General features: G+C 72.6%; 54 protein-coding genes and 3 pseudogenes (1 of these 57 only partly in view). 36 read left to right on the top strand and 21 right to left on the bottom strand.

The window, feature by feature from the left end:
* Positions 1 to 134: 134 nt before the first annotated feature.
* From ACGFQ9_RS24055 to ACGFQ9_RS24040, 4 genes are all read left to right on the top strand, one after another.
* Positions 135 to 653: a hypothetical protein gene (locus tag ACGFQ9_RS24055; protein WP_393576383.1), complete on the top strand. Its 519-nt coding sequence runs from the start codon at positions 135 to 137 to the stop codon at positions 651 to 653.
* A 96-nt stretch (positions 654 to 749) separates the two neighbouring features.
* Positions 750 to 1,595, top strand: coding sequence for a DUF4097 domain-containing protein (locus ACGFQ9_RS24050; RefSeq protein WP_393576382.1), 846 nt, complete (start codon positions 750 to 752; stop codon positions 1,593 to 1,595).
* Positions 1,596 to 1,662: 67 nt separating this feature from the next.
* Complete coding sequence (locus ACGFQ9_RS24045; protein ID WP_393576380.1) at positions 1,663 to 2,673, top strand: ATP-binding cassette domain-containing protein; 1,011 nt, start codon at positions 1,663 to 1,665, stop codon at positions 2,671 to 2,673.
* Entirely contained in the window at positions 2,670 to 3,461 is a 792-nt protein-coding gene (locus tag ACGFQ9_RS24040; protein WP_393576379.1) for an ABC transporter permease, read from the top strand. The genes ACGFQ9_RS24045 and ACGFQ9_RS24040 overlap by 4 nt, the downstream gene beginning before the upstream one ends.
* Positions 3,462 to 3,561: 100 nt before the next feature.
* Here ACGFQ9_RS24040 and ACGFQ9_RS24035 read toward each other — a convergent pair whose 3' ends face one another.
* The gene (locus ACGFQ9_RS24035; protein ID WP_393576541.1) at positions 3,562 to 4,704 is read right to left on the bottom strand and encodes an FAD-dependent monooxygenase; all 1,143 of its coding nucleotides are present in this window, start codon (positions 4,702 to 4,704) and stop codon (positions 3,562 to 3,564) included.
* An 82-nt stretch (positions 4,705 to 4,786) separates the two neighbouring features.
* Here ACGFQ9_RS24035 and ACGFQ9_RS24030 point away from each other — a divergent pair, with 82 nt between their 5' ends.
* Genes ACGFQ9_RS24030 through ACGFQ9_RS24020 form a run of 3 tightly spaced genes read left to right on the top strand, consistent with a single transcriptional unit; the run spans position 4,787 to position 5,935 of the window.
* A complete protein-coding gene (locus tag ACGFQ9_RS24030) occupies positions 4,787 to 5,362 on the top strand; it encodes a TetR/AcrR family transcriptional regulator (protein ID WP_393576377.1) in 576 nt (191 codons plus the stop codon).
* Positions 5,363 to 5,416: 54 nt separating this feature from the next.
* Positions 5,417 to 5,560: a hypothetical protein gene (locus tag ACGFQ9_RS24025; RefSeq protein ID WP_393576375.1), complete on the top strand. Its 144-nt coding sequence runs from the start codon at positions 5,417 to 5,419 to the stop codon at positions 5,558 to 5,560.
* 9 nt (positions 5,561 to 5,569) lie between these two features.
* A complete protein-coding gene (locus tag ACGFQ9_RS24020; protein WP_393576374.1) occupies positions 5,570 to 5,935 on the top strand; it encodes an iron chaperone in 366 nt (121 codons plus the stop codon).
* A 73-nt stretch (positions 5,936 to 6,008) separates the two neighbouring features.
* Here ACGFQ9_RS24020 and ACGFQ9_RS24015 read toward each other — a convergent pair whose 3' ends face one another.
* Positions 6,009 to 6,152, bottom strand: a complete 144-nt coding sequence (locus ACGFQ9_RS24015) for a hypothetical protein (RefSeq protein WP_393576372.1) — start codon at positions 6,150 to 6,152, stop codon at positions 6,009 to 6,011.
* Between the two features lie 135 nt (positions 6,153 to 6,287).
* Here ACGFQ9_RS24015 and ACGFQ9_RS24010 point away from each other — a divergent pair, with 135 nt between their 5' ends.
* The 4 genes from ACGFQ9_RS24010 (at position 6,288) to ACGFQ9_RS23995 (ending at position 9,295) form a co-directional block, all read left to right on the top strand.
* Complete coding sequence (locus ACGFQ9_RS24010) at positions 6,288 to 6,725, top strand: HIT family protein (RefSeq protein WP_393576371.1); 438 nt, start codon at positions 6,288 to 6,290, stop codon at positions 6,723 to 6,725.
* Between the two features lie 131 nt (positions 6,726 to 6,856).
* Positions 6,857 to 7,213 carry a YciI family protein gene (locus ACGFQ9_RS24005; RefSeq protein ID WP_393576370.1) on the top strand — a complete coding sequence of 119 codons (357 nt, stop codon included), beginning with the start codon at positions 6,857 to 6,859 and terminating at the stop codon, positions 7,211 to 7,213.
* A gap of 148 nt (positions 7,214 to 7,361) precedes the next feature.
* Positions 7,362 to 8,567, top strand: coding sequence for an RNA polymerase sigma factor (locus ACGFQ9_RS24000; RefSeq protein WP_393576369.1), 1,206 nt, complete (start codon positions 7,362 to 7,364; stop codon positions 8,565 to 8,567).
* Between the two features lie 143 nt (positions 8,568 to 8,710).
* Complete coding sequence (locus ACGFQ9_RS23995) at positions 8,711 to 9,295, top strand: DinB family protein (RefSeq protein ID WP_393576368.1); 585 nt, start codon at positions 8,711 to 8,713, stop codon at positions 9,293 to 9,295.
* A gap of 205 nt (positions 9,296 to 9,500) precedes the next feature.
* Here ACGFQ9_RS23995 and ACGFQ9_RS23990 read toward each other — a convergent pair whose 3' ends face one another.
* Both ACGFQ9_RS23990 and ACGFQ9_RS23985 read right to left on the bottom strand, forming a co-directional pair.
* Positions 9,501 to 10,172, bottom strand: coding sequence for a hypothetical protein (locus ACGFQ9_RS23990; RefSeq protein WP_393576367.1), 672 nt, complete (start codon positions 10,170 to 10,172; stop codon positions 9,501 to 9,503).
* A 372-nt stretch (positions 10,173 to 10,544) separates the two neighbouring features.
* Positions 10,545 to 10,640, bottom strand: a pseudogene (locus tag ACGFQ9_RS23985) (IS5/IS1182 family transposase); the annotation flags it as partial.
* Positions 10,641 to 10,965: 325 nt separating this feature from the next.
* Between ACGFQ9_RS23985 and ACGFQ9_RS23980 the strand changes: the two are divergent.
* Positions 10,966 to 11,343 carry a hypothetical protein gene (locus ACGFQ9_RS23980; protein WP_393576366.1) on the top strand — a complete coding sequence of 126 codons (378 nt, stop codon included), beginning with the start codon at positions 10,966 to 10,968 and terminating at the stop codon, positions 11,341 to 11,343.
* Between the two features lie 140 nt (positions 11,344 to 11,483).
* Positions 11,484 to 11,609, top strand: a pseudogene (locus tag ACGFQ9_RS23975) (IS5/IS1182 family transposase); the annotation flags it as partial.
* 34 nt (positions 11,610 to 11,643) lie between these two features.
* On the opposite strand, the gene ACGFQ9_RS23970 reads toward ACGFQ9_RS23975, so the two are convergent.
* The gene (locus tag ACGFQ9_RS23970) at positions 11,644 to 12,192 is read right to left on the bottom strand and encodes a putative immunity protein (RefSeq protein WP_393576364.1); all 549 of its coding nucleotides are present in this window, start codon (positions 12,190 to 12,192) and stop codon (positions 11,644 to 11,646) included.
* Positions 12,193 to 12,510: 318 nt separating this feature from the next.
* Here ACGFQ9_RS23970 and ACGFQ9_RS23965 point away from each other — a divergent pair, with 318 nt between their 5' ends.
* On the top strand, positions 12,511 to 13,035 hold the full coding sequence (locus ACGFQ9_RS23965; RefSeq protein ID WP_393576362.1) for an RICIN domain-containing protein: 525 nt from the start codon (positions 12,511 to 12,513) through the stop codon (positions 13,033 to 13,035).
* 180 nt (positions 13,036 to 13,215) lie between these two features.
* On the opposite strand, the gene ACGFQ9_RS23960 is transcribed toward ACGFQ9_RS23965, so the two are convergent.
* From ACGFQ9_RS23960 to ACGFQ9_RS23950, 3 genes are all read right to left on the bottom strand, one after another.
* On the bottom strand, positions 13,216 to 14,334 hold the full coding sequence (locus tag ACGFQ9_RS23960; protein WP_393576360.1) for a DUF6183 family protein: 1,119 nt from the start codon (positions 14,332 to 14,334) through the stop codon (positions 13,216 to 13,218).
* A gap of 120 nt (positions 14,335 to 14,454) precedes the next feature.
* Complete coding sequence (locus ACGFQ9_RS23955) at positions 14,455 to 15,366, bottom strand: SDR family oxidoreductase (protein ID WP_393576359.1); 912 nt, start codon at positions 15,364 to 15,366, stop codon at positions 14,455 to 14,457.
* Positions 15,363 to 15,977: a TetR/AcrR family transcriptional regulator gene (locus tag ACGFQ9_RS23950; RefSeq protein WP_393576357.1), complete on the bottom strand. Its 615-nt coding sequence runs from the start codon at positions 15,975 to 15,977 to the stop codon at positions 15,363 to 15,365. The genes ACGFQ9_RS23955 and ACGFQ9_RS23950 overlap by 4 nt, the downstream gene beginning before the upstream one ends.
* Before the next feature lie 142 nt (positions 15,978 to 16,119).
* On the opposite strand from ACGFQ9_RS23950, the gene gcvH reads away from it, so the two are divergent.
* Positions 16,120 to 16,503, top strand: a complete 384-nt coding sequence (gene gcvH / locus ACGFQ9_RS23945; protein ID WP_393576355.1) for a glycine cleavage system protein GcvH — start codon at positions 16,120 to 16,122, stop codon at positions 16,501 to 16,503.
* A gap of 41 nt (positions 16,504 to 16,544) precedes the next feature.
* Here the strand turns inward: gcvH and ACGFQ9_RS23940 are convergent, their stop codons facing one another.
* Positions 16,545 to 17,075: a carboxymuconolactone decarboxylase family protein gene (locus tag ACGFQ9_RS23940; protein ID WP_393576354.1), complete on the bottom strand. Its 531-nt coding sequence runs from the start codon at positions 17,073 to 17,075 to the stop codon at positions 16,545 to 16,547.
* 187 nt (positions 17,076 to 17,262) lie between these two features.
* Between ACGFQ9_RS23940 and ACGFQ9_RS23935 the strand changes: the two genes are divergently transcribed.
* The 4 genes and pseudogenes from ACGFQ9_RS23935 to ACGFQ9_RS23920 form a co-directional block, all read left to right on the top strand.
* Positions 17,263 to 17,934, top strand: coding sequence for a DUF998 domain-containing protein (locus ACGFQ9_RS23935; protein WP_393576353.1), 672 nt, complete (start codon positions 17,263 to 17,265; stop codon positions 17,932 to 17,934).
* 255 nt (positions 17,935 to 18,189) lie between these two features.
* Positions 18,190 to 19,011, top strand: a complete 822-nt coding sequence (locus ACGFQ9_RS23930) for a septum formation family protein (RefSeq protein WP_393576352.1) — start codon at positions 18,190 to 18,192, stop codon at positions 19,009 to 19,011.
* Between the two features lie 168 nt (positions 19,012 to 19,179).
* Positions 19,180 to 19,593 carry a cytidine deaminase gene (locus ACGFQ9_RS23925; protein WP_393576350.1) on the top strand — a complete coding sequence of 138 codons (414 nt, stop codon included), beginning with the start codon at positions 19,180 to 19,182 and terminating at the stop codon, positions 19,591 to 19,593.
* A gap of 90 nt (positions 19,594 to 19,683) precedes the next feature.
* Positions 19,684 to 19,779 (top strand): annotated as a pseudogene (locus tag ACGFQ9_RS23920) (RacP protein); the annotation flags it as partial.
* A gap of 60 nt (positions 19,780 to 19,839) precedes the next feature.
* Here the strand turns inward: ACGFQ9_RS23920 and ACGFQ9_RS23915 are convergent.
* Complete coding sequence (locus tag ACGFQ9_RS23915; RefSeq protein ID WP_393576348.1) at positions 19,840 to 21,261, bottom strand: hypothetical protein; 1,422 nt, start codon at positions 21,259 to 21,261, stop codon at positions 19,840 to 19,842.
* 331 nt (positions 21,262 to 21,592) lie between these two features.
* Here ACGFQ9_RS23915 and ACGFQ9_RS23910 point away from each other — a divergent pair, with 331 nt between their 5' ends.
* On the top strand, positions 21,593 to 21,898 hold the full coding sequence (locus ACGFQ9_RS23910) for a hypothetical protein (protein WP_393576347.1): 306 nt from the start codon (positions 21,593 to 21,595) through the stop codon (positions 21,896 to 21,898).
* A gap of 135 nt (positions 21,899 to 22,033) precedes the next feature.
* Here the strand turns inward: ACGFQ9_RS23910 and ACGFQ9_RS23905 are convergent, their stop codons facing one another.
* From ACGFQ9_RS23905 to ACGFQ9_RS23885, 5 genes are all read right to left on the bottom strand, one after another.
* Positions 22,034 to 22,318, bottom strand: a complete 285-nt coding sequence (locus tag ACGFQ9_RS23905) for a hypothetical protein (protein WP_393576346.1) — start codon at positions 22,316 to 22,318, stop codon at positions 22,034 to 22,036.
* Positions 22,319 to 22,494: 176 nt separating this feature from the next.
* Complete coding sequence (locus ACGFQ9_RS23900) at positions 22,495 to 23,310, bottom strand: APH(3')-V family aminoglycoside O-phosphotransferase (protein WP_393576539.1); 816 nt, start codon at positions 23,308 to 23,310, stop codon at positions 22,495 to 22,497.
* A gap of 64 nt (positions 23,311 to 23,374) precedes the next feature.
* On the bottom strand, positions 23,375 to 24,649 hold the full coding sequence (locus tag ACGFQ9_RS23895) for an MAB_1171c family putative transporter (protein WP_393576345.1): 1,275 nt from the start codon (positions 24,647 to 24,649) through the stop codon (positions 23,375 to 23,377).
* The gene (locus ACGFQ9_RS23890) at positions 24,639 to 25,154 is read right to left on the bottom strand and encodes a hypothetical protein (protein ID WP_393576344.1); all 516 of its coding nucleotides are present in this window, start codon (positions 25,152 to 25,154) and stop codon (positions 24,639 to 24,641) included. The genes ACGFQ9_RS23895 and ACGFQ9_RS23890 overlap by 11 nt, the downstream gene beginning before the upstream one ends.
* Before the next feature lie 744 nt (positions 25,155 to 25,898).
* Positions 25,899 to 26,396: a hypothetical protein gene (locus ACGFQ9_RS23885; RefSeq protein ID WP_393576343.1), complete on the bottom strand. Its 498-nt coding sequence runs from the start codon at positions 26,394 to 26,396 to the stop codon at positions 25,899 to 25,901.
* 246 nt (positions 26,397 to 26,642) lie between these two features.
* On the opposite strand from ACGFQ9_RS23885, the gene ACGFQ9_RS23880 reads away from it, so the two are divergent.
* The 12 genes from ACGFQ9_RS23880 (at position 26,643) to ACGFQ9_RS23825 (ending at position 41,256) form a co-directional block, all read left to right on the top strand.
* Positions 26,643 to 27,665 carry a zinc-binding dehydrogenase gene (locus tag ACGFQ9_RS23880; protein ID WP_393576342.1) on the top strand — a complete coding sequence of 341 codons (1,023 nt, stop codon included), beginning with the start codon at positions 26,643 to 26,645 and terminating at the stop codon, positions 27,663 to 27,665.
* A gap of 24 nt (positions 27,666 to 27,689) precedes the next feature.
* A complete protein-coding gene (locus ACGFQ9_RS23875) occupies positions 27,690 to 28,964 on the top strand; it encodes a DegT/DnrJ/EryC1/StrS family aminotransferase (RefSeq protein WP_393576341.1) in 1,275 nt (424 codons plus the stop codon).
* 104 nt (positions 28,965 to 29,068) lie between these two features.
* On the top strand, positions 29,069 to 30,229 hold the full coding sequence (locus ACGFQ9_RS23870; RefSeq protein ID WP_393576339.1) for a 2-deoxy-scyllo-inosose synthase: 1,161 nt from the start codon (positions 29,069 to 29,071) through the stop codon (positions 30,227 to 30,229).
* 398 nt (positions 30,230 to 30,627) lie between these two features.
* The gene (locus tag ACGFQ9_RS23865) at positions 30,628 to 31,983 is read left to right on the top strand and encodes a glycosyltransferase family 4 protein (RefSeq protein WP_393576338.1); all 1,356 of its coding nucleotides are present in this window, start codon (positions 30,628 to 30,630) and stop codon (positions 31,981 to 31,983) included.
* Entirely contained in the window at positions 31,971 to 33,818 is a 1,848-nt protein-coding gene (locus ACGFQ9_RS23860; RefSeq protein ID WP_393576336.1) for an ABC transporter ATP-binding protein, read from the top strand. Before ACGFQ9_RS23865 ends, ACGFQ9_RS23860 begins: the two co-directional genes overlap by 13 nt.
* Positions 33,815 to 35,608, top strand: coding sequence for an ABC transporter ATP-binding protein (locus tag ACGFQ9_RS23855; RefSeq protein ID WP_393576334.1), 1,794 nt, complete (start codon positions 33,815 to 33,817; stop codon positions 35,606 to 35,608). The genes ACGFQ9_RS23860 and ACGFQ9_RS23855 overlap by 4 nt, the downstream gene beginning before the upstream one ends.
* Positions 35,609 to 35,723: 115 nt before the next feature.
* Entirely contained in the window at positions 35,724 to 37,349 is a 1,626-nt protein-coding gene (locus ACGFQ9_RS23850; protein WP_393576333.1) for a GMC family oxidoreductase, read from the top strand.
* A gap of 61 nt (positions 37,350 to 37,410) precedes the next feature.
* A complete protein-coding gene (locus ACGFQ9_RS23845) occupies positions 37,411 to 38,313 on the top strand; it encodes a radical SAM protein (protein WP_393576331.1) in 903 nt (300 codons plus the stop codon).
* Positions 38,310 to 39,002, top strand: coding sequence for a histidine phosphatase family protein (locus ACGFQ9_RS23840; protein WP_393576329.1), 693 nt, complete (start codon positions 38,310 to 38,312; stop codon positions 39,000 to 39,002). Before ACGFQ9_RS23845 ends, ACGFQ9_RS23840 begins: the two co-directional genes overlap by 4 nt.
* A 5-nt stretch (positions 39,003 to 39,007) precedes the next feature.
* On the top strand, positions 39,008 to 39,289 hold the full coding sequence (locus ACGFQ9_RS23835) for a DUF6137 domain-containing protein (RefSeq protein ID WP_393576328.1): 282 nt from the start codon (positions 39,008 to 39,010) through the stop codon (positions 39,287 to 39,289).
* On the top strand, positions 39,282 to 40,343 hold the full coding sequence (locus tag ACGFQ9_RS23830; RefSeq protein WP_393576327.1) for a hypothetical protein: 1,062 nt from the start codon (positions 39,282 to 39,284) through the stop codon (positions 40,341 to 40,343). Before ACGFQ9_RS23835 ends, ACGFQ9_RS23830 begins: the two co-directional genes overlap by 8 nt.
* On the top strand, positions 40,333 to 41,256 hold the full coding sequence (locus ACGFQ9_RS23825; RefSeq protein ID WP_393576325.1) for a PIG-L deacetylase family protein: 924 nt from the start codon (positions 40,333 to 40,335) through the stop codon (positions 41,254 to 41,256). Before ACGFQ9_RS23830 ends, ACGFQ9_RS23825 begins: the two co-directional genes overlap by 11 nt.
* Before the next feature lie 173 nt (positions 41,257 to 41,429).
* Here ACGFQ9_RS23825 and ACGFQ9_RS23820 read toward each other — a convergent pair whose 3' ends face one another.
* The gene (locus tag ACGFQ9_RS23820) at positions 41,430 to 43,304 is read right to left on the bottom strand and encodes a hypothetical protein (protein ID WP_393576323.1); all 1,875 of its coding nucleotides are present in this window, start codon (positions 43,302 to 43,304) and stop codon (positions 41,430 to 41,432) included.
* Positions 43,305 to 43,521: 217 nt separating this feature from the next.
* Between ACGFQ9_RS23820 and ACGFQ9_RS23815 the strand changes: the two genes are divergently transcribed.
* Both ACGFQ9_RS23815 and ACGFQ9_RS23810 read left to right on the top strand, forming a co-directional pair.
* On the top strand, positions 43,522 to 44,772 hold the full coding sequence (locus ACGFQ9_RS23815) for an aminotransferase class III-fold pyridoxal phosphate-dependent enzyme (protein ID WP_393576322.1): 1,251 nt from the start codon (positions 43,522 to 43,524) through the stop codon (positions 44,770 to 44,772).
* Positions 44,773 to 44,861: 89 nt separating this feature from the next.
* Positions 44,862 to 48,830 (top strand): hypothetical protein, encoded by a 3,969-nt coding sequence (locus tag ACGFQ9_RS23810; RefSeq protein ID WP_393576321.1) that lies wholly within the window; start codon positions 44,862 to 44,864, stop codon positions 48,828 to 48,830.
* A gap of 65 nt (positions 48,831 to 48,895) precedes the next feature.
* On the opposite strand, the gene aac(3)-VIII is transcribed toward ACGFQ9_RS23810, so the two are convergent.
* The 3 genes from aac(3)-VIII to ACGFQ9_RS23795 all read right to left on the bottom strand — a co-directional run bounded on the left by aac(3)-VIII (position 48,896) and on the right by ACGFQ9_RS23795 (position 52,038).
* The gene (aac(3)-VIII, locus tag ACGFQ9_RS23805; protein WP_393576320.1) at positions 48,896 to 49,762 is read right to left on the bottom strand and encodes an aminoglycoside N-acetyltransferase AAC(3)-VIII; all 867 of its coding nucleotides are present in this window, start codon (positions 49,760 to 49,762) and stop codon (positions 48,896 to 48,898) included.
* A 101-nt stretch (positions 49,763 to 49,863) separates the two neighbouring features.
* Positions 49,864 to 50,838 (bottom strand): glycosyltransferase family 2 protein, encoded by a 975-nt coding sequence (locus ACGFQ9_RS23800; RefSeq protein WP_393576319.1) that lies wholly within the window; start codon positions 50,836 to 50,838, stop codon positions 49,864 to 49,866.
* A gap of 237 nt (positions 50,839 to 51,075) precedes the next feature.
* On the bottom strand, positions 51,076 to 52,038 hold the full coding sequence (locus ACGFQ9_RS23795) for a LysR family transcriptional regulator (protein ID WP_393576317.1): 963 nt from the start codon (positions 52,036 to 52,038) through the stop codon (positions 51,076 to 51,078).
* Between the two features lie 146 nt (positions 52,039 to 52,184).
* Here ACGFQ9_RS23795 and ACGFQ9_RS23790 point away from each other — a divergent pair, with 146 nt between their 5' ends.
* Complete coding sequence (locus ACGFQ9_RS23790) at positions 52,185 to 52,721, top strand: cupin domain-containing protein (RefSeq protein ID WP_393576315.1); 537 nt, start codon at positions 52,185 to 52,187, stop codon at positions 52,719 to 52,721.
* A 209-nt stretch (positions 52,722 to 52,930) separates the two neighbouring features.
* Here the strand turns inward: ACGFQ9_RS23790 and ACGFQ9_RS23785 are convergent, their stop codons facing one another.
* Together ACGFQ9_RS23785 and ACGFQ9_RS23780 are read right to left on the bottom strand one after the other, a co-directional pair.
* A complete protein-coding gene (locus ACGFQ9_RS23785; protein WP_393576314.1) occupies positions 52,931 to 53,446 on the bottom strand; it encodes a hypothetical protein in 516 nt (171 codons plus the stop codon).
* 114 nt (positions 53,447 to 53,560) lie between these two features.
* Positions 53,561 to 54,178 (bottom strand): DUF3995 domain-containing protein, encoded by a 618-nt coding sequence (locus ACGFQ9_RS23780; RefSeq protein WP_393576313.1) that lies wholly within the window; start codon positions 54,176 to 54,178, stop codon positions 53,561 to 53,563.
* A 236-nt stretch (positions 54,179 to 54,414) separates the two neighbouring features.
* Here ACGFQ9_RS23780 and ACGFQ9_RS23775 point away from each other — a divergent pair, with 236 nt between their 5' ends.
* A protein-coding gene (locus ACGFQ9_RS23775) for a DUF4440 domain-containing protein (RefSeq protein WP_393576537.1) crosses the window boundary here: on the top strand, positions 54,415 to 54,546 show its 5' end (the start). Its footprint extends 243 nt past the window's final position; the window shows 132 of its 375 coding nt (coding positions 1-132); it begins with the start codon at positions 54,415 to 54,417; its stop codon lies off the right edge, out of view.

Below are 54,546 nucleotides of genomic sequence, written 5' to 3'. Positions count from 1 at the left end.
GCAGGCCCGGCGCTGCGGTGACTCAGGCCATCGGTCGCACGTTTACGCAGGTCACGACCGGCCCGGCGTCAGTTTCACCCCCAAGGCGCCACACAGGCTTGCGCTTGGCGCCATAGTGGTGCCATCATGACGTCATGGACCTCACCCCGTACGTCGACACCCTCCGCCGCGAACTCGCGGTGGCCGCCGAAGCCGGTGGGGACGACGCTCGCGAGCTGGCCGAGCGGCTCACCGCTCCCCTGGAGTCGGCGACCCGGCTGACCATGCTCAGCGCGCTCTCGGCCGCGATGGACGAGATCACCAGGGAACTCGCCCCCGGTTCGATCGACGTGCGACTGCGCGGCCTGGACCCGGAGTTCGTGGTGGCGCTGCCGCCCGCCTCCACCGGCACCCCCGCGGAGCCGGCCGCGCCCGTCGAACCGTTCACGAGTCCGGCACCGGCCGACGGCGAAGAGGGCGGCACCGTCCGCGTCAACCTGCGCCTGCCGGCCCACCTCAAGGCCCGTGCCGAGGAGGCCGCGAGCCGCGACGGCCTGTCGGTCAACGCCTGGCTGGTCCGGGCCGCGTCGGCCGCGGTCGACAGCGGCTCCCCGCCGCACGCGACGGACAGGATCAGAACCATCGGACCGAGCACCACCGGCTGGGCACGCTAGCCGAGCCCCCGCAGAGCCAGCCGCAACCACACCACTTCACCCACACCACGTCCCATCAGCCGGGACGACCTGAAGATCCAAGAGGACGGGACAGCCATGCCTTCTTTCGACACTCCGGAAGCCATCTCGGCCGTGGCGCACGTGGAAGCCGGTTCCATCCGGTTCATCGCGAGCGACCGCCTCGACACCGTCGTCGAGGTTCGGCCCCGCGACCCGGAGAAGGACCAGGACGTGCGCGCGGCCGACCGTGCCGAGGTCACGTACGCGAGCGGCGTACTGACCGTCAAGACTCCCAAGCAGCGCAACTCGCTCCGCCGCCCGGGCACGGTCGACGTCACCGTCGAGCTGCCCACGGGCTCGGACATCGACACGACCGGTTCCTGGACCCAGGTGCTCGGTGAGGGCCGGCTCGGCGAGGTCCGCGTGAAGACCTCCGCCGGCGACGTCCGCCTCGACGCGACCGGGCCGCTGCGGCTGACGGCGTCACACGGGTCGATCACCGTGGACCGGGTCGAAGGCGCGGCCGAGATCACCACCAGCTCCGGCAGCATGCGCGTGGGCCAGGTGGACGGCCCGGCCGTCCTGAAGAACTCGCACGGCACCACGACCGTCGGCGCCGCGACCGGCGACCTGCGGGTGAGCGGCGCCAACGGGGACATCGAGATCCGGCGCGCCGAGGGCTCCGTCATCGCCACCACCGCCCACGGCACCCTGCGCGTGGGCGAGGCGGCCCGCGGCAGCGTCCGGCTGGAGACCTCCTACGGATCCATCGAGGTGGGCATCCGCCAGGGCACGGCCGCCTGGCTCGACGTCAGCTCCGGCTCCGGCCAGGTGCGCAACATGCTCGCCGCCTCCGAGGCTCCGGAGAAGACCGAAGACACCGTCAAGATCCACGCCCGCACCCGGCACGGCAACATCGACATCCTCCGCGCCAAGGCCTGACCTGCGGAAGAACCGGCTTCAACCCACCTTCTCCCCCAGTCACTTCAGCCTTCGAACGGAGGACCCCATGCCAATTTCTGTCATGCCCACATCAGGATCGGGGGACGGTCACCGCCCTGCTCCGGCCGCCGTTTCCGCCATCGGCCTGCGCAAGTCCTACGGCGACAAGACCGTCCTCGACGGGATCGACCTGCAGATCCCGGCCGGGTCCGTGTTCGCCCTGCTCGGCCCGAACGGTGCCGGCAAGACCACCGCCGTCAAGATCCTCTCCACCCTCATCACCGCCGACGGCGGACAGGCTCAGGTAGCGGGCCACGACCTCGCCACCGACCCCCGGGCCATCCGCGCCGCGATCGGCGTCACCGGCCAGTTCTCCGCCGTCGACGGCCTGATCACCGGCGAGGAGAACATGCTCCTCATGGCCGACCTCCACTGCCTCCCCAAGCGCGAAGGCCGGCGCATCGCCACCGAACTCCTCCACCGCTTCGACCTCACCGAAGCAGCCGGGAAACCCGCCTCCACCTACTCCGGCGGCATGAAGCGACGCCTCGACATCGCCATGACCCTCGTCGGCAACCCCCGCATCATCTTCCTCGACGAACCCACCACCGGACTCGACCCCCGCTCCCGCCACACCATGTGGCAGATCATCCGCGAACTCGTCACCGGCGGCGTCACCGTCTTCCTCACCACCCAGTACCTCGAAGAGGCCGACGAACTCGCCGACCGCATCGCCGTCCTCAACAACGGCCGGATCGCCGCCGAAGGCACCCCCCGCGAACTCAAACAACTCGTCCCCGGCGGCCACGTCCGCCTCCGCTTCACCGACCCCACCGCCTACCGGAGTGCCGCCTCCGCCCTGCCCGAAACCGCACGGGACGACGACGCTCTCACCCTCCGGATCCCCAGCGACGGCACCCAGCGCGAACTCCGCACCATCCTCGACCACCTCGACTCCGCCGGCATCGAAGCCGACGAACTCACCGTCCACACCCCCGACCTCGACGATGTCTTCTTCGCCCTCACCGGCACTGGCATCCCCAAGCAGCCGAACAGCACCCAGGAGGCCCTCCGATGAGCACCCTCCCCCTCGCCGTCCGCAACTCCTCCACCATGCTGCGCCGCAACCTCCTGCACGCCCGGCGCTACCCCTCCCTCACCCTCAACCTGCTCCTCACCCCCGTCGTCCTCCTGCTGCTCTTCGTCTACGTCTTCGGTGACGTGATGAGCGCCGGCATCGCAGGCAGCGGAGCCGACCGCGCCGACTACATCGCCTACCTCGTACCGGGCATCCTGCTCATGACCATCGGCGGCACCACCGTCGGCACCGCCGTCTCCGTCTCCAACGACATGACCGAAGGCATCATCGCCCGCTTCCGCACCATGCCCATCCACCGCGGCTCAGTGATCACCGGACACGTCATCGGCAGCGTCCTCCAAGCCGTCATGAGCGTCGTCCTCGTCGGCGCCGTCGCCCTCGCCATCGGCTTCCGCTCCACCGACGCCACGGCCCTGGAATGGCTCGCGGCCTTCGGACTGCTCGTGCTCTTCGCCACCGCGCTCACCTGGATCGCCGTCGGAATGGGCCTGATCAGCCCCAACGCCGAAGCGGCCAGCAACAACGCACTGCCGCTGATCTTCCTGCCGCTCATCTCCAGCGCCTTCGTCCCCATCGACGCGATGCCGGGCTGGTTCCAGCCCATCGCCGAGTACCAGCCCTTCACCCCCGCCATCGAGACCCTGCGCGGACTGCTCCTCGGCACCGAGACCGGCCACAACGGCTGGCTCGCGGTCGCCTGGTGCCTGGCCCTCACGGTCCTCGGCTACCTCTGGTCGAAGGCGGTGTTCGACCGCGACCCGAGGTGACCGCGCGGGGAACGCCCGACGGACCGACACCGCCCGCCACACCACCCTCCACACCGCCCGGCACACCGTCCGCCACACCGCCCGCCCTGTCCGCCCGCCGTCACACCGCCCGGGCGGGCAGGGCGGGCGGTGTCCAGTCCGCGTGGCGCAGGATGGCCCGGATCGTGGCCGCGGACGGGGCCGTGCGCAGGGCCAGGTTGCGCAGGTACACCGCGGCCGGGTGGCTCAGCCCGTGGCCCAGCCGGCCGGCCTGGCGGGCGGCACGGGCCACGCTCTGCGCGCGGGGCCGGCGTACGGCGTCGTAGCGGGCCAGGGACGTCTCCACGTCCGGGCCGGCGGCCAGTTCCGCGGCCAGCGTGACCGCGTCCTCCAGGGCCTGACAGGCGCCCTGGCCGAGGTTCGGGGTCATCGCGTGCGCGGCGTCCCCGAGGAGGGCCACCCTCCCGGCGGCGAAGGACGGCAGCGGGGTGGCCAGTTCGTGGACGTCGTGGTGCAGGACGTCCTCGGGGCGGGTCGCCGCCAGCAGCCGCCCGACACGCTCGTGCCAGCCCCCGAAGCGGCGGCTCAGCGCGGCCAGCGGGTCCGGGTGGCGTATGCCGGCGGGGGCCGCCAGGACGGCGTGCCACTCCGCGCGGCCGTCGGTGAAGGCGATGTGGCCGAACTCGGCGCCCGGCCCCCAGGTCAGCTCGAAGTCGGTGTCCAGGGGCAGCGGTCCGGCGGTGATGGCGCGCAGGACCGTGGAGCCGCTGTACACCGGCCCGGGGTGACCGGGAAAGAGTCGCGTGCGCACGGTGCTGCGGATGCCGTCCGCGGCGACCACCACGTCGGCCGCGGCGAGGGCCGTGTCCAGCGATCCGGTCACGCCCGTGCGCAGGGCGGCCGGCGGCAGGGCCGCCCGCAGCAGGCGGTGGAGTTCGGCGCGCGGGATGCCGGTCATGGGGATGCCCAGGGCGCGCTCCAGGGCGATGCCGTCCATCCGGGACAGCCACCGTCCGCCGGGGGTGCGGGTGCCGCCGGTGTACTGGCGGCGGGCTGCGGCGCGTACGGCTCCGCCGACGCCGAGGACGTCGAGGGCGCGGATGCCGTTGGCGGCGAGCGAGATGCCGGCGCCCGCGTCGTGGAGGGCATCGGAGCGTTCGAGGACGGTCACCTCCCAGCCCGTGCGGTGCAGGCCGATCGCGGCCGCCAGACCGCCTATGCCCCCGCCGATCACCAGCGCCGTACCCCTGCCCTTGCCGTTCATGGCCACCCCCGCCTTCTTTCTACATCTGTAGAAACCGTGGGGTGCAGCCTAGCCGGATCTTCTACAGGTGTAGAAAAGGGGGGTGAGTGAGGAACGACGCACCGCCCTGGCCGACGCCGCCATCCGGACCCTGGCCGAGCTCGGCATGCGCGGGCTGACCCACCGGGCCGTGGACCGTACGGCCGGACTGCCGCCGGGCACCACCTCGGCCTACTTCCGGACCCGCGCCGCGTTGCTGACCGCCCTGGTGCGCCGGCTCGTCGCGCGGGACCAGGCCGAGCTCCAGGCGGCGGGCGAACGACTCCCGCTGCCGCGTACGGCGGCGGAACTCACCGACTGCTTCGCCGAGCTGGCGCGGGCCCGCCTTTCCGGCGAGGGCCGGCTGCGTTCGCTGGCCCGCTACGCCTGCGCGCTGGAGAGCGTCCGGGACCCGGAGCTGCGCGAGATCCTGGCCCCCCACGAGAACGCGGGGCGGCAAGGAGTGAGGGCCTTCCTGACGGCCCACGGCGCCCCCGACCCGGACGGGCGCACGGACACCCTCCTGGCCTGCGTGGACGGCCTGGTCCTCAACCACCTCCTCGCGGGCACCCCCGTCCCCCGGGAGTCCCTGGAAGGCCTCGTCGCCGCCGCGCTGCGGCCGGGGGCCGGCGGCCCCTGACCCGCCCGTGCCGCCCGTGCCGCCCGTGCCGCCCGTGGCCGTGGGCCTGCTCCAGTGCTCGCCGAACGCATCCACCGCAGCCGGCTCCCCGGCCTGGGCACCGCGGCCTTCGCCGTCAGCCTCCTCGCCCTCACCTGGGCCTCGGCCGGGCCCGGCCAAGCCGTGTTCGAAGAGATCGGCATCGCCGGGCCGGAATAGGCTCACCGCATGGTGCAGAGCAGTGCGGAAGACGTCGACGGGTATCTGGCCGAGGCTCCGGCGGAGCGCAGGGATGCCCTGACCAGGCTGCGGCAGTTGTGCCGGGCCGAGCTCAAGGGGTTCGACGAGGTCATGGCGTACGGCATGCCCGTCTACGCGCGGCAGGGCGCCGCCGAGATCGCCTTCGCGAGCCAGAAGCAGTACATCTCCTTCTACCTCATGCGGAGCGATGTCCGGGAGGCGTTCGAGGAACGGTTGAGCGGGCGGGACATGGGCAAAGGCTGTCTGCGGTTCCGCAAGCCGGGGGACGTCGATTTCGATCTGGTGCGAGACCTGCTGAGGGCTGTTGCGGCTGCCCCAGGCAAGATCTGCTGACGGCAGGGCGCACCGGGGCCTGGACCGGTTCCGTGAAACGATCTCCGGCTCGTCCTTCCACGTGCCGGCCGGGTCAGGTGATGGCGGCGGCCAGGACCACGGAGACAACGGCTATGGCCACCGCGGCGAAGAGCGCCGCGGCGACCCCCAGGATCACGATGCCGGCCCGCTCCACGCCGCGACGGTGGTCGGCCGGCTTCCATTCGTACTGATGCATGGGTCGAGCCTGTCCCGGACGCCGCGCCGCCACATGAGTACGCGTACTCACCCCGCCCGCCCCAACACCGCCTGGAACCGGACGTTTTCGGCCGCGGACCTGCCCCCGGAGCAGCGGCCCGTGCATCATGGCGCCGTGCAGAACAACGAGTGCATTTTCTGCAGGATCGCCCGCGGGGAAGCCGAGGCGAGCGTCGTCTTCGAGGACGACCACGTCATCGCGTTCATGGACCTCCGACCGGTCACCCCGGGCCACCTGCTGGTGATCCCGAAAAAGCACGCCGTCGGCCTGGAGGACCTCCCGGACGACCTCGGCCGGCAGGTGTGGACCGCCGCGCACCGCCTCGGGCGCGCACTGCGGCTGACCGGTCTCCGCTGCGAAGGGGTCAACCTGTTCCTGGCGGACGGCGAGGCGGCCTTCCAGGAGGTCTTCCACTTCCACCTCCACGTCATCCCGCGCTTCAAGGGAGACCCCTTCCGCATCCACACGGACCAGCGGGTGCACGAGCGCACACAGCTCGACGCCACCGCGGAGGCCGTTCGCCGCGGCCTGGTCGCCCTTACTCGTCAGTAGCGACGTGTCGTCCCACCCCTCCGGAAAATTCTCCGAAGAATCTTGACCGGAACTGTCGATCCGGGCGTCTCCCGTTCGACGCAGGGGTGAGAGGCAGGGAAAGCCCCCGCCCTCCCGACCGAGGAGTCACCATGCCGCGCTTCCTGACGATGATCCGCATCAACGAGCAGAACCTGCCTCCCGAGGCGTTCCCGCCGGAGTTCGAGCAGCGCATGGGCGCCCTGTTCGAGGAGATCACCAAGGCCGGGGTCATGCTCGACACCGCCGGGCTGCTCCCCACTGCCGAGGGGACCCGACTCACCTGGTCCGGCGGCAAGATCAGCTACACCGACGGCCCCTTCACGGAAACCAAGGAGGTCGTCGGCGGCTACTCCCTCACCCAGTGCAAGGACAAGGCGGAAGCCATCGAGTGGACCCGCCGGTTCCTCGAGATCCACCCGTCGGAGTGGCAGGTCAGCGCCGAGGTGCGGGAGATCCAGGAGATGTAGCCGCGTCCGGCCGGGCCGCGTTTGCCCTGCCCCGTCACGCCTGCTCTGATGGGTCGTCGTGACGGCAGGGAACGCGGCCGGGCCGGCCGGAACGGCCCAGACAGCGCAGACAGCGCAGACAGCGCACACGGCCCAGACGGTCGAGGCGGTGTACAGGATCGAGTCGGCGCGCATCATCGCGGGTGTCACCCGGATCGTCCGGGACGTCGGCATCGCCGAGGAACTCGCACAGGACGCCCTCGTCGCCGCGCTCGAACAATGGCCCGGGTCCGGCATCCCCGACCGCCCGGGTGCCTGGCTCATGGCCACGGCCAAGCACCGCGCGATCGACCTCGTACGCCGCCGGGAGACGTACGCCCGCAAGCTGGCGGAGGTCGGCCGGACCCTGGAGGACGTTCCGCCCCCCGCCGAACCGGCGGACCCGCAGGACATCGACGACGACCTGCTGCGGCTGATCTTCACCGCCTGCCATCCCGTCCTGTCCACCGAGGCCCGGGTGGCGCTCACCCTGCGCCTGATGGGCGGCCTGACGACACAGGAGATCGCCCGGGCCTTCCTCGTCACCGAGCCGACCGTGGCCCAGCGCATCACCCGGGCGAAACGGGCCCTGGCCGCCGCGGCCGTACCCTTCGAAGTCCCCTACGGCGCCGACCGCGAGGCCCGCCTCGCCTCGGTCCTCGAGGTCATCTACCTGATCTTCAACGAGGGCTACGCGGCCACCTCGGGCGAGGACCTGCTGCGCCCCGCCCTGTGCGAGGACGCGCTGCGGCTCGCCCGGGTGCTGGCCGGGCTCATGCCCGCGGAAGGGGAGGTGCACGGTCTCGCCGCGCTGCTGGAGTTCCAGGCCTCCAGGACGGCCGCCCGGACCGGGCCCGACGGGGAACCGGTCCTGCTCGCGGACCAGAACCGGACCCGGTGGAACCGGCTGCTGATCCGCCGCGGCGTCGAGGCCCTGCGTCACGCGGGCACCGGCCCGTACTCCGTCCAGGCCGCCATCGCCGCCTGCCACGCGGCGGCCGTCCGCTACGAGGACACCGACTGGGCCACGATCGCCGCCCTGTACGGACGCCTCGTACTGCTCGTGCCGTCCCCGGTGGTGGAGCTCAACCGGGCCGTGGCGGTCTCGATGGCGGAGGGACCGGAAGCGGCTCTGCCGCTGGTCGACGCCCTCACGGAGGAACCGTCGCTGCGCTCCTACCACCTGCTGCCGAGCGTCCGGGGCGACCTGCTGGAGCGGCTCGGCCGCCCGGCGGAGGCGCGCCTGGAGTTCGAACGGGCGGCCGGCCTGACCCGGAACGAACAGGAACGCACCCTCCTCCGCAACCGCGCGTCCCGCCTCCAGGGCCGGCCGTGAAGGTGACTGACCCTGCTGTCATGTTCGGGTGACGTCCTTCGAGGTACGGGCACAGGTGCCGGCCAGGCCTCGGCTCTGCCGGTCGTTGCGGACCACGTAGGCGATCTTGAGACCACGAGCAGCCCGTGGCAGGCTCATGCCGCATGATCGATGAGTTCGCGAAGGACAACCTGCACGGGAGACTGCGGCGGGACCGCGAGGCGCTGCTCTGGAAACTCGACGGCTTGTCCGAATACGACGCCCGCCGACCTCTGACCGCGACCGGGACCAACCTCCTCGGCCTGGTCAAACACGTGGCCACCGTCGAGGCCAGGTACTTCGGCGAGGTCTTCGACCGCCCTTCCCCGGTACCTCTTCCCCGCTGGCAGGACTCCGACGGCAGCGATCTGTGGGCAACCGAGGACGAGACCCGCGATCAGATCATCGAGTTTTACCGTCGCACGTGGGAGCACTCGGACGCGACGATCAACGAGCTTCCCCTCGACGCCCCCGGCCACGTCCCGTGGTGGCCGGAGCCTCATCCCAACACGAACCTGTTCGCCGTCATGGTCCATGTCCTCGGCGAGTCCATCCGGCATGCCGGGCACGCCGACATCCTGCGCGAGGGCCTCGACGGCCGGACCGGGGTGCGCGCCGAACACGAGCGGCAGATCGACGAGGAAGCCCGTGCAGCCCACTGCGCGAGGATCGAGCAGGCCGCCAGGTCGGCCGCACCGTGTACGCGCTGACCAGCGGCTGTGCCTGCCGGCATCTGCCGCCGACGTCCGGCAGGTCGCCCGCCACCGCGCATCGCCGCTTCACGGTATGGACCGAGGCGGGCCTGTGGCCTCGGCCGCGTTGCGGGTGAGCGAGCGGTCGGTGGAGCGATGGCGCCGCCAGTGGTGGGAGGCGGGCAGTCGCTGAGACCGCTGCGTGCCAGGACCTCGCTAAAACTCAGCCGATTTCAAAATTCCATCCCATGATGACGGTGAGGGAGGATGCCACCACCAGGACTCCGATGAGAGCGACGGCCACTCGGCGAACCCTGCCAATGGCGTCTTCTGTCGAACCGGTGTCCCTGAGGTACCGCAGCGCGGAACAGAGCAGGCATACGCCCATGGCGATGAACCAGGGCTCATAGAACAATATGTTCCACAGGTTCATCGAGGTCACATTCAGGGTTTCCCAGTCGTCCGGGTAATCCATCTCGATGGCACCGCAAAGTTCGAGCAGATGTGTGAAGGCTCCAGCGACGCCGTGCGTCACGCTGAAGACTCCGCCCAGCAGTACCGGGCTCAGACATGCGGCCAGCATGAGGGGCTTGGGTATCTGTTTCCCGGGGAGGACCGGTGACTGGTGCGGAATCGTCCGCACGCGCGGTTGGGTGAGGAAGAGGCAGGCCACCCCGCCAAGCAGGATGATCAGCCCGGCCACGTAGTTGGCCATGTACCAGGAGGGCAGGCTCTCTGGCGTGGAGGTCCCCGGCACTCCGATCGTGCCGCCGGCTCCCTGATAGAAGCGCACGAATACGGCGTATCCAGCGGCAAGGCCGAAGCCCCAGTAGCCGGCCCGTGAGCCCCGGACGCCCGGCTGCCCGCCTTGGACGGCTTCTGTCGTCTCGCTCACCGCGGACTCCTCGATTAAAGGGCTGTTGACGGCACTTGACTGGGTTTCGGCAGCCGATGACGCCCGCAATAGCTGCCCGCATGACGGTCAGCGCGGGCTGATGTTCGGCATGCTGGATTCGGTGCGCCGCCGCATCTCGTACTCTGCCGAGGGACAAGGGGGCCGCGCATCCACCCAGGGCACAAGGTGTTCCTCCCCCATCCGGGGGAGATATGGAACCACCACGACCCCAGCCCACCCCAGTGACACCGACCGAGGCCGTCGCCGCTGGCGTAACCACGCTGCCCCCGGCGGCCGTTGGATTTGTGTGACGAAAACCAAGGAACGCGCCGAGGGCACCTGCCCGCTTGTCTGCCAGTGCTGAGCGGCGGGCCAGGCGAAGGCGCGCTCGACCACCCAGCGCACCTTGCCCAGTCCGGAACCGTGAGCGACGCCGCGTCGCGCGATCAACGGCTTGATGCCCCGCTTCCACTCGACTGCAGACCGGAGTGTGTCCAGCGCCAACGAATAATTGAACGCATTCGAAATCTATGGCAGGCTGACTCTGACCGTGCTGGGCTGTCGCTGCAGAATGTGACTCCCTGGTGTACGTAGCCGACATTCCCAGACGGGTGGGTATGGCATGGACTCAACGAACCGGGTCCCAAACCAAGGGGACTGCGGCAGGACGTCCGCACTGATGCCAGGTGGCAGGATGCGCCGCCCGCCCATCAGGCCTGGGCGGTTGGCCATAGTTCTCGGATGCCTGGTTCTCGCGTGCACTGCGTGCGTCGGAGCTGGTGGCGAAGCCGCCATGATCCAGCAGGCCGAGCTCGTCGGCGACTGGAGCAATGCCGACGGTGCCAGAGTGCGCATGTCGGCTGGCCACAACTTCTCGGCGAGCGGAATCAGCCATGCCGTGCCCGACTACAAGTGTTCTACGGCAATGGCTGGTACCTGGCAGTTCTGGGCGCAGGGCGACTCGTCGACGAGCTTCGTAGCCTCGGACTCCGCGACCGAAGGAGAGTCGTTCCTCGTGTCGGTGGACACCGCCGGCTCAACCAGTCGGTGCGACCTTCAAGGCCAGGTCCAGCGCGATGACCAAGGCTTCAGTATCTGCCTTGTCCTGGATATTGACCAGTCCTGCACTGCAGACGAGCTCATGCGCAAGGACTCGACGCGACCCCGGTAAGCACCATTGATGCGACCCCGATCCGAAAACGCCGAGCGCGGTCGCTTGTCACCATTTTGAAACCAACGGTAAGGCGATCCGGTCCCGGTGGCGAGCCCTGCCGCCGGGACGGACCGCGGTGATCCTTCTGGCCGTGCTGCGTCACGCACGGCTTCGCCCACCTCAAGAACTGGCGGATCCTCACCAAGCTCCGCACCGACCCCGCCCGCGCCACCCGGCTCCTGCGCGCCTTGCTTGTCCTGACGAACCTCGAAGTCAACCGCTGACGGAGGTGGGGCCGCACCCTCTGAACGTTCAAAGTCACTCAGAGAGGGTGAGCGAACGCAGGTCAGTGTCCAGACTGCGGATCAACTCACCAACCCGTCCGCCGCCACTCGGCGCTGTCGGGAAGCGTTTGAGCACGTCGACGACGACCGGTGTCGCACGATGCAGCGTCTGCTCAAGGTGTTCGGCACCAACACTCCGATCGTCGCCGGCGACGAGTTCGGCCGCTCTGGCTGCGTAGGCGCCGGCTCCGAGAATGTGCTTGACCTGGGTGGCTTTGGCCAGCGGATGCAGATAGGCGGCTCCTGCCGCGGACATCGCTGCCCGAGCCGCCTCGCGCGCAGCCGCAGTGTCCGCGTTCTTGGCTGCCTTGAGTGCCGCCCACGCACTGTCGCGCAGAGCCTTCCCTCGCTCACCACCTCGAGCGAACTCCCACGCGGCGCCGATAGCGTCTCGAGGCCGCAAGTCGTCCGGCTGATCGCCCTCGAATACCTCAAGCACCATTTCCGCGCACGCTGCAGCGAACGCGGTGACCTCACGAAGTTCTTGCTTGCTCAGAGCAACCTCGCTCGCTCCCTCTGCCATGACTCCATCCTCCGCCACTGCGCTGGACAGACAGACGGCTGGGGCGGCTCCGGGCCGGCCCAATGCCGACTGGCTCCCGAGTAGAACGGATCGCGGAGGGCCATTCGGCCACAGCACACAAGAACGGCTGAGCCGACCGCTCCGCCAGGTGACCTACTCCGCAGACTGCCGGTCTGCCGAGACGGGGTTGCCCGGGAGTGTGCCGAGTGCGGCGATGCGCGAACGACGGGGGGATGGTGGGGAGTTGGGATTGGATGTCTTCCCCGGCGGCTGGTTACTGTTGGCCGAAATTGATCAACGTTCGTGCCAAGGAGCACCATGCGTATCCAGCAGTTCGGCCATGCCGTCGTCGGCGGCGCCGCCTCCATCGCCCTGGCCGCCCTCGGGCTGGTCGCGGGCGCCAGTCCGGCCTCGGCGGCGGGCTTCATTCCGGTGAACACCGAGAACAGCCTCGTGAATCTCAACTCCGGACTGTGCCTCGACGTCAGTGGCGGCAGCTACGCCAACGGTGCCCCGGTCATCCAGTGGGCGTGCCACGGCGGCGACAACCAGGAGTGGACGTACACCAGCAGGGGCGAGCTCATCAACATGCGGAGCGGCAAGTGCCTCGACATTCCCTGGGGCCAGGGCGCCGGCGCGGGGCTGGTCCAGTGGGACTGCAACGGTGGCCAGAACCAGAAGTGGCGATCGCTCTTCAGTGACGGGAGCCATGGCGGGGGGTGGATAGTGAACCCGAGTTCCAACCTGGTCGTGGACATGCCCGGCTGGTCACGGCAGTTGGGGGTCCAGGCGACCCTCTGGCACCACAACAACGGCGCCAACCAGATCTGGGCCTACAGCTAGGAGCAAGGCACTGGTCCTCCTCCAGCATCCCATCCCGCTTTGACCAGCACCTGCCCCACCTGCCGGCAAACCGTCCTCTTGAGGTTCCCCCACCGTGCGGGAGTGGCTGACCGGTGCGTCATGCGCCGCTCGGCCACCCACGGCCCACCGTGTTACGAGCACTTTCCATAGAGGACAGGCCTAGTCGGTGTCGGTCGCCGTCAGCACCGCGAGGCGGCGGTGGTCGGGGGAGAGCACGGCGAGCCCGTAGCCCTCGCCGTCGTCGTAGAACCATTCGGTGTCGCACTCGAAGTGGAACCACACGCTCTTCAGAGCGAGTCGCTCCACCTCCTCGGCGCTCGCGCCGGGCGGGGCCCCGCACAGGCCCGCCATCGACGACCAGGCCGCCCGGCGCCCCCAGGCTCCCTGTGCCCCCCGGCCGGTGAAGCCGCCCATCGAGGCGGTGCCGAAGAGCATCGGCCAGATGTCCGCCGGCGCGCGGCGCGCCACCTCGAACCGGCCCGTCGGCGACAGGCCCGCCACGCAGTCCATCGGCAGAACGGGCAGCAGGGCGGGCACCAGCGCCGGCTCAAGCGGCTCGTCCGGCTCGAAGACCCACCCGTCGTAGCAGCAGAACCTGCCGGTGTGCGGCGCCGCGACGATGTTCTCGTGCACCTCCGCGGTCGCGACGTTGCGCAGCGACGAGGGCGCGGCGGTACGCGGCGTCGGCGGGTCCATGCGGCCCTCGGCCGGCAGACCCATCGGTACTCCGTGTGCGCTCCCGCCAATGGACCAGCTGGGGAAGGTGGAGCCCGCCTCCAAGGGGCGCCGCTCCGCCGGGAGCCACGACAGCCGGTGCCAGCCGCCCCGGAAGGCCAGCCAGAAGGCCACGGGCCGCAGTTCCCGTGCGTCGACGCCGCGCAGCAGCAGTTCGTGGAACAGGCAGGCGCGCAGCTCGTCGAGCCGCTTCCGCTTCAGGCCTTGCCCGTCGTAGAGGAGTTCGGCCAGGTCGGCCGGGCGCTGCGCCTGGGCGAGGAGCGCGGCGACGAAGCGCGGACCCGTCTCCGAGCGCCCGTACGGGCCGTGCTCGTCGAGGAGGGGGATCAGCTGCTCCAGGCTGTCCCGGCCGGGGGTGAGGGCGAGGACCCGCAGGACGTGGGCGAGGCCGCGCTCGTGCGTCCGCGCATCCTCGAGGGCGGCTTCGTGCCCCGTGGCCAGCCGCGAACCCAGCTCACCTACGTATGCCAGGTCGCCCTGCCGCGCCCGCGCCCCGGCCTGCGCCCATACGAGCCTTTCCAGCTCGCGCGCCTCTTCGTTCACGATCCGTCACCTCATGGCTCCGACCCATGGTCACGGTCATGGTGCCACGCGCCACGCGCCCGGCCGCTGCCGTTTTTCTCCGACGGATGTGGCGGCCGTGCGCTGCGCTGCCGGCCAGGGCTACAGCGGGGCTCCGAGGGGGCCGTACTGCTCTTCCAGGTTCTTGGCCCAGTGAGCGGCGAAGTCCGGTTGTGTGCCGTCGGCGTCGGTGAAGCCGTACTCCCGGTACAGGCCCCAGGTGGCCAGTGCCCGTCCGGTCTTGGCCATGATGCCGGGGTCGGCGGCCAGTGCGGCGACGGCCCGGCCGAGGTAGGCCGGGGTCTCGGAGTGGGCGAAGTTCGGGTCCTTGGCCACGGCGTCGCGCCAGTTGGCCTCGGTGACGCCGAAGTGTTCCAGCAGGGCCTCCGACCGCAGGAAGCCGGGCGTGATGGCCACGGCCGCGACGCCATGGGGCTTGAGGTCGGCGGCCTGGGCGACGGCGAGGCGGATGACCGCGGACTTCGCCAGGTCGTAGAAGAACGTGCCGCGGTAGCGGGCGGTGTTGCCGTCGGTGACCTCCACGACCAGGCCGCTCTTGCGGGCGACCATGAGGGGAAGCGCGAATCGGCTGGTGATGACGTGGGTCTCCACGGCCTGCCGGAGCAGCCGGAGACCGGTGTCCAGATCCTGTTCCCACAAGGGGTGTTCCCAGTCGGTCAGCGGGTCTCCGCCCCATACGGAGTTGACCAGGATGTCGAGCTTTCCGTCCTGTTCGGCCGCGATCCTCTCGACGAGGGCCTGGACCTCGTCGGGACGGCTGTGGTCGGTTCGGGCGGGTATGCCCAGGCCTCCCGCGGCGGTGACCTTCTCGGCGGTCTGCTCGATGGTCTCCGGGCGGTCCAGGTCGGAGCGCCCACCGGTGCTGCTGCGGCCGGTGACGTACACCGTCGCGCCGGCGGCGCCGAGCTCGACGGCGATGCCCCGTCCGCCGCCCCGGGTGCCGCCGGCGACCAGGGCCACCTTGCCGGCCAGCGGGCGTGCGTCAGTCGTCATGATTCCTCCAGGTCGTGGCCGTGCGGGCGCGGAAGGTGAGCGGACAGTACGACGTCGAGCTCGTGGCGGAGCCTCTGTTCAAGGGTGCCTTCGCGTTCGAGTGCCCAGGTCAGGCCTGCACCGGCGATGACCGCCTGTACGGTGCGGGCCAGTGCCTCGGCATCGGTTCCGGCGCGGAGCTCGCCCGTACCGACCGCCTCCGTCAGCAGGTCCTCGATCGCCCGCTTCTGAGTACGGTGAACGGCCAGCGCACGCTCGTAGAGCTGCGGATCTCCGAGATCGATGCACAGGAACGCCAGATGATTGGCGAAGGTCTCCGGCGTGGCCATACCGGCCGCCGACTCCACCGTCAGCGCCGCCAGGGCGCCGAGCGCCGAGTCGTGCGACCGACGCACGCGCCGGGCCGTCTCGCCCGCGTCCCTCTCGGACCGGTCGGCGAGTGCCAGCAGCAGGCCGTGCTTGGAACCGAACCGCTGCACCAACGTGGCCGGCACGAGCCCGACCTCGCGTGCCACGGCGGCCAGGGTGAGACCCGCGGGACCCACCCGGCCCATGACCTCCGCCGTGGCACGCAGGATCACCGCATCCTCGACCCCTCGGGGACGTCCCATCACACGCCCTCTCTCGTTAATAAATGTCCGTTCATTTATTAAACCACGCCGGGGTCGATCCCCACCGCGTTCCGCGCACTTCGCCACCGACATGACACCCTGTCACTCGACGATCACGCTGCGCTTGCGAGGAGTCCCTGCCATGCCGAACATCCCCACCGAACTCAAGTACACCGACGACCACGAGTGGGTGCGCACCGAGGCCGACGGAACGATGACGGTCGGCATCACCGACCACGCCCAGTCGAAGCTCGGGGACATCGTGTTCCTGGAGTTGCCCCCGGTGGGCAGGAAGGTCGAGGGCGGTGATGCCATCGGCGTCGTGGAGTCGGTCAAGGCGGCCTCCGACATCTTCAGCCCCTTGTCCGGCGAGATCATCGCGGTGAACGCCGACGCCGTCGAAACCCCCGAAGAGGTCAACGACAACGCCTACGACACATGGCTGTTCAAGATCAAGCCGGCGGCGGGAGCCCCCTCCGGCAACGGCCTCCTGAGCGCCGCCGCATACGCTGAGCTGGTCGGCTGACCCCCTGCCGCACGGCCCTGGCCGTACCGCGTTTCGCGCCGTCAGTCCCACTGCTCGTCGGCGAGGGAGCCGACCGGCTGCGGCTTGCCGATGACGGCCAGGGCGATGAAGAAGCCGATCTGGCCGATCGCGATGGTGAGGGTGGCCAGCGCCTTGTCCTCGTAGTGCTTCGCCGCCTCCGCGTACAGCTCGTCGGAGAGGCGCTCCTTCCCGGGCGGCGCCGGCTGGAACGTGGCCTCCACCAGGGCGAGGGCGGCCCGTTCGGCGTCCGTGAAGTACGGGGCGTCCTGCCAGGAGGCGACGGCGGTGATGCGCTCCTCGGACTCCCCCGCCTTGCGCAGGAAGCCGGTGTTCAGGACGGTCAGGTAGGTGTTGCCGACGATCTGGCCGGCCCTCAGGTGGACCAGGTTCATGGTGGTGCGCGGCACCGAACGGTTGCCCGTGGCCTTGAACAGGGCGGCACTGATGTCGTTCAGCTCGGGCACGAACTCCGCCGGGTTCGGCATGCGGGAGATCGAGCGGGTCGTGGGGGTGGCGGGGGTCGTCGAGGTCGCGGGGGTCTCGTTCGTCATGGCTGCGCTCCTTGGTTGCCAGCTGTTCGATGTCGGGTGTTGCCCGGTGGATTCACAGCACTGACGGATGGGCGCACGGGGATGTGACAGGGCTCCGCGTGATCCAGGTCACACGACTGCGGGCGATGAGTCCGGAGCTCGGCGCCGGTCATGTGTGGGACAGCATCGACGCGAGGAAGGCCCGATCATGACCCATGCGCTCAGCGCACCCCAGCACGCTGCTCCTGCCCCGCGCGTGTCGCGTGCCGCCGGACGGCGGGCCCTGGCCGGCGGCATGGCGGCCGGCCCGCTGTTCCTCGGCACCGGTGTCGTGCAGGGCTTCGCGCGGGACGGCTTCGACTTCACCCGAAACGCCCTCAGTCAGCTCGCCCTCGGCTCGGCGGGCTGGATCCAGACGGTCAACTTCCTGCTCGCCGGAGCCCTGTTGGCCGCCGGTGCCGTCGGATTGCGTCTACTGCTCCGCGGTGGTGCGGGCGGCACCTGGGGGCCGGTCCTGGTGGCGGTGTTCGGCGCCTCGTTCTGGGCCGCCGCGGTCTTCCCGGCAGACGCCGGGGCGGGCTTCCCCGCGGGCGCCCCCGACAGCACCACGCTGAGCGGGCACGGTGCCGTCCACATGCTCTCCGGGATGGTCGGCTACCTCGCGCTCTGCGCCGCGTTCGTCGTCCTGGCGCGTCCGCTCGCCGCCCGCGGGCACCGCGGCTGGGCCCTGGCCTCACGCCTGGCGCCCGCGGCCGTGCTCGCCGGGTTCATCGGCTCGGCCGGCTCCGTCCTGGCCTTCACGGCGGGCGCCGGCTTCGGTCTGGTGTGGCTGGCCGCGGTGACGGCCCGGCTGGGCACCGCCGCCACGGCGGCCCGGTAGGGCGCGCCGAGGCAGCCCCGGCCCGGTACGGAGCCGGTGGTCGAGACCGAGTTCGCGGAGTACCCGCGTTGCGTGCGACACCGCGTGAAGCGGAGTCAGACGGTCCGGCGGCGGGACGCATCGGCCCGGGGAGCGGATAGGGTGGCGCGGCTGGTCCGAACCACCATCCGCTCATCAGTCCACAGTCCAACGGCCGGCGGCGTCACTGCCGGACTGTCGGTCACGTCCCACCCGCTCGCGAGGAGCACCACGCGCATGTCGATACCCCCGCAGCCGCCGTCGTCCCCACAGCCCTACCCGCAGCAGGGGCCACAGCCGTACCCGCAGCCGGGGCCGTACGGCCAGCCCGGTATACCCGGCCCGGCGGCCCCGTACGGCGCTCCGGCTCCGCAGGGCTGGTACCAGCCGCCGCAGAAGACCAACGTGCTGGCCATCATCGCGTTCGTGATGTCGATCGTCTGCGCGCTGCCGACGGTCCCCGTGATCCTCGGCCTGGTCGCCCTCTCGCAGATCCGCAAGGGCAGCGGCGAGAAGGGCAAGGGGCTGGCCATCGCGGCCATCGTCATCCACGGCCTGACCATCGCGTTCTACGCGGTCTTCGTGATCCTCGGGATGTCCGGAGCCTTCGACGACGGCCCTCCGTCGAAGCGCGACACCACCGGCCAGGTCACCACGCCGGGCTCCAGCGACGTGGAGGACATCCGCAAGGGGGACTGCTTCAACACCAAGGACGATCTGACCAAGGTCGAGGAGGGGGACGGCACCCAGGCCCGCTTCTCGGTGCAGACGGTTCCTTGCGACCAGCCCCACGAGGGTGAGGTGTACGCGGTCTTCAACCTGGACGACGGCGCGTACCCCGGCTCGGACAAGGTCGTCAAGACCTCCGAGGAGAAGTGCTCCGGAAAGGCGCTGACCGACTACGTGGGCGACGCCAAGAAGCTGCCGGAGACGCTGGAGGTGTTCTACTACTACCCGCAGGCCTCCAGCTGGACCCTCGGCGACCGCGAGGTCACCTGCTTCCTGAGCAACACCGGCAGCACGAGCACCGGCTCCGTCCGCGCCACCACCGGTTCCTGAACCTCCGTCACGGGCCGCCCGCTCCACCGGAACGGGCGGCCCGTGACGCACACGGAGACGGGGACGACGAGGCGCGGGGCGTGCCGTTATTCGCTTGCGCGCCGGCTGTACGTGGGTGAACGTCGGTTGACACCTGACCAAGGCAAGAACAGCGGAGAAGCGCGCAAGATGACCACGCACAGCCATGACGTCGACCACGAGCTCATCCAGGCCGCGGCGGAGGTCGCCCGTACCCGGTGCCGGGGGGACAACCACACCATGGCGGCCGCGGCCCGCGCCGACGACGGACGGATCGTCACCGCGGTGAACGCCTACCACTTCACCGGCGGACCGTGCGCCGAGCTGGTCCTGATCGGCGCGGCAGCCGGCCAGGGCATCTACGCTCTGGACACGATCGTCGCCGTGGGCGACCGCGAACGGGGTGTCGTTCCCCCGTGCGGCCGCTGCCGTCAGGTCCTCCTCGACTACTTCCCCTCCCTCAAGGTCATCGTCGGCGGGAAGGACCGCGTCCGCACCGTCCCCATCGCGGACCTGCTGCCCGAAACCTACGTCTGGGCCGACCACCAGCTCGACGCCGGTTAGTGCCTGTTTCTGAGCCTCGGTCCTGAGTAGCCTTGGGTCCTACGCTGGCGCGGTGTCCGAGGACGCCGGGCGGGGCGGGGATAGGAACTGCCGCCGCTGATTCGGACCAGGGAGAACGGCTACCAGCTCGGCGCTGAACGGGCCGCCCTGGAGGCATGGGAACGGGCTGTCGTCAGCGAGAGACTGCCCCGCACCCTGGCAGCCCGGAGGGCTGCCGGACGACGGTGACCCACGCGGCGCAGTCAATCAGTTGGTGCAGCCAGAGACCGTGTTCGGCGGGGCGCAGTTGTTCGGGTGGTTGCCCTTGACCACGGTGTCGTTCAGGGTGACCGTGCCGGACTCTTCGAAGATGCCGCCCCCGTCGCCGGCATGGTTGCCAGTGACAGTGCTGTGGTTGAGGGTGGTGGAGCCGAGTTCGTTGAAGTGGCCCCCGCCCTGGGCGGTGCCGCCGTCCGATGCCGCGGCCGTGTTGTTGCTGATCCGGGAGCGGTCGATCGTCAGGGTGCCGCCGAGAGGGTTGGAGGTGCCGCCGCCCCGGGCGGTGCCGCCGCCGGGGGCGCTGGCCCTATTGCCCTGCACCAGGCTGTCGATCAGCGTGAAGTTGGCGAAAGCGCCGATGCTGAGTCCGCCGCCCCGGGCGGTACCGCCGTCCGGGGCGGTGGTGTGGTTGCCGATGATGCGGGTGCGGGTCAGGGTAGTCGTGCGGGTGGTCGCGGTTCCGCCACCCGTGGCGAGACCGCCCGGAGCGCTGTTGGTGTTGTCGCGGATGACGGTGTCGACCACCGTCATCTTGGCCGGCGGCTGGGCGTTGTTGACCAGAGCGCCGCGCGCGATTCCGCCGGGGGCGCTGGCGTGGTTGTCGCTGATGACGGTGTGATTGACCGTGCTGTCGGCCCAAGTGGCCAAGCCTGCGGCTTCGGATTGGCTGTTGGTGCCCGCGGGTACGCGGACGGTGTTGTGGTGCAAGCGGCTGTGATTGACCGTCAGCGGACCGTCGGCGGCGATTCCGCCGCCCGGGGCGAAGCCGCGGACGGTTCCGGTGTAGTCGACGGTGTTGCCGCTGACCTCTGTATCGTTCAGGGTCCCTGTGCCCTCGTTGTCGATGCCGCCGCCCTGGGCGAAGAGCTCGGACGTGGCGATGTTGTTGATCACCCGGCTCTTGTTCACCGTCATCGTGCCAGCATTGAGGATGCCGCCACCGCAGGTTCCTTGTCCGGGGAAGAGGGGACAGTCCGTTGTCGTCGCCTTGCCGCCGCTGATGGTGGTCTTGTTGAGCGTCAGGGTGCCCGGTCTGTCGACGAAGAGGATGCGGAAAGCCGGGGCGGACGTGTCGCGTGTGATTGTGGCGCCGTGTCCTTCGACGGTGATGTCGCTGGTGACCTCCGGCAGACCGTTGGCGGGGTTGTCCCGGTCAGGGACCACCAGCCTGTAGGTACAGTTCGCGGCCAGGTGGAGCGCGTCCGAGCCCGGTGAGCTGTTGGCCGTCCTGACGGCATCGACGAGATCCGCCACCGAGCACTTCACGTGCGTGGTGGCGGCCTGGGCGGGCGGGGCTGGGAGCACCACCCCGGCCAGAACTGCCAGGCCGGAGACGGCCAGAAGCCGGGCGGGACGCGATCGCCCGGCTGCGAGCGCCGGGTCCTTCGCTCGGTGGTTCTGCCAGGACATCAACGGCTCCTCCGTCTGCATCAAGAGGCACCTGCAGCAGGCGCGCTCCGACCATCGGCCCTGTCCACCCCGGTGCAGGCAGCCGACGCGGGCCCGTTGGAACCAGCCGATCACAATCCCCTGCTGCCAGCTCCCTGACACGGTCCGTTCGTGCCAGCGCCAGCTCGGTGCCAGCACCCGTAGAGATCTCCAGGATCGAAAACAGGCACTTGGGCAACGGCCCCCCCCTCGCGGGGCGCGGCTCAGCCCTGTTCACCCCTGGTGTGTGGCTGTGCGGCGTGGGACTCTCGGCGTGGACGCGTCAACGAGTCGGGGTGGGGGAGGTTCTGACGTGGACTTGGCAGATCTGGGGGGCGGCGGCGATGAGGTCGAGCCGTTCTCGGCGATGATCGGTGTGGCGGGTCTGATCGCTGCCTGCTGGCCGGTCAAGAGCAGGTCCACGCGCCTGCGGTACCTGTTCGCGATCGTGCTCGTGGCACTGGTCGGCATCGGGTTCCAGTACGTCGACTACGAGGACGCGGGCTTCTGGGAGCAGTCCCGGGCCGATTCCGAATTCCTGCAGATGATGGTCATGGTGGGGCCTGGCGGCGTGGTCGCGCTGCTGAGGCTGCTGGGGAACGCGTTCTCGAGTGAGTGACGGCGTGACGAGTGGCCCGGTGACGGAGTGGCCGGGCGAGGGAGTGGCCCCCGGTGGCGGAGGCAGGCCGGAGGGGAGGGGGGCGCCGGTGGGGCGCCTCCCTTCCGTCCGGTCGTGGGTGGGGTGGGGTGGTCCTCAGGCGGAGGCCACCACTTCGCCCGCGATGACCTGGGGTGGGTTGGGGAGAAGGGCGGCGAGGTGCTCGCGGACGAACTCCGCGGCCTTGGTGATGGATGCCTCGGCTCCGGCGCGGTCCTCGAAGACGCTGGTCGAGGCCATCACCCCGTCTCCGGCGTCGATCCAGTAATAGGCCACGAAGCCGGGGACCTGGCGCATGAGCGGCACGAAGCCCTCCTGCACGATGCGGGCCGCCTCGGCCGCATCGGTCACCCCTTCGTACCGCCGGACTGCTGCGTACATGGCCGGTCTGCTCCTTCGCTCCGGGTTTGCCGTCGTCTGCCTGGACGGCGTACCCCGGCGGCGGCCGGCCCGCTCGCCGGGAGCGGGGCATTCACCGGAAGGACCCGCTCGTGTGATCCGAACGGCCGGTCCTGCCGCAGCCGGGCCGGCGCCGCGCCGCCGTGGCCGGCAGGGCGTCAGAAGAGTTCGTCCAGGAGCTGGTAGAAGGTCATCTTGTCCTTCTCGACGTGCTGGACGCCGTAGCGGACGAGGAAGTGCTCGGCGTACGCGGGGCCGAACCACGGGTCCTCGTCGATCTCCAGTTCGCGGGCGGCCAGGGCGAGGTCGGCGTGGCGGTCGGCGCGGCCGAGGCGGCCGACGTCGATGACTCCGGTGACCTCGCAGGTGTCGGGGTCGAGGAGGATGTTGTTGGGGCAGAGGTCGCCGTGACAGACGACCAGGTCCTCGTCCTCCGGACGGGTGCGGTCCAGTTCGGCGAGGAGTTCCTCGCCGGACCAGCCCTCGTGCTCCTCCTGGAGGTCGTCGAGGTCCACCAGGCCGGCGCGGACGTTGTGGCGGGCCTCGGTGACCGTCACCGTCAGGCCTCGGTCGAAGGGGCAGTCGTCCACGGGCAGCTCGTGCAGGGCGCGGGCCAGGCCGGCGATCGCCTCGACCACCGCGAAGCGCTGGTGCTCGGGCCACTCCTCGGATGCGGCGACGCCCGGCAGGGCCTCGGTGACCAGCCAGGTGGAGGTGGCGTCGGCGCCGCGCTCGACGATGCGGGGGGCCGGGATGCCGTGGCGGGCCAGCCATTCGAGCCGGTCCGCCTCGCCGGCCAGGTCGAAGGCCCAGTTCTCGGGGGCGTCCTGTGCGGAGCGCGGGGCGATCTTGGCGTAGAGCTCGGGTTCGTGTCCGGTGAGGTGGTAGACGAAGGCGCCCGAATCGCCTTCGTTCACGGAAGTCCATTCGTGGTGCGGGTATTTGCTGCGTAATGTGCTGTCCATGGACGGCATCATGGCAGAAGGGGGAGTTTCCGCCGGGCGCTTTTGACGGGGTCTGAATGGTTTCGGACATCGTTTATCCCGGGCCGCTTCCGGTCGCGGCCGGTGTCGTTTCCGCTGTTTCCGTTGTGTCCGCTGTCTCCGCTGCTTCCGCCGCTTCCGCTGTCTCCGCCGTCTCCGCTGCTTCCGCTGCTTCCCCCGCCGGGTCGAACTGCCTGGCGCAGGGCGAGAGATAGGCCTCGGCGAGCAGCCGCAGGTACGCCGTCTCGGATGCCAGGTCCCCGGTGTCCTGGCTGAGGGCGAGGGCGTCGGCGGCCGGGGAGGGGGCGGCTCCGGCGAGTTTGGCGGCGCGGGCGCGGCGGAGTTCGCAGGCCGTGACGAGGATCCCGGCCCGGTCGGGCGGGGCTCCGTACCGGGCCACGTGGGCGCGGGCACTGTCGGAAATGGCCGGATCCGCGTAGTGGGCGAGGGCGAGGAGGGCGTCGCGGATCTCGATGGACTTCCGGTAGGCGATCAGCCGCCAGGACAGGTGCGGCTGGAGGATGGCCAGCAGGCGGCTGCTGCTGTCGCCGAGTTTGACCTGGGGCACGGCCTCCACCAGGTCCTGCCAGAGCGGCCAGATCCGCCAGATGGTGCGGGCGTGGGCGAGGGCGCGGCGCAGTTCGAGGATGCTGGGGACCAGCAGAGCGGCCGCGCGCAGCACGGCGTGCAGGCTGAGCAGGAGGCACAGCAGCGGGCCGGGGGTGGAGCCGGCGGCCAGCAGCACGAGGTGGCCCAGCCAGAACAGGCCTACGAGGGCGGTGCCCCAGCCGAACAGGCCGAGGCTGAGGTTGAGGGAGCGGCTGGTGCCGCGCCGGCCGTACACCCAGCAGACCCGGACGCAGGCGGCGCAGGCCACGGTGTGGACGGCGATGACGATCAGCCAGTACGCGGTGGCGGGATCGCGGGCCAGGGTGAACGGGGGTCCGTGCTGCTGTGGTCCGCGGGCGAGGGCGGCGAGCAGCAGCAGGACGGCCATGATGCCGACGGTGGCCAGGAGGACGGTGCCGCTGCGGCGGCGCCCGGTGGTGTGGACGGCGAAGTGCAGGACGGCGCCGGCGGAGACGACGCCCGCCTGGTTCTTGATGACGGCGATCCAGCGGGCGGAGCCGGTGAAGGAGGCGAGGTGGTCGGAGACGGGTTCCAGGTTGAGGGTCATCGCGGCGGCCGCGGCGAGGACGGCGAGCCAGAGGGCGCGCTGGTGCGGGTGGCGGATCGCGGGGCGGAAGCGCAGCAGGGCCGCCGTCCAGAGGAGGCAGACGCTGAGCACGTCCAGGGCGGGTCCCCAGCCGCCGGATAAGTCACAGCTCATCGTCGGTGCTCACCCCGAGAGCGGCGTGCAGCTTGGCGTAGGCGTCCTGGGGCTGGCAGCGGCCGGCGCCGGTCTCGCCGGTGCGGATCAGGCTGGCCAGCATCTCGGCTTCCTGTTCCTGCCGGGTGGAGTAGTTGGCGCGGGCCAGCATGCGGCGGACCAGGCGCGGGCTGAGGTCGCCGAACAGGCCGCCGGGCAGGCCGGAACCGGTGGTGGCGTGGTGGTCGAGCAGCATGTGGCCGATCTCGTGCAGGACGATGTGTTCCCGGTGGGAGCGGGCGGTGCGCTGCTCGTAGAAGATGTGGTCGTCGGTGTCGGTGGCGATCCACAGTCCGCAGGCGCCGGCTACGGCGGCCTGGTCGGGCAGCGGGTGCAGGTGGAGGGGGCGCCCGCGGTGCGCGGAGAGGTGGGCGCACAGCGTCTCGATGGCGAAGGGGTGGGGGAGGTTGAGCTGGCCCAGCAGCGGCCGACAGCGTCGGCGCAGCCTGGCGATCCTGTACGACATGCGGTGTGTACCGTTCGGCCTTCCTCGGCGATGCGGGCGTCGGTGCACGGATCCGCTCCCGTGGCCCGGCCCGTTCCCTTGCTCGCCGCGCCGCGCGACCGGACCGGCGTACGGCCGTCCGCACCCCGGCGGCCCGGCGTGAGGCAGGGGCGCTCGGCGGTGTGACGGCATGGCCGGTCCACCGGGGTGGGATGTGCCCGGCGCGCGCGGAGCCCGTTCCGTTCCGGTGGTCGCCGGGGCGGAGCGGGCGGTCGGGCCGGCGTGGCGTGCCGGTGCCGCGGAGCGGGCGTCCCCCGGTGGGGTCGCGGTGAAGGTCAGGTGGGGGCGGGTGGCCGGCAGCGACCGTGTTCTAGGTCCTGCGGTGTGGCCCGTGGTGTGGGCTGTGGTGCGTCACCACTCCGCTGCGAAGAAATCGAAAAGGAAAGGAAATACGTTTCTTCGATGCCCGGCGCTCCCGAAGCTCCCGGAATTCCCGGAATTCCCGGCGCTCCCGGGTCCGCTACTGGAATGAGGTGTGGCGGGCTCGGCGCACGGCTTCACGCCGCGGCCCCGCCCCTCTGTACGAGAAAGAATGACAGCCTCCCCATGCACGGCGCGTCGCCCCACGACGCCTGCGGCCATTGGTCAGTGACCCCCGTTGATGCTGCCCCCACTGTGCTTCCCGGCCCCATGTGAAGCCCCCCGGCCGGGTCGTGCTGTGTCGTGCTGTGTCGTGCGTTGCCGTACTGCGCGGACGTCGCGCGTTCAGCTCCCGTCCAGCGCGCCGTCCGATGCGCCGGCCGCCCGCTCCTCGCCGTCGACGGACCCGAGGTTCTGCACCTTGCGGGCCGCGTCGACCATGATCAGCAGTGCGTCGAGGCTCTCCGCGGACAGCCCCTCGGCCCGCAGGGCGAGGTTGCGCACCCGGGCGTCGCGCAGCGCCGCGGCCAGCTTCAGCTGGGCGTTGACCCGCTCGGCCGTCTCCTCGTTGAGGAAGTACTCGGGCGGCACCCCGAAGAACTCGGCCAGGACGTCCAGCTGTTCCAGCGTGACGTTGCGCTTCTTGCCCTTGGCGAGCTCCCACAGGTAGGTGCCGGAGATGGTCCCGCCGGTGGTCTCGCGGATCTCCTTCGCCAGCCGGGCGTATCCCGGGCGCTTGCGCTCGTCCGGGTAGAGGGCGGCGATCAGCTCGTTGAGCCGCTGGTCGAACCTCCGCAGCAGTGCCCGCTCCGACGGCTCGGGGCCTGGCCCGCTGCCGGTCATACACGCTCCCCTCGCCTCGCCGCACCGCCGGGCGCGCCCGGCGCACCGCCGCGCTCCCGCAGTCCCGCACCCTGGACATAACGCCCGCTCTAGCGGACAACACTCGATCAGTTATTAAACAACCATCAGCTGGCATTGACAACTTGATGTCAACTCAGCTTACGATCACACCCAGCTTCATCCGCTTAAGCGAACAACACCTGCCCGGGGGTCCTCCGGGCGCTCCTGATCCGGAGGTTCGGCTCGATGAAGGCCCTGGTGTTCGAAGCCCCCGGGCGGGCGGTGCTCACCCACCGGGACGTACCCGCCCCGGCACCCGGCGAGGCCCTCGTCCGCATCGCCTACAACTCGGTCTGCGGCAGCGACCTGTCGTTCTACAAAGGGGTCTGGCACGGCTCCACGTATCCCGTCGTCCCCGGCCACGAGTGGAGCGGAACCGTCGTCGAGGTCAACGGCCCGGACGGGTCCGGCCTGGTCGGCGCCAACGTGGTCGGCGACCTCACCTGCTCCTGCGGGGTCTGCGCGCACTGCGCGGCCGGCACCCCCACGCTCTGCGAGGACCTCCAGGAACTCGGCTTCACCCGTGACGGCGCCTGCGCCGAGTACATGACCATCCCGGTCGCCAACCTCAGGCGGCTGCCGGACACACTGCCGCTGCGCGCCGCCTGCCAGGCGGAGGCCCTCGCGGTCGCGCTCAACGCGGTCGACCGCTTCGGCGTCGCGCCGGGCGAGAAGGTGGCGGTCACCGGGGCCGGCGGCATCGGCCTCCTCCTCGTCCAGGCCGCCCGACTGCGCGGCGGCATCGTCACCGCGGTCGCCGAGCCGGTCCCCGAACGCCGGGACGCCGCACGGGCGATGGGCGTGCCGATGGCGGTGTCCGGGGAGCCGGGCGCCCTCGTCGAGCTGGTGCGCGAGAACCCGGAGGCCCTGCCCGACGTGGTCCTGGAAGCCTCCGGCTACCCCTCCGCGGTACAGGAGGCCATGGAGGCCGTCCGCCCGGGCGGACGCGTCGGCCTGGTCGGCTACCGCCTGGAGGAGACCGGGCCGATGGCCCCCCACCACATCGTGCTGAAGGTCCTGAGCGTGCAGGCCTCGATGGGCCCCGGCACCCGGTTCGACGAGGCCATCGAGGTGCTGGCGGCCGGCACGGTCGACGTGGACTCCCTGCTCAGCCACGAGTTCGCGCTCGACGACCACGACAGGGCGCTGGACCTGGCGCTGCGCCGCGCCGACGGCAACACCCGCTCCTGCTTCAACCTCCGCGCCTGAACGCACCCGACAAGGAAGGTCCTCATGGTTTCCCGGTTAGCCGTCAAGGGCGGCGACGCGGTACGCACGCGTCCCTGGCCCGTCTGGCCCCAGCCCACTCCCGGCGTTCCCGGCGCGGTGGCGGACGTCCTCGCCTCGGGCCGGTGGTCGATCAGCGGCCCGTACCGCGGTACGGACTCCTACGAACGGCGCTTCGCCCGCGCCTTCGCCGCGTACAACGGGGTGCCGCACTGCGTGCCCGCCGCCAGCGGCACCGCCAGCCTGATGCTGGCCCTGGAGGCGTGCGGGGTCGGCGCCGGCGACGAGGTGATCGTCCCGGGCCTGTCCTGGGTCGCCTCCGGCTCCACCATCCTCGGCGTCAACGCCGTCCCGGTCTTCTGCGACGTGGACCCCGACACCCTGTGCCTGGACCCCGGGGCCGTGGAGGCGCAGATCACCGAGCGCACCCGGGCGATCGTCGTGGTCCACCTCTACTCGGCGATGGCCGACATGGACGCGCTGACCGGGATCGCCGACCGGCACGGGCTGCCGCTGATCGAGGACTGCGCGCAGGCGCACGGCGCGTCCTACCGGGGCGTCCGCGCCGGGGCCCTGGCCACCGCCGGCACCTTCAGCATGCAGCACAGCAAGGTGCTCACCAGCGGCGAGGGCGGCGCGGTGATCACCCGGGACGCGGACTTCGCGCGCCGGGTGGAGCACCTGCGGGCCGACGGCCGCTGCCTGACCGAGGCCCCGCCCGCCCCCGGCGCGATGGAACTCGTCGAGACGGGCGAGCTGATGGGCAACAACCGCTGCCTGTCGGAGTTCCAGGCCGCCATCCTCACCGAGCAGCTGACCGCCCTCGACGCGCAGAACGAGCGCCGCCGCGCGAACGCCGCACTGCTCGACGAGCACCTGGCCGGGCTCGGCCTGCGCCCGCAGACCACCGCCGCGGGCACCACCGCGCGCACCTACTACACGTACGCGGTGCGGCTGCCCGACGGGGAGTTCGAGAACACCCCGGTCACCGCCGTGACCGACGCGCTCTCCGCGGAGCTCGGCTTCACCGCCGCACCCTGCTACGCCCCGATCCCCGCCAACCGGCTCTACGCGCCGCACACCCGCAGGCGCTACACGCTGGGCCTGGACCACGAGGAGCGGATCGACCCCAAGCGGTTCGCGCTGCCGGTGTGCGAGGACGCCGCCGGCCGGACCGTGACCCTGCACCACACCGCCCTGCTCGGCGACGCCGAGGACATGGAAGACATCGCCGCGGCCTTCGGCAAGGTCCTGCGGCACGGCGCCGAACTGGCGCTTTGACGGCGACGGCACCCCGCCGGCGCACCGGCGGCGGCGCACCGCCGCGTCCAGGCCCGCGAACCCCCGGAGGATCGGGATATCCCATGCAGGTCACACCCATTGCGATGGAAGACGCGTCATTCCCCTACCGGCTCGGCACCGACTGCTCCGAGGACGTCGTCGGCCGCCTCGCCGCGTACAAGGCCAGCCGCTACCTGGTGGTGGCGGACACCACGGTGGCGGAGCTCTACGGCATCGGCCTGACCGCCCGCATCGACCAGGAGGCCGGCCCGGCCCGGCTGCTCGTCCACGAGGTGGGCGAGGTGAACAAGGGGCTCGCCACCGTGGGCGCGCTCGCCGAGCAGGCCCTGGAGCACGGGGCCGACCGCCGCTCCGTGGTCGTCGCCCTCGGCGGCGGCGTCACCGGGAACATCGCCGGCCTGCTGGCCGCGCTCCTGTTCCGCGGCATCCGGCTGGTCCACGTGCCCACCACCGTGGTGGCCATGCTGGACTCGGTCCTGTCGCTGAAGCAGGCGGTCAACGCCACGTTCGGGAAGAACCTCGTCGGCACCTTCCACCAGCCGATCGAGGTGCTCGCGGACACCGCGATGCTGCGCACCCTGCCGGAGCGGGAGATCCGCTCGGGCATGGGCGAGGTCGTCAAGAACGCCCTCGCGATCCGCCCGTCCATGCTCGGCCGGCTCGGTGCCGCGCTGCGCCCCGACGCCCGCTACGACGACGAGACCCTGCGCTGGATCATCGCGGAGAGCCTCGCCGCCAAGGCGGACGTCACCCGGGACGACAAGCACGAGCGGCGGGCCGGCCTGGTGCTGGAGTACGGGCACACCGTGGGGCACGCCATCGAGCACGCCTCGCACGGGCAGGTCGCGCACGGTTCCGGGGTGGCGGTCGGCATGACCATCGCCGCCGAGGTGTCCCGGCTGATGGGGCACACCGACGGCGCCCTGGTGGCGCTGCACCGCGAGCTGGTCACGGCGGCCGGGGTGGAGCCCGCGATCCCCGCGTCCGTCGATCCCGCCCGGGTGAAGAACTGGCTGACGTACGACAACAAGCGCGGCTACCTGGAACACCGGGCCGGGCACACCCCGATGGTGCTGCTGTCGGCGCCCGGCGAGGTGCTGCACACCGGTGCGATGCCGCTGGTGCCGGTGCCGCTGGCGCTGCTCGACGAGGTCGTCGACGGCGCTGCCGCCCGCGGCCCGGGCGCGGACCACGGACCCGCCGGGGACGGTGCCGCCTACGCGGCGGCCGGTCCGCTGCGGTAGCGGCTCGCGCCGGCGGCGGTCCCCTGCCGTGACGGTGGTGCCCACCCCTTCCCCTGAGGGCGGGTGCGCCGCACCGGCAGTGGTCCGCGTCGGCGGCGGGCCGCCGCCATCCGCCCGGGCTCCGCGCAGCCCCTTCCCCGTGCGGGGCCCGGGCTTCCTCTCCGGGCGGGGTCCGGACCCTGGGCGGGGCTTTGCCCGGGCCGAGCGGGGCTTCGGTGGGGCGGGAGCGAGGCTGCCGGGCGGTGTTCCGGTGTGCCCACCCTCCCCCAAGCTCTCGACTCCGCTCGAGCAGGGGGGACCCCCATCGCCCTGCGGAACGTCTGCCCACACCTCGGTCGGGCCGCCGCCCATACCGAGTTCGTCCTTTGCCAATCGCCGTTCCCTTCCGTGGAGATCCCGTGCGCGTGCTGAGGCTCACCCCCTTCTTCCACCACGACTGCGTCACCGAATGGCCCGCCGAGTTCGACGCCGTCGGGGGCATGCAGGTGCAGATCCTCCGCCTGTCGCGGGAGCTGGCCGACCGCGGTGTGGAGCAGCAGGTCATGACCGTGGGCTTCCCCGGCCTGCCCCGCACCCGGACGGACCGCCCCGGACTCGTCATACGGGTCACGCGCGCCCCGCTCCCCCGGCTCCGCTCCGAACTGACCGGCCTGGTGGGGCTGAACCAGGCGTGGCTGGCGGCCGTCCTCACCGCCGGCTTCCCGCTGCGCCGCAGATGGCGGCCGGACCTGATCCACGTGCACGCCGACGGCCAGTTGTGGGCGCTGCTCGCCGGGCCGCTGATGTCCAGGATCACCGGTGCCCCGTACTGCCTGACGCTGCACTGCTCGCGGCTGGCGGTGTACGAGCCGATGTCCCGCTTCGACCGCCTGCAGCACGGACTGGTGCACGCAGCCGAGCGGTACGCGCTGCGGCACGCCCGCAGGGTGTCCACGCTGACCTCGCGGACCGCCGACACCGTGGCGCGGGAGCTGCCGATGGACCGTGCGCGCATCGACGTGCTGCCGGACTCGGTCGGTGCGGTGCGCCGGGTACCGGCCCTGGCGGCCGAGGAGTCCGTACGGGAGCTGGGCGTGCCGGACGGCGTGCCGCTGGTCGGCTGGGTGGGCCGGGTCGCCCACGAGAAGGGCTGGCGGGACTTCGTGGCGATGGCCGGGCGGTGGGACGAGGTGTCGGGTGCCCCCGGAGCGGTGTTCCTGGTGGTCGGCGACGGGCCGCAGTGCGGGCGGATGCGGGAGGCCGTCGAGGCGGCGGGGCTGGCGGACCGGTTCGTGTTCACCGGCTTCCTGCCGCACGACGCGGTGCCGCCGGTGATGACCGCGCTGGACGTGCTGGTGATGCCGTCGGCGCACGAGGAGCTGGGCGGCAGCGCCCTGGAGGCGATGGTGTGCGGGACGCCGGTGGCCGGGTACGCGGTCGGCGGTCTGCGGGACACGGTCGGCTCGGTCACGCCCGCGCTGCTGGTGGAGCGCGGGGACGTGGAGGCGCTGACCCGCGCGGCCGGCGAGGCGGTGACCGGGGCGGCCGTGCACCGGGAGGCGGTCGCCGGGGCGCTGCCCGTGCTGCTGGCCTCGTACGGGGACGACACCGCCGACCGGGCGCTGGAGCACTACCGGCGGGCGCTGGGCGGCGCAGCCGACCGAGCCGACGGAGCCGACCGAGCCGATCGGGCGGGCAATGCCGACCGGGCGGGCAGTACCGACCGCGCGGGCAGTGCCGGCAAGGCCCACGGGGGTGCCGGGTGGCGGGGCTGACCTCGCTGCGGCGGTGCGCCGCCTACCTGCGGCCCAACCGGTGGCTGATGGCCGCGGCCTGCGGGGCCGCGTTCGGGTCGATGCTCGCCGGTCTGCTGATGCCGCTGGTGCTGCAGCGGGTGGTGGACGGGCCCGTGACCCGTGGGGACTTCGACGCGCTGCCGTGGTACGTCGGCGGGTTCGCGCTGCTCGGGGCGGCGGAGGCGGTGCTGCTGGGTGCGCGCCGGCTGCTGGTCGTACGGCCGGCGACGGAGCTGGAGACCGCGATGCGGGCGGACGTCTCGGCGCACGTCCAGCGGCTGCCGCTGTCCTTCCACGGGCGCTGGCAGTCGGGGCAGTTGCTGTCCCGGACGGTGTCGGACGTGACCGAGATCGGACGGTTCACAGCGTTCTCCGCCGTGTACCTGATGGTGAACGTGGCCGCGCTGGTGGTCGGTCTGGTGGTGCTGGCCTGGCTGGCGCCGCCGCTCGCGCTGATCGTGCTGCTGGCGTACGCGCCGATGGTGCTGGCGACCACGGTGTTCGAGCAGCGGTTCCGGGTGGTCGCCCGGTCCGCGCAGGAGGTGAGCGGCGACCTGTCCACCACGGTGGAGGAGTCGGTGCTCGGCGTGCGGGTGCTGAAGGTGTTCGGGCGCGGGCCGGAGACGGTGCGCCGGTTCACCGAGCAGGCGGGCCGGCTGCGCGGTCTGGAGCTGCGCAAGCTGTCGTACACGGCGGCCCTGTGGTGGCTCATCACGGCGCTGCCGGATCTGGCGATCGTGGCGATGGTCGGGTACGGCGGGCACGGCGTCGCCACGGGTTCGCTGACCCTGGGCACGCTGATGGCCGCGGTGACGGTGGCGACGTACCTGCGCTGGCCGGCGGACACGCTGGGCTGGCTGACCGCCGACGCCTCCACGGCCGCCGCCGCGGCGGACCGGTACTGGCAGCTGCGGGACGAGCCGGTGACGGTGACGGACCCGGAACACCCGCGGCCGCTGGCGCGGCCGGTCCGCGGTGAGATCCGGCTGGAGGACGTGCACTACGCGCATCCGGGCGGGGCGGCGTCGCTGCGCGGTGTCGACCTGACGATCCGGGCGGGTACGACGGTGGCCGTGGTCGGGGCCACCGGCTCCGGCAAGAGCACCCTGCTGTCGCTGCTGTCCCGGCTGGACGACCCGACCTCCGGGCGGGTCACGCTGGACGGCACGGACCTGCGGGAACTGGCCCTGGCGGAGCTGCGGTCGGCGGTGTGCTGCGCGTTCGACGACCCGGCGCTGTTCTCGGGGACGGTGCGGGACAACGTCCTGCTGGGCGTGGCCCGGGACGGGCGGGACGGGCGGGACGGCCGCGAGGCACCCGCCGGGCACGAGGACCGCGACGCCGAGCGCGACGAGCGGGTCTGGCGGGCGCTGCGCACGGTGCGCGCCGACGGCTTCGTGTCGGCGCTGCCCGAAGGGCTGTCCACGGTGATCGGCGAGGAGGGCCTCGGCCTGTCCGGCGGTCAGCGGCAGCGCCTGGCGCTGGCCCGGGCGGTCCTGCCGGGGCCCGCGGTGCTCGTGCTGGACGACGCGCTGTCCGCGCTGGACCTACGGACCGAGCGGGAGGTGCAGGAGGCGATGGCCGAGGCTCCGGTCCGGAACACCACGGTGATGGCCGCGCACCGCCCGGCCACCCTCCGGCAGGCCGACCAGGTGGTGTTCCTGTCCGGCGGGCGCGTGGCGGCGACGGGCACGCACGAAGAGTTGATGGCCCGCGAGCCGGAGTACCGGCTGCTGGTCCGCACACCGCCGGCCGACGGTGGCACGGCAGGCGACGGGGCGAACGGCACGGCCGGCAAGGGGGAGGCACGATGAGCGACGCCGAGCGGACGGGCTCAGGGGCCCGCAACGCCCTGCTGCGCATGCTGCTGCGGCCCAAGCGCCGGCGGCTGGCCGCAGCCACGGCGCTCGCCCTGGTGGAGAACGCCTGCGGGCTGGTCGCGCCGCTGCTGATCGCCGCGGCCATCGACCGCGGCCTCCCGGCTGCGGCGGACGGCCGGTGGTCGCCGCTGGCCGGCTTCACCGCCGCGGCCCTGGCGGCCGGGCTGACCACGGCGACGGTGAAGTACTGCTTCCTGCGCTACTCCGGGAGCATCGCGCAGGACCTGCTGTTCGAGCTGCGGCACCGGGCCTTCGCCCATGTGACCGGCCAGCCGCTGGCGTTCCACGAGTCCTACCCCTCCGGGCGGGTCATCGCCCGGCTGTCCAGCGACGTGGAGTCGGTGGAGGAGATGCTGGAGATGGGCCTGGACGGCCTGTTCTCGGCCCTGTTCTCCATGGTCGGCGTGCTGGCGGTGATGCTGTGGCTGGACGGGCCGATGGCCGCCGTGGTCATCGTGCTCTTCCTGCCGCTGTTCCTGCTGACGCGGTGGTTCCGGCGCCGGTCGCGGGTCGCCTACCGGCACACCCGGACCGCCGTCGAGGGCGTCGTCGGGCACACCGTGGAGGCGTACAACGGGATCCGGGCGGTGCAGGCGTTCCGCCGCGAGGACGCCAACGCCCGGCGGCTGTCCGGCCTCGACGCCCGGTACGCGGTGGCGCGTGCGGAGTCCGGCTGGGTGAGCGCCGCGTTCAGCGGCGGCGTGAAGCTCATCGGGAACCTGTCCCTGGTCGGCCTGCTGACCCTGGGGGTGTTCCGCATCGACCAGGGGCACCTGCAGGCCGGGGCGCTCACCGCCTTCCTGCTGTACGTGCACCGGCTGTACGACCCGATCGACGAGCTGGCGAGCTTCGCGAACGCCTTCGCGTCGGCCTCCGCCGGCCTGGAGAAGATCGGCGCGCTGTTCGTGCGCCACCCGGCGGTGGCCGAGCCGGGGAAGCCGGTGCCGCTGCCGGCCGCGCGAGAGCCCGGGGAGGGCCTCGCCCTGGGCGCCGTACGGTTCGAGGACGTGCACTTCCGGTACGGCGGGCAGGGCAGGCCGGTGCTGTCGGCCATGGACCTGACGCTGGAGGCCGGCCGGACGGTGGCGCTGGTGGGCACCACCGGCGCCGGGAAGTCCACCATCGCCAAGCTGCTCGCCCGCCTGTACGACCCGACGGCCGGGCGGATCACCCTGGACGGGGTCGACCTGCGGGACCTGGCCGACGGGGAGCTGCGCGGCGCGGTCTCGATGATCACCCAGGAGGCCTTCCTGTTCTCCGGTTCGGTGGCGCAGAACATCGCGCTCGGCCGGCCGGACGCCTCCCCGGACGAGATCCGGGCGGCGGCGGAGGCGGTGGGCGCGCACGGGTTCGTCAGCGCGCTGCCCGAGGGGTACGACACCGACGTGCGCAAGCGCGGCTCCGGGCTGTCGGCCGGGCAGCGGCAGCTGATCGCCATGGCTCGGGTCATGCTGACCTCCCCGCGGGTGCTGATCCTGGACGAGGCCACGTCCAGCATGGACGCCCCGTCCGAGCGGGCCGTGCAGGAGGCGCTGGCGCGGGTGCTGGCCGGACGTACCGCGGTGATCATCGCGCACCGGCTGTCCACGGTCACCATCGCCGACCGGGTCCTGGTCATCGAGGACGGGGCGGTGGTGGAGGACGGCTCGCCGGCCGAACTGGCCGGTTCCGGCGGCCGGTTCGCCGGGATGCAGCGGGGGTGGCTGGCCGCCACCTCCGCATGAGGCGGGCAACCCCGCGCACCCGGCCCGCACCGCACCGCATCACACCGCACCGCACCGCGTCACACCGCGTCGCATCGCATCCCTCACCTCCTCTCTCTCCTACGGAAGGCAGACGATGAAGCGTCTTCGGGGCACCCTGCCCACGGACACCCCGCACGCGTGGCACCCCGATCCGCTGGGGCCCGCCCACCGTGACGGGTGGGACGCCCGGGACGACGGCCGGGTCTGGGACGTCGTGGTGATCGGCAGCGGCGCCAGCGGTTCGGTGGCCGCCGACCGGCTCGTCCGGCAGGGCCTGGACGTGCTGATGCTGGAGGAGGGGTTCCGGCTCTCCCCGGGGCTCGGCAACCCCGAGCTGGACGACATGTGCCGGACCGCCCTGGTCCCGGACGGCAAGGGCGGCTGGACCGACGAGGGCTGGCCGTGGACCACCTCCAACCTCGGCGGCGGCACCGTGTTCTACGGCGGTGCCTCGTGGCGGTACCGGCCCTTCGACTTCGACCCGAGCGAGCTGATCGACGCCGGCGAGCTCGACGTGCGGTGGCCGTACGGTCCGGCCGAACTCGCCCCGTACTACGAGGTGCTGGAGCGGCGGCTCGGCATCTGCGGGGGTGAGGAGGGCGAGGGCAGCCGGGGCCCCGCGCACCCGCCCACCGCCGCCGCCGAACTGCTGTACGAGGCCGGCACCGCGCTGGGCTACGACCCGTTCCCCACCCCGCTGGCCATCAACCGGCAGCCGCACGACGGGCGTTCCGCCTGCGGCCGGGACTCGCTGTGCGTGAGTCACCAGTGCCCGACGGGTGCCAAGGCCGACGCCGTCTCGGTGTTCCTCGCACCGCTGGCCGGGCATCCCGGTTTCACCCTGCGGACGGGGCTGCGCGCGCTGCGGCTGGAGCAGGACGAACGGACCGCGGTCACGGCCGTGACCTGTCTGGACCGGCTGTCCCGCACCACCCACCGGATCCGGGCCCGGTCGTTCGTCGTCGCGTGCAACGCGATCCAGAGCGCGGCCCTGCTGCTGCGCTCCCGCGGCGGGTACGCGCCGGAGGGCGTGGGCAACCACTCGGGCCTGGTGGGGCGGGGCCTGACGATGAAGCTGAGCGAGTACGTCAGCGGGGTCGTCGACGCGCCGGAGGGCATCACGCTGGCCGACTGGCGGACGCACGGCGGCCCGTTCTCCACCATCGCCTTCCTCGACCACTACCTGGACGCCGACTGCCCGACCGGCGTGGGCGGCATGATCTACGAGTCCAAGAACGACGACCCGCGGCTCATCCGGCACGACGCGCTGGAGCTGCGGATCGAGACGATCCTGGCCGACCACCCCAACCTGGACAACCGCGTGCGGCTGTCCGGTCACCTCGACGAGGACGGCATCCCCTCGGTCGTCATCGACTACACGCCCGACCCGCGCGACCTGCGGCGCCTGACGTACATGACCGACCGGTGCGAGGACCTGCTGCGGCAGGCGGGGGCGCGGGCCGTCCGGCACGAGGAGAGCGACTTCGCGTACGGCAGCTGCCACCTGCACGGCACCTGCCGGGCCGGGACGGACCCGGCGACCTCGGTGGTGGACGGCTGGGGCCGGGTCCACTCGGCACCCAACGTGTACGTGGTCGACGGCAGCTTCATGCCGTACCCGGGCGGGCTGAACCCCACGCTGACCATCCAGGCGCACGCGCTGCGCAGCGCGAAGGCGGTGGTGGGCGACCTGGTGGCCCGGCACGCCGTCCACGTCTGAGTCCCGCTTCCCCCGTTCTCCCATCACGCTCCACCCGATACCCAACCGAGGAGTCACGACCATGGCATCCGACATCGTGTGGCCGCCGCCCGTCAAGCGGATCCGCGCCTACCGCAACATCGTCGTCGACGGCGCCTGCAACATCCGGTGCACTTACTGCGAGGTCAAGAAGGCGAAGGTGGACCAGGCGGCCACCATCCGCTCCCTGGACCGGATCTTCGCCGACTACGAGCCGGACGGGGTGCTGTTCCGCGTCGAGTCCGACGGCGAGATCACGCTCTACCGGAAGATCGTCGACCACCTGCAGAAACGTGCCTCCGAGGGGTACCGGATCGAGGTGCTGAGCAACGGCACCAAGGTGCCGACCGCCCTGGAGGGCCGGCCGGACCTGCTGTGGGTGTTCTCCGTCGACGGACACACCGAGGAGATGAACGCCAAGCGCGGCCTCAAGCAGGCGCAGATCGACCGGATCATCGACGCCGCCGTGGAGGTGGAGGCGGAGCTCCAGGCCGTGTACTGGGGCCAGCCTGTGGAGCAGGTCAACGACTGGATCGACCTGCTGACGGCACGCGGCTACCGGGGCCGGCTGCACTTCATGCCGCTGCTCGCGTTCAAGGGGCAGCCGCTCACGGTGAACCTGCGCTACGCCGACCTGCACCCGGCCGACTTCCTGGCGCCGCCGGAGTACTTCCGCCGGTGGAACCACATCTTCGACACCGGCAAGCGGGACGCCGTCTGCGACCAGATCACCAACGGCTACAACTACCAGGTCTCCGGGGACGAGATCCGGATGGTCAAGTGCGACTGCTACTCGGTGCCCAAGCACCTGGTGCACGGCTTCGGCCCGATCCGGGAGTTCGACAACTGGCCGTGCGGGACCTGCATCGCCAACCAGGAGTTCAACAACTCCCGGGACCGGATGCTGGCACCCCAGCCCGGCCGGATCCCCCTGCCGATCGTATGACCAGCGGGGACGGCGGGCTTCAGCGGTTCGTGCTCGTACGGCACGCGGAAGCGAGCCTGAACGTGCTGGGGGACGACGACCTGCTGCCGGGTTTCGACCCGGGGGCGGGGCTGACGCCCTTGGGCGAGCGGCAGGCCCGGGCGCTCGCCGCCCATCTGCCGCGGGACCCGGCGGTCCGCCCGCCGGGTCCCGCTCCCGGCCCCTCCGTGCGGCTCTACTGCAGCCCGCAGACGCGGGCCGCGCGCACGGCTGAGGCGCTGGCCGCCGCCCTCGGCGTGCCGGCGGTCGCGGACGGGCGGCTGGCGGAGCTGCGGGCGCCGGAGGTGTTCCCGCAGCCGGTGACGGTGCGCGAGTGGGACGCCGTACTGGAGGACCGGCTGCGCCGGCCCGACGCGGAGGTGTTCGGCGTGGAGAGCTGGGCCCACCAGCGGCGGCGGGTGCGGGAGTTCCTGGACGCCCGCTGCCCGCCGGCGGAAGGTGCCGGCACCGGCACGCGGTGGGTGCTCGTGTCGCACTCCGAGACGATCCAGGCCCTGCTCTTCGAACTGCTGGGGCTGGACGACGTCCTGCTGCACCGCACCCGTTTCAAGATCAGCAATACCGGTGTGTTCATCGTGGACCGAACGGAGGACGGATGCGCTTCCCTGGTGGTGGCGAACAGCAAGACGCACCTGGCCAGGACGGCCTGACCCGGATGCTCGTCCTGAAGTGCCTCGCCGACGAGAGCGGCGACGATCCCGGCGCGATCGTGGCGCGCGGGTTCCTGGACGTGGACGACCGGGAGTTCGGGCACGTCATCAACCGGCTGGAGGGCTACTTCGACTGCACGCTGTGGCTGCGGTCGCGGCCGGAGCGCCGGTTCGTGCTGGACGAGCTGGTGGAGCTGGTGTCGGCAGCCACGGCCGGGGCCGTGGCCGGGGCCAACGCCGGGGCCGTCGCAGGAGCCGGGGAATCGGCGGGGGCCGGACATGGCTGAGGGATCCGGCCGCCCGCGGGCCCTGTTCGAGATCTACGACGAGGGTTTCGCGTCCCCGTCGTGGGGCGGCGTGGAGACGGCCCTGTGGCACCTGGTGCGGTCGCTGCGCGAGGAGGGCGTGGACGCCGGCTTCTACCGCGAGTCGGAGGGCAGCGACCTGGACGCCCTGGCCGCCCGCGTGGAGCAGGACCGGGTCGACGCGGTGTTCCCGCTGGTCGAGAGCGCCCTCTTCGGGGGCGGGGCATGGCGGCGGCTGCCCGGACTGCACCGCCGCACGGTGCGGATCTGGCACGACGTCAGCCTCCTGTCGGCCGACCTGTCCACCCCGCCTGCCTGCCCGGTCCACGCGGCCGGACCGGCCCTGCCCGGGTCGCCCGTACCGGCCGGATGTCCGGCGCGGGGTGCGCACCCCGACGGGCCGATGCGCGAGGTGTTCCTGCGGGACCTGCCGTGGACGCGGTGCTTCCCGGACCGGTCGGTGATCGGCTGGGCCGCCGATCACGTACCGGACAAGGACCTCCACGACCCGTCCGGCCCGGTCGTCCTCCAGCTCGGCAAGATCGACACGGTGGACGCGGAGCGGGCCCTGCGCCGTCTGCTGGGGGCCGGACTGCGGCTGCGGGTCATCTTCGCCACCTGGTCGCGCCGGGGCCGCGAGGCCCGGGAGCTGGTACGGGCGCTCCCCGGCTCCGACGGGCGGATCGAGGTCCTCGATTCGTACGACATCCGTACCGACTGGGAGCGGGTCTTCGGCGGCGCGGCGCTGTTCCTGCTGCCGTCGGTGTTCCACGAGACGTTCAACTTCGCGGCGGCCGAGGCGGTCCAGCTGGGCGTGCCGGTCGCCACCCTCGGCGAGGGCGGCAACCTGCCGGGCTTCGCCTCGCTGCGGGCCCCGACGGTGGACGCCCTGGTGGACCGGGTGGTGGCCTGTGCGGCCGCCGGCGGGAGCCGCCGGATCCCGGCGCCGCTGCCGCGGCCGGGCACCGGGTGGCGGGACGTCGCCGCCCGGTACGCGGAGGTCATCGGGGAGGGGGCGGTCCGCGGTGAGCGGTGAAACGGTCCTGGCCGAACGGTTGCGGGAGGGGCGGACCCTGCTGGTCTCGCCGCACCCGGACGACGTGGCGTACTCCTGCGGCGGGCTGCTGGCGGCCGTGGGACGGCCGGTGCACGCCACGCTGCTGACGGTCTTCACGCAGTCGGCGTGGGCGCTGCCCCGGCGGCTGCGGCGGGCCGGGACCCGGGTCGTCAGCGCCCGGCGGCGCCAGGAGGAGCTGAGCTACTGCCGGTTGCGGGGTCTCGCCGAGTACCGGCCGCTGGGTTTCGCGGACGCGAGCCTGCGCGGCTACGACGACGTGGCGGAGGTGTCGTCCCCGGTGGAGGCGGACGGCGTGCGCGAGGCGGTCGCCGAGGCGGTGGCGGAGGCGGTGCACCGGTCGGGTGCCGACACCGTGCTCGCCCCGGCGGCGGTCGGGGACCACATCGACCACCTGCTGGTGCACGGGGCCGTACGCGGCGCGGCGCGCGGGAGCGCGCTCACCCTGTTCTACGAGGACCTGCCGTACGCCGGGCAGCACGAGGCGTCCGCGGTGGTGCGGACCCTGCGGGAGGCGCGGGGGCTGGTGCCGTACGCCGGGATCGACATATCCGGTGTGGTGGAGCAGAAGGTGCGCGGCATGTACGTGTACGGCAGCCAGACCGACGACGAGTGCGTCCGCGAGGCCCTCCACCACGCCCGCCGCACGGCTGCGGCGGAGCCGGGCGCGGAGCCGGGCGCGGAGCAGGAGGCACCGGTACCGCTGCCCGCTCCGGCCCGCAGGGCCTCGCACGTGGAGCGGCTGTGGATCGCGGCCGCTGCGCCCGCCGGTGGAACGAACGGCACCCGGGCGACGCGGGGTTCGGCCCGTACGGACGGCGCGCACGGCAGGAACGGCGCGCACGGCGCGCACGGCCCGGCGGAACACCGGTGAGCGCGCCGGACCGCGGCGCGGCGGGGCCGGTCCGCCGTGCCCCCGCCCGCCCGGCCCGCCCGGCCCCGGCCCGCCCGGTCCGGCGCCCCGCCGGCGCCGGGGCCTGGCAGACCGGCCCCGCCGACCCGTCCCCGCCTCCCGGTCGTGCCGGCCGGCGGGGACGGAACGCCGGGTCAGCCGAGGGCGGCCACGTACTGCGCCTGCGACTCCAGTTCGGCCAGGATGCGGTCGGCGGTGGGGCCGGTCGGCTCCGGGTGGCGGCGGAGCCAGGTCTTGACGTTCCAGTGGAGGGCCTCACCGGCCAGGTGGAGCGCGGCGTCGAAGGCGCGGGCGTCGCCGGTGGCACCGGCCACGGACTCGCGCAGCAGGTCGCGGGCGGGCCCGTCGAGCCGGTTCTCGACGAGGAAGGAGGCGATCTCGCTCTCCAGGCAGCCGCCCCCGCCCCAGATCCAGTCCAGTCCGAACCGGCGCAGCCCCGTTCCGGCGAGCTGCCAGTGCCAGTGGGCGTGTCCGTACGGGAGCGGGGTGCGGAACAGCACTCCGTCGACACCGCCCACCGGCGCCCGGTCCGGGACCCGGCGGGCGAGCCAGTTCCCGTCCACCGGCAGCGGGCGGCCCGTACGGTCGCGCAGCCGGCGCAGGGCCGTGGCGAGCCGTTCCCGCGGGTCGTACTCGGCCTGCGGGCCCGGACGGCCCAGTTCGCCGAGTTCGCGCAGCCGGTGCCAGGAGCGGGCCACCTCGCCCAGGACCCGGCTCCGCTCGGTGCCGGTGAGTTCGGGCAGGGCCACGCGCAGCGGGCGCAGGTCCTGCTCGTGCGGCGTGACCAGGTATCCGTCGGCGAAAACGGTGCCGGCGGGGAGGAGGTCGCCCATGGCGTGCAGGGTGCGTGCGCAGTGCAGGCCGTGGGTGCCGGTGCCGATGAACCGGAAGTGGTACGCGGGCCCGGCCGTCCCGCCGGGTACGGAGGGCTCGGCCGGGGTCAGGGTGAAGGGCCTGCGGCGCGGGTCGATCCGGCGGGCCGCGCCCTCCTTCGGCGCGGTGGCGGGCGGAGTGCCGTACACGGTGGTGAACGTTCCCCGGAACGGCTCGGCCCGGTAGACAGTGCCGGCCGGCAGGGGCACGCCGGCCTTGCGGGCGCGTCCGACGAGCGGGGCCGTGTCGGCGGGTCCGGTGCCGGCGGGTCCGGCGAGCTGCCACAGCCGTGGCTCGCCGGTGCGTACCGGCGGGCGTTCGGCGGTCAGGCGCACCGCGGGGCCCGCGAGGTCGTAGAGGCGGCCCGGCGCGGCGAGGACGAAGCCGGGCGTACCCCGGTAGCGGGCGGCCAGGTGGTCGCGTACGGCCAGGGCGGTGGCCCCGGTGTCCGGCTGGTCGTCCACGAGGACGACGGCCGTGCCGGTCGGCAGCACGTCCGGGAGCGCGGCGAGTTCGGCCGCGGGCAGGGTGATGCCGTCCGTGCCGCGCACCGGCCGGAGGCTGTGCCAGGGACCGGCGGCGCGGCCGGCGTCCTCGGCGGCCGCCTGCCAGAAGGGCGCGAGGTAGGACCCGCCGGTGCGGACGGCGACCACGAGCACGGGCCGGGCCGGTTCCGGGCCGGTCAGCCAGTCGGCCGCCTGGGCGAGGGAGAGTTCGGGGTCGGCGAGGTCGTAGCCGTGGCACTCCGGGGTCTTCCAGTCCGTGGCGTGCCGCAGCAGGGCGGCGGTGACCGGGTCGCGGTGCGCGTCGGGGGAGCGCCACAGGGCGTCCACCGTCCGGGTGGCCAGGTGCAGGGCCCGCTCCACGGTGCGCAGGCGCGGGCCCGCGTCGCGGGCCGGCGCCTCGGGGGCGGCGGCCGTCTCGCGGGCCAGCGCGGTGCACAGCGCGCGCAGCCGGGCGGCGACGGCCGACGGTCCGGCGGGGTCGGCCGCGGTCTCGGCCGCGGCCGCGGCGTCGGAGAACAACTGCTCGGCGAAACAGGCGCAGGCGTGCAGGGCCGCCGCGCTCCCGTCCCGCCGCGCCGTGTCCACAAAGGCCCGGTGCAGGGCCGGGAGCGCCACGTCGGATGTCGTCACGTGCATTCCTTCCGAGGGGTGGGATCGCGGACGGCAGATCACGGATCGCGGATCACGGATCACGGATCGCGGATCGCGGATCGCGGATCGCGGATTTCTCATCGCGGATATCTCATCGCGGATCGCCGGTTTCCGGCGCCTTCGCGACCGGACCGCTTCGCCACTGTGCGCCCGCCCCAATTCCCTTTCAACACCATTCCTTCCCATGAGGTGAACAATGACGGAAAAGTCTTCACTGCTGGCCGAATTCCCCACCTGCCCGCGTGACGCGGACGACCGCCCACGGGTTTTCGTTTCGGGTTCCGGTGCACGGCTCGTCGATGAATCCGGATTCCGCTGGATCGATTTCGACAACGCCCGCGGTTCCGTTCTGCTGGGGCACGGCGATCCCGGCGTCGCCGAGGCCGTCGCCCGGGCGGCGGCCGGCGCCGACGGCTCGGCCACGGGCTGGAGCCCGCGCGTGGACTCCGTCCTGGAACGGCTGCACGCGCTGTGCGGCGGCGAGGTGGTCGGCCTGTTCCGGTCGGGTACGGCGGCGGTGCGGGCGGCCGTACTGGCGGTGCGCGAGGCGACGGGCCGGCCGCTGCTGCTGAGCTGCGGCTACCACGGCTACGACCCCATGTGGTATCCGTCCCCGGCACCGCTGGAGCCCAACGCCGACGGGGTGGTGGACTTCTTCTACGACCTCGGGCTGCTCGCGGAACTGCTGGCGCGGCCGGAGCGGGTCGCGGCGGTCGTGGTGTCCCCGGACCACATGCACCTGTCGCCCGAGTGGTACGCGGAGGTGCGGCGGCTGTGCACCGGGGCCGGGGTGGTCGTCATCGCGGACGAGGTCAAGGTGGGGCTGCGGTACGGGCCGGGCCTGTCGACGGCGGAGCTGCTGGCGCCGGACGTGTGGACGGTGGCCAAGGGCATGGCCAACGGGCACGCGGTCTCGGCGGTCGGTGGTCCGCGCCGGCTGCTGCGGCCGCTGAAGGAGGTGTCGTTCACCTCGTTCTTCGAGCCCACGATCCTGGCGGCGGCGGACGCGGCGCTGGCCCGGGTCGCCACCGGGGAGCCGCAGCGCGCCGCGCGCGAGGCGGGGGACCGCTTCCTGCGGCACGCCCGCAAGGCCCTCGCGGACGCCGCCCTGCCCGTCGAGATCGCCGGTGACGGCACGTTCTTCCAGTTCGTGCCCGCCACCGAGGAGCTGGAGGAGGACTTCTACCGGGCGTCGGACGCGGAGGGGCTGCTCTTCTACGCGGGCGACAACCAGGCGGTGTCCGCGGCCTTCGACGACGAGGTGCTGACGGACGCCGAGGAGCGGTTCACCCGGGTCTGCGGGCGGCTCGCCCGCCACGCGGGCACGGCCCCGGTCGACGAGGCGGGCCGTTACCGGGTCGCCTGGAACGTGCTGGACGGCCTGCGGGAGGCCGACCGGGACCGGGCGGCGACCGGGGAGCTGCTGGCCCGGCTGCTCGACGACTGATCCGCGGCACCGGATCCCGCGGAAATTCCCGCCGAGAGCACTACCCACCGAGAATCCGCACCGCACACGGAAAAGAACAGGCGACGGAAATGGGAACAGCACAGGAACGACAGCAAGAAGCGGCGTGGGAGACGGAGAGGTTCGGCGCGAAATGCGCCCGTCTCCTCACGCTGTACCGCGATCCCGAATTCACGGCGGTGACCCTTCCGGTGCTTCCGCTCGATCCCGCCGACGCGTACGAGTACCTGACCAAGGAAGGCGCGCCCGGCGGCCCGGCCCACCCCGTCCGGGAGGAACTCGTCGCCGGCTACGCCGCGTTCCTGCGGGACCGGCTCCCCGGCCTCGCCGGGGAACTGCGCGCGGTCTGCGGCGACGCGCCGTGGATCGTGCGCAGTTCGGGCGACGAGGACCAGGAGGAGAACGTCAACGCGGGGGGCTACGAGAGCCTGGTGTGCGGGCGCCCCGAAGAGCTGTACGCCACGGTCGCCGCGGTCGTGTTCAGCGGGTACGGCGAGCACGCGGTCGCCCAGCAGCGGCTGGCCGACCCGTCGTACCGCCCCTCGCCCATCGCGGCCTTCGTACAGCCCCTCGTCGATGCGACCGCGGCCGCACCCGCGCCCGCGGCGGCCCCCGCGGGCGGGCCGCCGGTACGGCCCGTACGGCCAGTACCGCCCGTGGCGGCCGTGGAGACCCCGCTGCCGGCGCCGGCGGACATGGACGCGCTGGCCGGGCTGCTGGTCCGGCTGCACGAGCGGTTCGGCATGCCCCGGCTGGACTCTGAGTGGGTGCTGGAGACCGACGCGGGCACGGTGTCCGTCACCGGTCTGACCGAACTCACGGCGGACGGGCGGCTGGTGGGCCAGCTGTCGCTCGGTTTCGGTTTCGCCTCCGCGCAGAAGACCGGTGACGGCGACAACAGCCTCGCCTGGCTGACCGGCGTCCCCGGCACCGTCCTGTGGCGGGGGTCCCTGCTGCGCCGGGTGGAAACCGTACGCTCCACCCTGGTCCAGGTCCGGCCGGCCGCCGCGTACGAACCGGAGCCCACGGTGGACGTGCTCACCGAGGAGTGCCGGGACGCCTGGCGGGCGGCCTGTGTGAGCGCGCCCGTGGACATCCTCGTGCCGCCGCGCCGGGTGCGGGCCTCCTCGTTCCTGACGTCGGTGCGGCTGGAGGACGCCTGGAGCCGCTACCTGCTGATGGACGCCGAGCAGCGGGAACGGCTCGGCCACGTGCTGGTGGAGCGGGGAAGCCCGGCGGAACACGCGGCGGTGATGTTCCGTCAGCACGGTGTCGCCGTGCTGCGGGGGCGTCCCGAGGACGTCCCGGAGACCGCTTCGTACGCCCTGGCCGACCCGTGGACTCGGGAGTGCCACTTCGGCACGGGCCGCCCGCCGGAGGTGGTGGCCGAGACGCGGCGGATGTCGGCCGTGCCGCAGGGCTGCCGACTGCTGTTCACCCGGGCGGAGTGCGAGGAGGCCGCCGCCGCGGTGCTCGCGGACGGCGTGCCGCCCGGCCCGGCGCTGATGCCGGGGGTCACCCGGCTGTACGGGCTTCCGCACGTGCCCTCGCGGGTCCGCGACCGGATCGTGCTGGACAGCTTCCGTCCGGCGGCGGACGTGTTCGTCCGGGACGGGGCCGAGGTGGCCTCGCCGGCCTTCACCGCCCGTACGGCCGAGGCCCTGCTGGCGGACGGGGTTCCCCCCGAGCGGGTGGCGGAGCTGGTGCCGGACGCGGACGGCGGATACGTGCGCGGGCTCCTGGCCGCCCGGGCGGCCGACACCGCCGGTGGCGCCGGTGAGGCCGCGGTCGAGGCCCTGCTGCCGCGCTGTGCCCGGACGGCACCGGCCGGGACGCTCGGCCCGGCCGTCGCGGGCGCGGCCGACCTGCGGCTGCCGGTGGCGCTGGCCCGGCTGGAGGACACGGCCGAGCTGTCGGACCGGGCGCTGACGGCGGTGCTCCCCCGGGTGCTCGCCCTGGCGGGCGCGCCCGGAACGGCGTACGCCGGCACGGACGGTGACACGCACGGCCGGACGTCCAAGGAGACGTACGACGAGGCGTACGACGAGACGTACGGCGGCACGGGGACGGAGGCGGCACTGGCCCTGCTCGGGGCGGTGGAGTCGCTCGCGGCGGCCATGCACGCGCTGGACGTGTACGACGCGGCCGAGCGGGACGAGGTGATCGCCCGTACGGTGGCCGCCCTGCCGGCCGGCGACCCGGCCCGCACGGAGGAGCTGTGCCGCTTCGCCGCCCGCTCCTCGGCCCCGCCCGCCGAGATCCACCGCCTGCTCGGACTGGCCGCCGCCGACGGCGGGTTCGCCGCGCTGTACCTGGCCGTCGAGCGGTGCCGGGTCGACCTCTCGGCGGCCGACGCGGGCGACGCGGCACGGCGCGGGCGGGCCCTGAACGAGGCGTACCGGTCCTACGCGGCCGCCGCCGCGTGGCAGGGCGGCGGGGCCGGATCCGGGGACGACGGGGTCCTGCTGGACCTGACCCGCGGCGACCTGATCGAGGCGTACGACAGCACCCTCAAACGGCTGCTGCTGGACCTGGTGGACCGCCCGGAACCGGCCGCCTACCGGGCCTATCTGGACGTCCTCGACGCCTGGCTGTCGCTGGCCGGCGCGTACGGCCTGTCGCCGGCGGAGGAGCGGTCGGTCGCCGGCTTCGGCGCCTGGGTCCGCGAGTGGCGCGGCCTGCCGGTGCCCGGGGACTTCGTGCTGGACGAGGAGCTCACCTGGGGCCGGCTGTTGGAGCTGGCCGCCGCGGGCGAGCCGGCCGGCGGGGAGCACGGACCGGGCAACCCGCACCAGCTGCACAACGCGCTGCACCAGTGGCTGCTGTCCCGTACCGCCCGCTACCCCGCCGAGCGGGCGCCTTCGGTGGTGCGTGAACTCCAGCGGCTGTCCGACCGCTTCGGGCCGGGCGGCAACAAGCTGCTGCGCTTCACCCGGGACGCGGTCGAGCTGGACGTCCCGCTCGGCATCCACAAGGCCAGCCTGATGTTCCGCCCCGACCGGGTGGAGGGCGAGTGGACGGAGCCGCCGGACGTCACCGAGGAGGACGCGGGCCGGCTGACGGGCCTGACGGTGCTGCTGGAGCGCTGCGGCGGCTGGTTCCCGGAGCTGGAGTTCCGCTGCGAACGGGTGCGGATGGCCGGCACCTGGACGCTGCGGGTGGAGGCCCGCCCGGCGGGCGGGCAGCGGTTCGCACCGGCCGGGATGCGGCTGGCGCTCGGCGTGTTCCGCACCCTGTTCGACGGCTCGTACGACTTCTCGTACGTGCCGGCCGGTGACGTGGCCGGCCTCGGCGGGGCGTTCCTTGAGCCGGAGTGGGCGGAGGTGTTCCGCGCCCTGGTCGGCTACCGGCTGGCGTACGAGGACGCCGAGCTGTTCGAGACCCTGGAGACGCTGCCGCTGGGCACCGCGATCGGCATGCTCTGCACCGACGGCCGGATCCGGTCCGAGGTGGCGGCGGCCTCCGCGGCAGGCCCGGAGGGAGCGGTGGCCCGGCTGGACGCGGCGTGGCGGCAGCTGGCGGAGACGGCGGATCCGGCGGACTGGATCGCCGCGCACAACGCGGTGCAGCAGCTCGCCCTGCTGGTGGCCGCGCGCTTCCCGGAGGCGGGGGTGGCGGCTCTGGGCGGGCCGGACCTGCCGGGCTGGGCGGACGTCCTGGCCGCGGCGCTGCTGCCGCGGGCGGACGTCCGCGAGGCGGTCGTCCGGGCCTTCGCGGAACGGCCGGGCGGGGAGGTGCTGCTGCCGGGCCGGGCGCCGTGGCTGGTGCTGTCGGAGGAGAACGCGGCGGACGTCGCCCGCCGGGTGCTGGCCGAACCGGCGGCGCACCGCCGGTGCAAGCAGTTCCTGGCCCACCGGTACGCCGACGCCCTGGCGGAGGCCGGGCTGCTGGCGGAGCTGGTGACCTGCCTGGAGGTGGTGCCGTACGGAGCCGGGCCGCGGCAGGAGGAGCTGCTGACGGCCGCGGTGACGGCGGCGGGCGGCCGGCTGCGCCGGGACATTCGCACGAAGCCGGGGGTGGGCGGCGTGACCGCCGCCTGAGGCGGCGGCGCCGCACCCGCACCGAACACGGTGCCGGGCGTGCCCTGGGCGCGCCCGGCACCGGTTCAGTCGGCGATCGCCGTCGGCGCGCCCAGGCGGCTCTCGATCCAGTCGACCCCGAACCGGACGACCTCCGGGGCCTCGAAGAGGTGGCTGGAGGCGGCGCCCACCCGCCCGGTACGGCCGAAGCCGGCGGCGAGCATGTCCTTGGCGATCACCGTGAACGGCCATACGCCCGGAGGGACCGCCCGTCCGTAGTCGAAGGCCTCGGTCTCGGTGTCGACGTCCCGGAACCGCCGCCACACCCGCTTCCCGTCGACCGTGATCGGCTGCTCGTACGTGACGTACCGCTTGCCGGGCGCCTCGGCGAGCGCCTCGGCGTGGTGCAGCAGGGTGAGCGTGTCGAGGGGCGCGCCGAGGAGGAGGACCCGCCCGCCGGCCTCGGTGAGCCGCGCGAGCGGGCTGCCGGGTCCGTGCGGGTCGTCCCACGGGTGATCGTCCGTCAGCCGGTGCGCGGCCGGGCCGACGGCGACACAGCCGGCGTCGGGGTGGCGGCTGCGCACGGCGCCCGGCCACTGCCGCAGCGCCTCGGGCAGCCGGCCGACGCCGTGGTCCGCCTCGCTCAGCAGCGGGTCGTAGGCGGGCCATTCGGCCCGGGCCGCCCGCTGCCACTCCTCGGGCCAGTCGGCGAGGTCGTAGGGCGGGGCGTCGTTCCAGCCGCAGTACGCCATCAGCGTGCCGGTGTTCCCGACGGCCTCGGCGAGGGCCTCGATGACGGTCCGGGTGCCGCCCGGGACGAAGCCGATGGCCGACATCCGGGTGTGGACCATGATGGTGTCGCCGCGGCGGACGCCCAGCGCCTCCAGGTCCCGTACCAGGCGGCTCCGGGTCACCGGGCCGCCGGCCCGCTCGAGGAGTTCCTTCTCGTCCACGCCGCACAACATAGCGCCGCGCCGGCCCGGTCCCGGCCGCGTACGTCGGGTTTCGGCCGTCCGCGGACACACCCCACGGGACGGGGATCAGCGGACGGGGATCAGCGGACGGGCTCGGCGGACGGCGCTGCCGCGCCGCCGGTGTCCGGGACGGACCCGCCGGCGAGGAGTTCGGCCGCGAGGTCGTGGCGGCCTTCGCGGACCAGGGTGAGGGCCAGCCGGCGACGGAAGGCCTGCGTGAGGCGGGGGACGTCGCCGTGGCCGATGCTCCCCCGGCGCAGGGCGATGGAGACCGCCTGCCGGAAACCGTCGGTGTCGACCTCGGCCTTCCGCCGGTAGTAGTCGGCGCCGATGCGGTCGCGGTCCGAGGAACCGCCGCCCTGCTGGGGGATGCGGTAGCGCCCGGGAATGCTCGGCGCGTACGTGAAGCCGGTGCCGCCGGCCGACATCCGGAGCCAGGTGTGGGCGTCCTCGGAACCGCGGACCTCGGGGAAGGGGTGGTCCACGGCCAGGGCGGTGCGGACCGAGACGGTCGAGGTCAGCGAGGTGTAACCGGTCTCGGTGCCGATGCGTATCCAGGCGTCGGCGCCCTCGACCGGGGCGTTCCGGTGGGAATGGAGGATCTCGCGGATCGAGGGGGTCAGGCGGCCCTCGGGGACCTCGTGGCCGTGCTCGTCGACGACGGTGAACGGGGAGTAGACGAAGTCGGCTTCCGGGTGGTCGGTGAGGATGCGGCGGGTGACTTCGAGCCGGCGGGGGTGGGCGAGGTCGTCAGCGTCCTGGAACAGGATGATCTCGGCGCCCTGGTCGGCGGCCCAGCGGACGCCGGTGTTGCGGCAGGCGCCCTGCCCCCGGTTGGTCTCCTGCCGGATGACGTGTACGCGGTCGGGGCAGGCGTCGCGCAGTTCCCGCAGCCGGTTCCGGTCCTGCGGGCGCGGGCTGGCGTCGTCGACGACGACCAGGCGCCAGCCGGGGTCGGTCTGGGCGTGGAGGCCGGCGACGGACTGCGCCAGGTACTCCGCGGAGGCGTTCCCGTCGCCGTAGTAGGGCATGACGAAGACGGCGGATCCGTTCACAGAGGGCTCCACATGGTCGGGCGGTCGGGGGGTCGGGGGGGGCGGGGGGTCGGGGGGTCGGCGTCGGTGGGTCCGCGGTCCACGGGGTGGGCCAAGGGTGAAGCGACCGCCGACGCAACGCGTGTCGGGGGCATCCGGGCCGTCCGGGCCAGCCATGGGATCCCTGAGCTCCCTGAGCTCCCTGGGCTCCCTGAGCTCCCTGAGCTCCCCGGGCCGCGACCAGGACCCCCCTGATGATCACATCATCATGTAAATCCCGCTCCGGGCCCAGGCATGGCCGCCCGAAGGCCGCACCCGGGCCGCCGTCGCCGTCGCCACCGTCGCCGACGTCACGTGTGCCGGCGTCGTGCCGCGGCCACCAGATGCCTGACCGCCGGGGTGCCGCCCTGCCCGCGACGGGTGACCAGGTAGGCGGTGGCCGTGGGGCCGGTGAGGGGGCGCAGGGCGGCACGTGGTGCCGGGGGCAGATCGCCGAGCGGGTAGAACACCGTCCAGGAGGGCTCCTCGGTGGCGATCTCGTGCAACGTCGCCTCGAACGGGCGGGCCGGGCGGCGGTACGAATCCCGCGTCCCGGCACGCCGACATGATCAGCTCGTGGAACGCGGGGTTGTTGCGCGGTGGTGCCAGGCGGAGGGGCAGGCCCTCCAGTTGTCCGAGCCGGAGCCGCTCGTGCCCGGCGAGGGGATGTCCGGGGGGAACCGCCACGATCAGGCCGTCCGTCCACAGCCGGGTGAAGTCCAGTCCGGGCGCGCCGTCGAGCACGCGCACGATCGCGGCGTCCAGCTCACCGGAGCGTACGGCGGCCAGGCGCGCGTCCGGCGCGAGGCGGTGGAGCCGGACGCGCAGGGCCGGGGCGTTCCGGGCCAGGTCGTCGAGGAGCTCGTAGGTGCGGGCGTCAAAGGCCCGCGTGGTGCCCAGCCGCAGAGACTGCCGGGCCTCGGCGGCCACCTCCGCGGCGACCGCGCGGGTGCGCTCCACGGCTGCCAGGACGGCACGTGCCTCGCCGAGCAGGCGTTCACCGGCAGGGGTCAGCCGCACCCGCCGGCCGGACCGGTCGAACAACATGACGCCGAGCGAGCGTTCGAGACGCTGGATCTGCTGGCTGACGGCTGCCTGGACGATGTGCAGGCCGCGCGCGGCGCTGCCGAAGCCGCCGCTCTCGGCGACGGCGACGAAGTACCGGAGCTGCCGGATCTCCATCTGCCATTCCCCCTCCACCGTTTCCCCGACCCATCACGATCGGTGATCACCCTGACGGTGAAGTGCTTCTTGGACGGCTCTTGTTCCCGAGGTGTGCTGGTACGGCGAACAACCCACCGCACGCGATCGCCGGAACAGGAGCCACCGTGCCCACACCCACACCCACACCCGTACCCGCCCACCGGGCTGTCGTCGTCCACGCTGCCGATGCCGAGGTGCTCGACGGGCCGAGTCCGATGCGTCTGCTGGCCGACAGCGACGCGTTCGGCGGTGCGCTGAGCGTCTCCAGCGGCCGGATCGCCGCCGGTACCGCCCTTGCCAAACCGCACCTCCACGTACGTTCCTGGGAGGTCTTCCACGTGCTTGACGGGGCCTTGGAGATGCTGCTGGACGAGGAGGTCGTCACGGTCGGGCGCGGCGGCCTGGTCGCGGTGCCGCCGGGCGTGGTCCACGCGTTCGGCGCGGCCCCGGACGGGCCGGCCGAGCTGCTGGTCCTCATCACACCGGGAGTCCGGCGCTTCGACTACTTCAGGGCGCTGCCCAGGGTGCTGCGCGGCGAGCTCGCCCCGGAGGAACTGGCCGGGATGCAAGAGGTCTACGACGTCCACTTCCGCGAAAGCCCCCTGTGGGAGCGCACCCTCGCGGCCCGCCGGGCCGCAGGACCCCGGGTGCGCGAGGCATGAGCCGGCTTACCCGGCCGTCGGTCGCTTCGGTCGCTCCGGTCGCTGCCGCGGACGCTTCGGTCGCTGCCGCCGACGCTTCGGTCGCTTCGGTCGCTGCCACATACGTGCAGGTCAGAGGTCTGGTAGATGGATGGCAGGGACTGAAGCGACTGAACTTCGGAATTGGTTCAACGGAAGCTGGAGGTCCGCCTGACGCGCGGTTCGGGCACTCACCCGGCGGCGGCGGTCAGGGCGAGGGCGGCGGCACCGAAGACGATGACGTGGCGGGCGTTCTGCAGGAACCACACCCAGCGGGGGAAGCCGGACTCGGCGGCCTTCAGCAGTGCGGCGACGTCGATGCGGGCCAGCATGGGGTCGCCCTTGCGGGCGAAGGCGGCCCGGACGGAGCCGGTCGCGGTCAGGTTGCTGTAGAGGATCAGGCAGTTGATGGCGAAGACGACGCCCATGACGATCCAGTTCAGCGCGCCGGCCCAGGAGCTGCCGGTGAGGTTGAGGGTGGCGGTGGCGGCCAGGACGGCGGCGATGCCCACCGGCGCCCAGGTCTCGTGCCCGCCGGCGTCGAACCGCATCCCGTTCTCCTCGAGAACGGTGGTCCGCACACCCTGGCGGCTCAGCTCGGCGTGGGCGGCGGCGGTCGCGGTGGCTCCGTAGCGGGCCCGGACCACCGGGATGCTGAGGAAGGCAACGGCGACGGACAGCTGCATGGCGGCGATGAATGCGTTCACGGTCGGTTCCTCCTGAAGGCGTGCGCCGGTTCCGGCACTTCACTTGCACTAAGTACAAGACGAAGGTAGCCCAGGACTTGAACACTGTGCAAGTGGCCCCGTGGACGTCGAGACTCAGGTGGACGACGAGTTGGAGGAGCAGTGGTCGGCGCGGAGGCGGTGGCGGGCGGCGGCGCCGAGCATGACGCCCCAGACCACGAAGAGGGCGTACCAGAAGAGGCCCCAGGCGGCCTGGGGGTGCGCGTCCTTGGCGGCGAAGGCCGGCGCGGAAACGACGCGTTCGGCGGCGAGCAGGTACTGCATGGCGAAGTAGGTGAAGCCCCACAGCGTCATGCCGACCGAGGCGATCGCGGCGGGGACGGCGAGCAGACGGCGCGGGAGCCGGCGGGCCCGGGGGTGGACCAGGGCGACGGCGAGGACGGCACCGAGGACGGCCACGCCGCCCATCACCCAGTAGCCGATCGCGGCCCCCCAAGTGCCGTGCGGGGCGGTGGCGAAGTCGCCGGGGAAGGTGGCACCGATGCCGGCACCCCACCAGAAGTGGGGTGCCGCGTAGGCGAGCGCGGCGCCGGCGGCCACGTAACCCGTCCAGCGGCCACGGCGGGCGAAACCGTCACGGCGGCGGCCACGCTGTGCCGGGGTCACCATTGCGGTCGCGGTCGTCATGACCACCGGCATCGTCGCCGTGCCGGCCGTGCCGGCCCTGCCGGTCGTGATCATCGTGCTTGCCATGGTTGCCCCCGAGGTTGCGGGCGGGGGCCGGTTGCCTCCCGCTCGGTTCGAGTCTGTCCCGGTGGCCCCCGTCGCCGGATCGACCGGCTGACGGATCTGCCGGGACGTTTCTCCCCCGTGCGGGGGAGCGCCCTTGCCCCCCGGGCAGGAGTGGGTGACGATCAGCCGTGAAGCGTCGTCACCCAGGGGAGGGGCAGGCACCGGTGTCCGAGGTCAAGGCCGAGCTCGATCAGTTGATGCGCACGTTCCTCGGCGCCTTCACCAACACCGGCGGCGGCCGGGCGGACGTCGGGGCCGTGCGGGAGGTGTTCATCCCGGAGGGGATGATCATCAGCAACCTCGGGGGCGATCCCGTGGTCTACGACCTC

Source organism: Streptomyces sp. NPDC048603 (assembly GCF_043199475.1).
GTDB lineage: Bacteria > Actinomycetota > Actinomycetes > Streptomycetales > Streptomycetaceae > Streptomyces.
Note: the sequence above shows the minus strand (reverse complement) of the source record. Positions and strands in the feature narration are given on the sequence as shown.

Excerpts from the sequence above, each read along its gene's own strand:
- ACGFQ9_RS23980 (WP_393576366.1), top strand. The coding sequence starts at position 10,966 with ATGATCCAGCAGGCCGAGCTCGTCGGCGACTGGAGCAATGCCGACGGT.
- ACGFQ9_RS23780 (WP_393576313.1), bottom strand. The coding sequence starts at position 54,178 with ATGGCAAGCACGATGATCACGACCGGCAGGGCCGGCACGGCCGGCACG.
- ACGFQ9_RS23855 (WP_393576334.1), top strand. The coding sequence starts at position 33,815 with ATGAGCGACGCCGAGCGGACGGGCTCAGGGGCCCGCAACGCCCTGCTG.
- ACGFQ9_RS23815 (WP_393576322.1), top strand. The coding sequence starts at position 43,522 with ATGACGGAAAAGTCTTCACTGCTGGCCGAATTCCCCACCTGCCCGCGT.
- ACGFQ9_RS23850 (WP_393576333.1), top strand. The coding sequence starts at position 35,724 with ATGAAGCGTCTTCGGGGCACCCTGCCCACGGACACCCCGCACGCGTGG.
- ACGFQ9_RS24045 (WP_393576380.1), top strand. The coding sequence starts at position 1,663 with ATGCCAATTTCTGTCATGCCCACATCAGGATCGGGGGACGGTCACCGC.
- ACGFQ9_RS24055 (WP_393576383.1), top strand. The coding sequence starts at position 135 with ATGGACCTCACCCCGTACGTCGACACCCTCCGCCGCGAACTCGCGGTG.
- ACGFQ9_RS23880 (WP_393576342.1), top strand. The coding sequence starts at position 26,643 with ATGAAGGCCCTGGTGTTCGAAGCCCCCGGGCGGGCGGTGCTCACCCAC.
- ACGFQ9_RS23795 (WP_393576317.1), bottom strand. The coding sequence starts at position 52,038 with ATGGAGATCCGGCAGCTCCGGTACTTCGTCGCCGTCGCCGAGAGCGGC.
- ACGFQ9_RS23845 (WP_393576331.1), top strand. The coding sequence starts at position 37,411 with ATGGCATCCGACATCGTGTGGCCGCCGCCCGTCAAGCGGATCCGCGCC.
- ACGFQ9_RS23830 (WP_393576327.1), top strand. The coding sequence starts at position 39,282 with ATGGCTGAGGGATCCGGCCGCCCGCGGGCCCTGTTCGAGATCTACGAC.
- ACGFQ9_RS23995 (WP_393576368.1), top strand. The coding sequence starts at position 8,711 with ATGATCGATGAGTTCGCGAAGGACAACCTGCACGGGAGACTGCGGCGG.
- ACGFQ9_RS23955 (WP_393576359.1), bottom strand. The coding sequence starts at position 15,366 with ATGACGACTGACGCACGCCCGCTGGCCGGCAAGGTGGCCCTGGTCGCC.
- ACGFQ9_RS23885 (WP_393576343.1), bottom strand. The coding sequence starts at position 26,396 with ATGACCGGCAGCGGGCCAGGCCCCGAGCCGTCGGAGCGGGCACTGCTG.
- gcvH (WP_393576355.1), top strand. The coding sequence starts at position 16,120 with ATGCCGAACATCCCCACCGAACTCAAGTACACCGACGACCACGAGTGG.
- ACGFQ9_RS24040 (WP_393576379.1), top strand. The coding sequence starts at position 2,670 with ATGAGCACCCTCCCCCTCGCCGTCCGCAACTCCTCCACCATGCTGCGC.
- ACGFQ9_RS24005 (WP_393576370.1), top strand. The coding sequence starts at position 6,857 with ATGCCGCGCTTCCTGACGATGATCCGCATCAACGAGCAGAACCTGCCT.
- ACGFQ9_RS23930 (WP_393576352.1), top strand. The coding sequence starts at position 18,190 with ATGTCGATACCCCCGCAGCCGCCGTCGTCCCCACAGCCCTACCCGCAG.
- ACGFQ9_RS23935 (WP_393576353.1), top strand. The coding sequence starts at position 17,263 with ATGACCCATGCGCTCAGCGCACCCCAGCACGCTGCTCCTGCCCCGCGC.
- ACGFQ9_RS23895 (WP_393576345.1), bottom strand. The coding sequence starts at position 24,649 with ATGAGCTGTGACTTATCCGGCGGCTGGGGACCCGCCCTGGACGTGCTC.
- ACGFQ9_RS23875 (WP_393576341.1), top strand. The coding sequence starts at position 27,690 with ATGGTTTCCCGGTTAGCCGTCAAGGGCGGCGACGCGGTACGCACGCGT.
- ACGFQ9_RS23870 (WP_393576339.1), top strand. The coding sequence starts at position 29,069 with ATGGAAGACGCGTCATTCCCCTACCGGCTCGGCACCGACTGCTCCGAG.
- ACGFQ9_RS23835 (WP_393576328.1), top strand. The coding sequence starts at position 39,008 with ATGCTCGTCCTGAAGTGCCTCGCCGACGAGAGCGGCGACGATCCCGGC.
- ACGFQ9_RS23950 (WP_393576357.1), bottom strand. The coding sequence starts at position 15,977 with ATGGGACGTCCCCGAGGGGTCGAGGATGCGGTGATCCTGCGTGCCACG.
- ACGFQ9_RS24035 (WP_393576541.1), bottom strand. The coding sequence starts at position 4,704 with ATGAACGGCAAGGGCAGGGGTACGGCGCTGGTGATCGGCGGGGGCATA.
- ACGFQ9_RS23925 (WP_393576350.1), top strand. The coding sequence starts at position 19,180 with ATGACCACGCACAGCCATGACGTCGACCACGAGCTCATCCAGGCCGCG.
- ACGFQ9_RS23810 (WP_393576321.1), top strand. The coding sequence starts at position 44,862 with ATGGGAACAGCACAGGAACGACAGCAAGAAGCGGCGTGGGAGACGGAG.
- ACGFQ9_RS23905 (WP_393576346.1), bottom strand. The coding sequence starts at position 22,318 with ATGTACGCAGCAGTCCGGCGGTACGAAGGGGTGACCGATGCGGCCGAG.
- ACGFQ9_RS23890 (WP_393576344.1), bottom strand. The coding sequence starts at position 25,154 with ATGTCGTACAGGATCGCCAGGCTGCGCCGACGCTGTCGGCCGCTGCTG.
- ACGFQ9_RS24015 (WP_393576372.1), bottom strand. The coding sequence starts at position 6,152 with ATGCATCAGTACGAATGGAAGCCGGCCGACCACCGTCGCGGCGTGGAG.
- ACGFQ9_RS23840 (WP_393576329.1), top strand. The coding sequence starts at position 38,310 with ATGACCAGCGGGGACGGCGGGCTTCAGCGGTTCGTGCTCGTACGGCAC.
- ACGFQ9_RS23940 (WP_393576354.1), bottom strand. The coding sequence starts at position 17,075 with ATGACGAACGAGACCCCCGCGACCTCGACGACCCCCGCCACCCCCACG.
- ACGFQ9_RS23965 (WP_393576362.1), top strand. The coding sequence starts at position 12,511 with ATGCGTATCCAGCAGTTCGGCCATGCCGTCGTCGGCGGCGCCGCCTCC.
- ACGFQ9_RS23970 (WP_393576364.1), bottom strand. The coding sequence starts at position 12,192 with ATGGCAGAGGGAGCGAGCGAGGTTGCTCTGAGCAAGCAAGAACTTCGT.
- ACGFQ9_RS23915 (WP_393576348.1), bottom strand. The coding sequence starts at position 21,261 with ATGTCCTGGCAGAACCACCGAGCGAAGGACCCGGCGCTCGCAGCCGGG.
- ACGFQ9_RS23900 (WP_393576539.1), bottom strand. The coding sequence starts at position 23,310 with ATGCCGTCCATGGACAGCACATTACGCAGCAAATACCCGCACCACGAA.
- ACGFQ9_RS24020 (WP_393576374.1), top strand. The coding sequence starts at position 5,570 with ATGGTGCAGAGCAGTGCGGAAGACGTCGACGGGTATCTGGCCGAGGCT.
- ACGFQ9_RS24050 (WP_393576382.1), top strand. The coding sequence starts at position 750 with ATGCCTTCTTTCGACACTCCGGAAGCCATCTCGGCCGTGGCGCACGTG.